The organism is Streptomyces sp. NPDC024555 (assembly GCF_055559335.1).
The window spans coordinates 453,007-510,677 of record NZ_JBVHKV010000003.1; the positions used below are offsets into that span (position 1 = coordinate 453,007).

33 protein-coding genes (1 of these 33 running past the window's edge) are annotated in these 57,671 nt (G+C 73.9%); 23 read left to right on the forward strand and 10 right to left on the reverse strand.

Annotated features, from left to right (window positions below; all coding sequences use genetic code 11):
• Nucleotides 1-168: 168 nt before the first annotated feature.
• Both ACZ4FH_RS07420 and ACZ4FH_RS07425 read left to right on the forward strand, forming a co-directional pair.
• Nucleotides 169-753 carry an Rv1733c family protein gene (locus ACZ4FH_RS07420; protein ID WP_467302990.1) on the forward strand — a complete coding sequence of 195 codons (585 nt, stop codon included), beginning with the start codon at nucleotides 169-171 and terminating at the stop codon, nucleotides 751-753.
• 164 nt (nucleotides 754-917) lie between these two features.
• Nucleotides 918-5,033: a S8 family serine peptidase gene (locus ACZ4FH_RS07425; protein ID WP_467302991.1), complete on the forward strand. Its 4,116-nt coding sequence runs from the start codon at nucleotides 918-920 to the stop codon at nucleotides 5,031-5,033.
• A 24-nt stretch (nucleotides 5,034-5,057) separates the two neighbouring features.
• Here the strand turns inward: ACZ4FH_RS07425 and ACZ4FH_RS07430 are convergent, their stop codons facing one another.
• Entirely contained in the window at nucleotides 5,058-5,909 is an 852-nt protein-coding gene (locus ACZ4FH_RS07430; RefSeq protein ID WP_467302992.1) for a helix-turn-helix transcriptional regulator, read from the reverse strand.
• A gap of 180 nt (nucleotides 5,910-6,089) precedes the next feature.
• Here ACZ4FH_RS07430 and ACZ4FH_RS07435 point away from each other — a divergent pair, with 180 nt between their 5' ends.
• The 5 genes from ACZ4FH_RS07435 (at nucleotide 6,090) to ACZ4FH_RS07455 (ending at nucleotide 21,853) form a co-directional block, all read left to right on the forward strand.
• Complete coding sequence (locus ACZ4FH_RS07435; protein ID WP_467302994.1) at nucleotides 6,090-9,848, forward strand: S8 family serine peptidase; 3,759 nt, start codon at nucleotides 6,090-6,092, stop codon at nucleotides 9,846-9,848.
• A gap of 167 nt (nucleotides 9,849-10,015) precedes the next feature.
• A complete protein-coding gene (locus ACZ4FH_RS07440; RefSeq protein ID WP_467302995.1) occupies nucleotides 10,016-13,315 on the forward strand; it encodes a S8 family serine peptidase in 3,300 nt (1,099 codons plus the stop codon).
• A 221-nt stretch (nucleotides 13,316-13,536) separates the two neighbouring features.
• Complete coding sequence (locus tag ACZ4FH_RS07445; protein WP_467302997.1) at nucleotides 13,537-14,394, forward strand: helix-turn-helix transcriptional regulator; 858 nt, start codon at nucleotides 13,537-13,539, stop codon at nucleotides 14,392-14,394.
• A gap of 318 nt (nucleotides 14,395-14,712) precedes the next feature.
• A complete protein-coding gene (locus ACZ4FH_RS07450; protein WP_467302999.1) occupies nucleotides 14,713-18,243 on the forward strand; it encodes a S8 family serine peptidase in 3,531 nt (1,176 codons plus the stop codon).
• A 19-nt stretch (nucleotides 18,244-18,262) separates the two neighbouring features.
• Nucleotides 18,263-21,853 (forward strand): S8 family serine peptidase, encoded by a 3,591-nt coding sequence (locus ACZ4FH_RS07455; protein ID WP_467303000.1) that lies wholly within the window; start codon nucleotides 18,263-18,265, stop codon nucleotides 21,851-21,853.
• Nucleotides 21,854-21,916: 63 nt separating this feature from the next.
• Here the strand turns inward: ACZ4FH_RS07455 and ACZ4FH_RS07460 are convergent, their stop codons facing one another.
• On the reverse strand, nucleotides 21,917-22,981 hold the full coding sequence (locus ACZ4FH_RS07460; RefSeq protein ID WP_467303001.1) for an S-methyl thiohydantoin desulfurase domain-containing protein: 1,065 nt from the start codon (nucleotides 22,979-22,981) through the stop codon (nucleotides 21,917-21,919).
• Nucleotides 22,982-23,059: 78 nt separating this feature from the next.
• On the reverse strand, nucleotides 23,060-24,691 hold the full coding sequence (locus ACZ4FH_RS07465) for an OPT/YSL family transporter (protein ID WP_467303002.1): 1,632 nt from the start codon (nucleotides 24,689-24,691) through the stop codon (nucleotides 23,060-23,062).
• A gap of 261 nt (nucleotides 24,692-24,952) precedes the next feature.
• Between ACZ4FH_RS07465 and ACZ4FH_RS07470 the strand changes: the two genes are divergently transcribed.
• Together ACZ4FH_RS07470 and ACZ4FH_RS07475 are read left to right on the forward strand one after the other, a co-directional pair.
• Entirely contained in the window at nucleotides 24,953-25,735 is a 783-nt protein-coding gene (locus ACZ4FH_RS07470; RefSeq protein WP_467303003.1) for an IclR family transcriptional regulator, read from the forward strand.
• Between the two features lie 136 nt (nucleotides 25,736-25,871).
• Complete coding sequence (locus tag ACZ4FH_RS07475; protein ID WP_467303005.1) at nucleotides 25,872-26,420, forward strand: GNAT family N-acetyltransferase; 549 nt, start codon at nucleotides 25,872-25,874, stop codon at nucleotides 26,418-26,420.
• A 7-nt stretch (nucleotides 26,421-26,427) separates the two neighbouring features.
• Here the strand turns inward: ACZ4FH_RS07475 and ACZ4FH_RS07480 are convergent, their stop codons facing one another.
• Complete coding sequence (locus ACZ4FH_RS07480; RefSeq protein WP_467303006.1) at nucleotides 26,428-27,033, reverse strand: CGNR zinc finger domain-containing protein; 606 nt, start codon at nucleotides 27,031-27,033, stop codon at nucleotides 26,428-26,430.
• Between the two features lie 256 nt (nucleotides 27,034-27,289).
• On the opposite strand from ACZ4FH_RS07480, the gene ACZ4FH_RS07485 reads away from it, so the two are divergent.
• The gene (locus ACZ4FH_RS07485) at nucleotides 27,290-28,474 is read left to right on the forward strand and encodes an MFS transporter (RefSeq protein ID WP_467303086.1); all 1,185 of its coding nucleotides are present in this window, start codon (nucleotides 27,290-27,292) and stop codon (nucleotides 28,472-28,474) included.
• A 15-nt stretch (nucleotides 28,475-28,489) separates the two neighbouring features.
• Here the strand turns inward: ACZ4FH_RS07485 and ACZ4FH_RS07490 are convergent, their stop codons facing one another.
• A complete protein-coding gene (locus ACZ4FH_RS07490; RefSeq protein WP_467303007.1) occupies nucleotides 28,490-29,173 on the reverse strand; it encodes an alpha/beta fold hydrolase in 684 nt (227 codons plus the stop codon).
• Nucleotides 29,174-29,357: 184 nt separating this feature from the next.
• Between ACZ4FH_RS07490 and ACZ4FH_RS07495 the strand changes: the two genes are divergently transcribed.
• On the forward strand, nucleotides 29,358-29,870 hold the full coding sequence (locus tag ACZ4FH_RS07495) for a SigE family RNA polymerase sigma factor (protein WP_467303008.1): 513 nt from the start codon (nucleotides 29,358-29,360) through the stop codon (nucleotides 29,868-29,870).
• 39 nt (nucleotides 29,871-29,909) lie between these two features.
• Entirely contained in the window at nucleotides 29,910-31,175 is a 1,266-nt protein-coding gene (locus ACZ4FH_RS07500; RefSeq protein ID WP_467303009.1) for a hypothetical protein, read from the forward strand.
• A gap of 13 nt (nucleotides 31,176-31,188) precedes the next feature.
• On the opposite strand, the gene ACZ4FH_RS07505 is transcribed toward ACZ4FH_RS07500, so the two are convergent.
• Nucleotides 31,189-32,919, reverse strand: a complete 1,731-nt coding sequence (locus ACZ4FH_RS07505) for a PP2C family protein-serine/threonine phosphatase (RefSeq protein WP_467303010.1) — start codon at nucleotides 32,917-32,919, stop codon at nucleotides 31,189-31,191.
• A gap of 523 nt (nucleotides 32,920-33,442) precedes the next feature.
• Between ACZ4FH_RS07505 and ACZ4FH_RS07510 the strand changes: the two genes are divergently transcribed.
• From ACZ4FH_RS07510 to ACZ4FH_RS07535, 6 genes are all read left to right on the forward strand, one after another.
• Nucleotides 33,443-34,381, forward strand: a complete 939-nt coding sequence (locus ACZ4FH_RS07510; protein ID WP_467303011.1) for a sterol desaturase family protein — start codon at nucleotides 33,443-33,445, stop codon at nucleotides 34,379-34,381.
• A gap of 66 nt (nucleotides 34,382-34,447) precedes the next feature.
• Entirely contained in the window at nucleotides 34,448-43,879 is a 9,432-nt protein-coding gene (locus ACZ4FH_RS07515; RefSeq protein ID WP_467303013.1) for a non-ribosomal peptide synthetase/type I polyketide synthase, read from the forward strand.
• Nucleotides 43,869-45,551 carry a phytoene desaturase family protein gene (locus ACZ4FH_RS07520; RefSeq protein ID WP_467303015.1) on the forward strand — a complete coding sequence of 561 codons (1,683 nt, stop codon included), beginning with the start codon at nucleotides 43,869-43,871 and terminating at the stop codon, nucleotides 45,549-45,551. The genes ACZ4FH_RS07515 and ACZ4FH_RS07520 overlap by 11 nt, the downstream gene beginning before the upstream one ends.
• A complete protein-coding gene (locus tag ACZ4FH_RS07525) occupies nucleotides 45,548-47,248 on the forward strand; it encodes a phytoene desaturase family protein (RefSeq protein ID WP_467303016.1) in 1,701 nt (566 codons plus the stop codon). Before ACZ4FH_RS07520 ends, ACZ4FH_RS07525 begins: the two co-directional genes overlap by 4 nt.
• The gene (locus ACZ4FH_RS07530; protein WP_467303018.1) at nucleotides 47,245-48,300 is read left to right on the forward strand and encodes an MDR family NADP-dependent oxidoreductase; all 1,056 of its coding nucleotides are present in this window, start codon (nucleotides 47,245-47,247) and stop codon (nucleotides 48,298-48,300) included. Before ACZ4FH_RS07525 ends, ACZ4FH_RS07530 begins: the two co-directional genes overlap by 4 nt.
• A 40-nt stretch (nucleotides 48,301-48,340) precedes the next feature.
• The gene (locus ACZ4FH_RS07535) at nucleotides 48,341-49,528 is read left to right on the forward strand and encodes a cytochrome P450 (protein WP_467303020.1); all 1,188 of its coding nucleotides are present in this window, start codon (nucleotides 48,341-48,343) and stop codon (nucleotides 49,526-49,528) included.
• Nucleotides 49,529-49,562: 34 nt separating this feature from the next.
• Here ACZ4FH_RS07535 and pyrB read toward each other — a convergent pair whose 3' ends face one another.
• The 3 genes from pyrB to ACZ4FH_RS07550 form a co-directional block, all read right to left on the reverse strand.
• Complete coding sequence (gene pyrB / locus ACZ4FH_RS07540; RefSeq protein WP_467303021.1) at nucleotides 49,563-50,639, reverse strand: aspartate carbamoyltransferase; 1,077 nt, start codon at nucleotides 50,637-50,639, stop codon at nucleotides 49,563-49,565.
• Nucleotides 50,640-50,730: 91 nt separating this feature from the next.
• Nucleotides 50,731-51,405, reverse strand: coding sequence for an SDR family NAD(P)-dependent oxidoreductase (locus tag ACZ4FH_RS07545; RefSeq protein ID WP_467303023.1), 675 nt, complete (start codon nucleotides 51,403-51,405; stop codon nucleotides 50,731-50,733).
• A gap of 89 nt (nucleotides 51,406-51,494) precedes the next feature.
• Nucleotides 51,495-51,965 (reverse strand): cupin domain-containing protein, encoded by a 471-nt coding sequence (locus ACZ4FH_RS07550; RefSeq protein WP_467303025.1) that lies wholly within the window; start codon nucleotides 51,963-51,965, stop codon nucleotides 51,495-51,497.
• 66 nt (nucleotides 51,966-52,031) lie between these two features.
• Here ACZ4FH_RS07550 and ACZ4FH_RS07555 point away from each other — a divergent pair, with 66 nt between their 5' ends.
• The 4 genes from ACZ4FH_RS07555 (at nucleotide 52,032) to ACZ4FH_RS07570 (ending at nucleotide 55,950) form a co-directional block, all read left to right on the forward strand.
• Entirely contained in the window at nucleotides 52,032-52,994 is a 963-nt protein-coding gene (locus ACZ4FH_RS07555) for an ArsR/SmtB family transcription factor (protein ID WP_467303026.1), read from the forward strand.
• Between the two features lie 175 nt (nucleotides 52,995-53,169).
• Nucleotides 53,170-54,447: a bifunctional 3-oxoadipate enol-lactonase/4-carboxymuconolactone decarboxylase PcaDC gene (gene pcaDC, locus ACZ4FH_RS07560; protein ID WP_467303028.1), complete on the forward strand. Its 1,278-nt coding sequence runs from the start codon at nucleotides 53,170-53,172 to the stop codon at nucleotides 54,445-54,447.
• Nucleotides 54,448-54,459: 12 nt separating this feature from the next.
• Nucleotides 54,460-55,122, forward strand: coding sequence for an MBL fold metallo-hydrolase (locus ACZ4FH_RS07565; protein ID WP_467303030.1), 663 nt, complete (start codon nucleotides 54,460-54,462; stop codon nucleotides 55,120-55,122).
• Between the two features lie 48 nt (nucleotides 55,123-55,170).
• Nucleotides 55,171-55,950, forward strand: coding sequence for an exodeoxyribonuclease III (locus ACZ4FH_RS07570; RefSeq protein WP_383639117.1), 780 nt, complete (start codon nucleotides 55,171-55,173; stop codon nucleotides 55,948-55,950).
• A gap of 42 nt (nucleotides 55,951-55,992) precedes the next feature.
• On the opposite strand, the gene ACZ4FH_RS07575 is transcribed toward ACZ4FH_RS07570, so the two are convergent.
• Nucleotides 55,993-57,180 (reverse strand): Cmx/CmrA family chloramphenicol efflux MFS transporter, encoded by a 1,188-nt coding sequence (locus ACZ4FH_RS07575; protein WP_467303031.1) that lies wholly within the window; start codon nucleotides 57,178-57,180, stop codon nucleotides 55,993-55,995.
• A gap of 382 nt (nucleotides 57,181-57,562) precedes the next feature.
• Here ACZ4FH_RS07575 and ACZ4FH_RS07580 point away from each other — a divergent pair, with 382 nt between their 5' ends.
• Nucleotides 57,563-57,671: the start of a DUF6278 family protein gene (locus tag ACZ4FH_RS07580; RefSeq protein ID WP_385108872.1), read on the forward strand. The gene runs 332 nt beyond the window's last position; only the first 109 of its 441 coding nucleotides appear in the window; its start codon is at nucleotides 57,563-57,565; the stop codon falls past the right edge of the window.

Consider the following 57,671-nt stretch of genomic DNA (forward strand, 5'->3'; position numbering starts at 1 on the left):
GGTTTCGCGCAGGCCGGAGCCGGACCGCCGGCGTCCCGGCCGCGGCTTTCGGACCTCGGCCTTCCGGCTCCGGCGTGCGCGGCGCCCCCGAGAGGGCCAAGCTGGGACGGAGGCAGGGGCCCCCGGGGCCGTCCCGCCCCTTTCCGGCCGGGCACGGAGGCGAGCGCCATGGACAGCGACGATCTCCCGGACCTCGGCCCCGCCGCGTCCGGGCGGCGCCACCCCGTGCACCGCTACCTCGTCGTCGCCGCCCTCTTCGCGCTGCTCTGCGGTCTGCTCGGCGCGGCGGCCGCCTGGCGCGCCGACGCCCGGGACGACGCCGTGGCCGCCGCCCACCGCCACCGGGTCGTGGCCACCACCACCGACCGGTCCGAGATCGTCCCCGAGACCCGCTACGCCGCCGCGCCCACCGCCACCGCGCCCGCCCGCTGGGAGTACCCCGCGCACACCCCGAGGACCGGCACCGTCCATGTGCGGCCGGACACCGCGAAGGGGACCCCGGTGGAGATCTGGGTCGACGACGCGGGCGCCTACCGGGCCCGGCCCGCGTTCGGCCTCGCCCAGCGCGCGCTGACCTCCGCCGCCTTCGGGATCGTCGTCACCGGCCTCGTCGTCCTCGCCGAGGGCGGCGGCTTCCTCCTCGTCCGCAGACGCGCCCTGAACCGACGGCTCGACGCCTGGGAACGCGAATGGGAGGCGCTCGAACCCGTCTGGACGGGCCGGCGGCCGCGCGACCACGGCCACGACGACTGACCCGCCCGGCCCCGTATCCGGGGCGCGCCCCGCCCCGCGGCCTTCCGCTGGCGGTTTGACGACACGTCGTGATCCCGCCAGCGACCGGCCTTCCGCCCTGCTCCGCCCGCACCGATGATCGTGCGACGATCCCCGGTCCCTCCCGAGCGGAAGCAAGGCATCCCATGACGCACGTCCCGGAACAACGACGCCTGTCCCTGGTGGTGGCGGCCGCGCTGCTGGCCGCCGCCGCGGGCGCGGCGCCGGCGGCGGCCGCCGCGACGACACCGTCCGCCCCGCCCAGCGCCGCCGCCGTGCTGGCCTCCCTCGACGGGCAGGAACGCCAGGCGCTGCACCGGATGGCGGGGCTGGAGCTGGGCGGGGTGCACCTCTCCGACCGGGCGCTCGCCTCCTCCGACCCCGTCGACGTCATCGTGCAGCTGCGCACCCCGCCCGCCCGCACCGCCCGGCTGCTGGCCGCCGCGCAGGGCCGCGAACTGAGCGAGAGCGACGCGCGCGCCGCCGTGACCGAGGCCCAGGACTCCTTCCGCGAGGCGCTGGCGACGATGTTCCCCGCGCCGGAGGCCGGGGCGAAGGACACCGCGAAGGGCACGGCGAGGGGCGCGGTCGCGGTGCCGAAGCCGCGCCGCAGCTTCACCCGGAGCTTCGACGGGGTGAGCCTGCGGCTGCCCGGCGACCGCGTCGCCGAACTCCTCGACCACGACGGGGTGGCCTCCGTCTGGCCCGACGCCGAGGTGAAGGCGCTCTCGGACCCGGAGGCCCCCGGCTCCGGCACGGGCGGGCGGGCCGGCGGCGGTGAGGGCGACGACGCCCTCACCCGGCTGCACGCCGAGGGCGTCACCGGCAAGGGCGTCAAGGTCGGCGTCATCGACACCGGCATCGACTACCACCACCCCGACCTCAAGGGCGTGTACGCGGGCGGCCACGACTTCGTCGACAACGACGACGACCCGATGGAGACCACGTACGAGGACTGGAAGGCCTCCGGCCGGCCGGAGACGAACGCCGGATCCGCGTACTACACCGAGCACGGCACCCATGTCGCCGGGATCGTCGCCGGACGGGGCGCGGCCGGCCGGGAGCGGGCCGCGCACGGCGTGGCCCCCGACGCCTCCGTGTACGCCTACCGGGTCCTCGGCCCCTACGGCAGCGGCCGCACCAGTGACATCGTCGCGGCCATGGACCGGGCCGCCGCCGACGGCATGGACGTCGTCAACATGTCGCTGGGCGCCGCGATCAACGACCCGCTCAGCCCGCAGTCCATCGCCGCCGACAACCTCGTCCTGGCCGGCGTCACCACCGTCATAGCCGCCGGCAACAGCGGACCGAAGACCGGCACGGTCGCCACCCCGGCCGCCGCCGCGCTGCCGCTGACCGTCGGCGCCCACGCCGCGCCGCTGACCCTGCCCTCGTACACCCTGACCGCCGGATCCGCCTCGGCCGAGGGGCGGCTGCTCGCCCAGCCCTTCGGCGACGCCCTCGACCGGCTGACCGGCGGCCCGCTCGGCGTCGTCGACGTCTCCACCGGCACCGCGGCCGGATACACCGGCAAGGACGTCACCGGCCGGGCCGTCCTCGTCCGGCGCGGCGGCATCCCCCTCGACGAGAAGGTGCGCCGCGCCCACGACCAGGGCGCCGCGGCCGTACTGCTCGTCAACGACAACGCCGACGAGGGACACATCCCGGTCTACCTCGGCGAGAACCCGCGCTACGTCCCCGCGTTCTCGGTGACGGCCGCCGACGGCGCGGCGCTCGGCACGGCCGGCGCCGAGGTGTCCTTCGCGGCCCGGGGCACCTTCCGGCTCGGCGACGGCACCCTCGCCGACTTCAGCTCGCGCGGCCCGGTCTACGGCACCTCCGCCATCAAGCCCGAGGTCACCGCGCCCGGCGTCAGCGTCCTGTCGTCCGTGCCCGCCGACATCGTCGACCCGGAGGGCGACGACTACACCTACGCCTACGCCCGGCTCAGCGGCACCTCCATGGCCGCGCCGTACGTCGCGGGCACCGCGGCCCTGCTGCTCCAGCACGACCGCTCGCTGAGCCCCGACGCCGTGAAGGCGCGGCTGATGAACACGGCGACCGCGCTGCCCGGCGACGTCAGCGTGTTCGAGGCAGGGGCCGGCGCCGTCGACCCGTACGCGGCGGTCCACGCCGCCACCTCCGTCCAGGTGCCGGAGACCACCCCGTACGTCACCGTCGAGGGCGAGCGGACCGAGATCGCCGCCGACACGGGCGCGCTGGACCTCGGCGTGCTGCCGGTGGGCCGCGCCACCCGCGTCGAGCGGACCCTGCGGGTGCGCAACGACAGCGGCCGGCCCGCCACGTACACCGTGCGGACGGCCTTCGGCACCGGCTCCGGCGTCTCCGCCGACGGCGCCGCCGCCCATCTCGCCCTGACCGCTCCCGGCACGGTCACCGTCGGCGCCCACGGCCGGCGGAACCTCACCGCCGCCCTGCGCGTGCCCGCCGGCGCCCCGGCCGGCTACTACGAGGGCACCGTCACCCTGACCCCGCGCCGGGGGAGCGGACTGCCCGTCCTGCGCGTGCCGTTCGGCCTGCGCGTCGCCCCGTCCGGGTTCGAGAGGATCGAGATGACCAAGCCCGTCATGTCGACCGGGCTCGGTTCCGACCAGGGCGCGGTGGGCAAGGGCGCCGCGACCTTCAACCTGATGATGGCCGGTCAGCTGCGCAGCGTCGACGTGTTCCTCGCCGACGCCGACGGCAGGGACCTCGGCTACCTGGGCGGCATCAACACCGTCGGACTCAGCGAGGGCGTGCTGTACGGTCCGGCGACCGTCGGCCCCTGGTACTACCCGCTGACCGGCGACAGGGGCACCCCCGTCGACCCGCGGGGCCGCTATGTGCCGGACGGCGCGTACAAGCTGCGCATCGTCGGCACCGACGCCGCCGGCGGCACGGACACCGAACTGCGCGACGTCTACGTCGATACGAAGCTCCCCGACTACCAGGACGCCCACGGCGCCTGGAACCCGGCCCGCCCCACCGTCGTCGAACGGCCCGCCGACGCCACCTCCTTCACCGTCACCGGCACGCTGCGCGACGCCCAGGCCGACGCGATCCACGCCTCCGGCCTCGACATCGGCCAGGCCGACAACCGCCTCTACTACTCGCTCTACAGCCCGCTCGCACCCGAGGGTTCCCTGGCGGCGGACGACGAGGGCGCGGTGGCGGGACAGGTCGGACTTCCTGTCGGACCGCCCGTCTCCCTGCTCAAGCTGTGGCCCACGGACGCCGCGGGCAACATCGGTGACATCCGCATCCTCAACCTGATCAAGAAGGGCACGCCGTACGTGGTCGGCGACGCGAGCGCGTCGGCCGCCCGCGCCGGGGACCGCGTCACCTACACCCTGACCGCGCACCACCTGAAGAACTGGAAGTCGTTCACCTCTCAGATCCGCTACGACGACCGCAACATCCGGCTCGTCTCCGTCGAACCGACCGCCGAACTCACGGCCCACGGACCCTCGGAGATCACCCGGAGCGACGTCTCGGCGGGCGCCTCCTCGTACAGCACCGTGTCGTTCGACGTCGCCGACGCCGAGGGCCTGACGGGCGGGTCGACGCCCCTGCTGAAGGTGACGTACGAGGTGACCGGCGGCACCACGACGACGGCCGCGGGTCTCACCACGGGCACCACCTCCGTCGTCGACACGGCCGGCGCGAAGACGAACCTGAACATCCAGTTCTACGGGTCGGTCCGGATGCTCAACCCGACGTCGACCTTCGTCGCCCGCCCCGCCGCCCAGGCCCTGCTCACCCGGGACGGCGCCTACGACACCGTCCGCGACCACACCGCCGACGCCATCGAGGCGACGCTCACCGCGCCCGACGGCACCACGCGCGACGCCGCCGTGGACCGGAGCGGCCGGATCTCGGTCACCGGTCTGACTCCCTTCGACACTCCCTACCGCTTCCGGGTGGAGGTGCCCGGACACTTCTCCTGGACCGAGGACATCGACCTGGGCCTGAACGGCGCCTGGGGCGTCGCCGGCACCGCCGGCAGCTCACCCGCGGCCCTGATCGCCGGTGACGTCAACGGCGACGACGTCATCGACGTCCGGGACGCCGCCGCCGTCTACGCGGCACGGGGCACCGCCGACCGGACCGCCGACATCGACCACGACGGGACCGTCGGTCCCCGGGACCTCGCCTGGGTCAAGGACAACTACCTGCGGCAGAACAGCATGAGCGACCACTACACCGACCCGGTCAAGCGGTGGAGGGGCAAGTCCCTGGACGACTACCTGTCCCTGATGTAGCCGGACGGCCGCCGGGCCGGGTGGTCACACCCAGTTGTTCCGCATCGCGTACCAGCCCAACTGGACGCGCGAGGTCACGGCGGCCAGATCCATCAGCGCCCGCACCCGGCGCTGCACCGTACGCGGCGACGTGCCCAGCTGATGGGCCGTCGCCGCGTCCGTGAGCCCGGACAGCATCAGCTGGAGGATGCGGCGGTCGGTGGGGCTCAGATCGCCGTCCTCCCGCAGATACGGGCGCGAGCGCCGCCACACCGACTCGAACAGCTCGACGGCCAGCACCACCAGCGGCGGCCGCAGTTCAAGCGAGCGCCCCGGCTCGACCTGCACCATGGCCGTCTCCTCGTCCGCGATCAGCAGCTTGATCAGCGGCTGGTCCACCACCCGCACCTGATGCCCCCGCTCCACCCGCAGGTCCAGGGCGCGCAGCGCGGCCGGCTCGGACAGGAAGTCCCGGTCCACGACGATCCGGTACGAGGCATCCGGATTCCCGTCCTTGCGCATCGGCCCCCCGCCCGCGTCCGGACCCGCCGTCTCCGGACCGCCCGACGCACCGGGCCCGTCGGGGCCGCCCGGGATCGTCGTGGGCACCGGGGCCACGGTGTTCGCCCCCGACTGGAAGCCCCACAGCGAGGTCCGGGCCGCGTACTCCATCTCGTAGATGCGGCGCGCCTGTTCCTCCACGCGCTCCCAGACCCGCACCACGTGCTCGTCGGCCGTCCCGCCGCCCTCCGGCCCCCACTGCCCGAACAGCCGGGCCAGCGCGGCGTCCGCACCCCGCAGATGCCCCCGCAGCTCATCGAGGGAGGCGCGCAGGGCAGGACCGGACGGCGCGGCCCCTTCGGGCCGCTGCGAGGGTGTTCCTGGAACGGGCGACATGCCCCTAGTGTCGCCGCCCCCGCAGCCGTGCCCGCAGGGACCCCCTCGACGACCTGCGGCCACCCGGCCCCCTGGGTGTCGTGAATACGTCATGGCGGCCACTCGCCAGTCCGAACCCGCCCACCGGGCACGCGCATTGGCCACCCTTCTGGTCCATCACCCCATCGATCAGGAGTTCCCGTGAGACGCAGCAGACCGTGGCGGACCACCGCCGCCGGGCTCGCGGCCGTGGCGCTGCTCGCCGTCGGCACACCCGCCGCCCAGGCCGGACCCGCCGCCACCGCGACCCCGGTGACCGGCACCGGCGCCGACACCGCCCGCACCGTGACCGTCACCCTGGTCACCGGTGACGTGGTCGACGCCCGGATCGCCCACGACGGGCGGGTCCTGGCGGCCGCGCCGCGCCCCGTGGACGGCACCGACCACCCCGCCGCCGTCTGGCAGGACGGCACCCGCACCTATGTGTTCCCGCAGGGCGTCGAGAAGCTGGTGGACGCCGGACTCGTGGACGCGCGCCTCTTCGACATCGGCCGGCTCGTCGCCGACGGCTACGACGACGCGCACTCCGCCACCCTGCCCGTGATCGTGGAGTACGCCGGGGGACGCACCCCGCGCACCGCCCGGCCCGGCACCCGGACCACCGCCGCGCTCGCCTCCATCGGCGGCGCCGGACTGGCCGTCACCAAGAAGTCCGCCGCCGAGGCCTGGCGGCAGCTCGCCCCCGCCCAGGCGACCGCCCGCACCGCCGGCGCCGTCACCCGCATCTGGCTCGACGCCAAGGTGCGGGGCACCGCCGCCCCCGTGCCCGACACCCCGACCGTGCCGCTCACCGGCGCCGGTGCCGCCCACCGCGCCGGCCTCGACGGCACCGGCGTCAAGGTCGCCGTCCTGGACACCGGAATCGACGCGGACCACCCCGACCTCGCCGGCCGGATCACGGCCACCAAGGTCTTCGTCACCGGCCAGGACGGCCAGGACCGCACCGGTCACGGCACCCACACCGCGTCCACCGTCGCCGGCACCGGCGCCGCCTCCGGCGGCCGGTACGCCGGGATGGCCCCCGGCGCGGACCTCCTCGTCGGCAAGGTGCTCGGCGACGACGGCTCCGGCTCCATCAGCGGCATCGTCCAGGGCATGGAGTGGGCCGTCGCCCAGGGCGCCCGGGTCGTCTCCATGTCGCTCGGCGCCGACGGCGCCACCAGCTGCGCGGGACCGGACGTCGAAGCCGTCCAACGCCTCGCGGACAAGGCCCTCTTCGTCATCGCGGCCGGCAACGCCTCGCTGCGCGGCACCGTCTCCACGCCGGGCTGCGCCCCCGGCGCGCTCACCGTCGGCGCCGTCGACCGCAAGAACGAGACGGCCCCCTTCTCCAGCCGCGGCCCCTCCGCCGACGGCGTCAACGCCAAGCCCGACATCGCCTCCCAGGGCGTCGGCGTCGTCGCCGCACGCGCCGGCGGCCGGGGCGATCTCGCCTACCGGGCGATGTCCGGGACCTCCATGGCGACCCCGCACGTCGCCGGCGGCGCCGCGCTCCTGCTCCAGCAGCACCCCGGTCTGACGCCCGCCCGCCTCAAGGCGCTGCTCACCTCCTCGGCAGAGGACACCGGCGCCCCCGTCCTGGACCAGGGCGCCGGACCGATGGACGTCGCCCGCGCGCTCACCCAGCCGGTCGTCGCCGCGCCCAACACGCTCCTCGGCGACTTCGCGTATCCGCAGGCCGGACTCGACCCGGTCGACCGGGCGGTCACCCTGACCAACGTCACCGACGAGGACGTCACCCTGGACCTCGCCGTCCGCGAGGTGCGCGGCGACGACGGCAGCCGGGTGCGGGGGCTGGCCGCACCCGCCCGCACCCGCGTCACCGTGCCCGCGAACGGCACCGCCGACGTGCCGGTCCGCATCGACCCGGCGGTGAAGCTCGGCGCCGGGGCGTACGGCACCCTCACCGGACGCCTCCTGGGCACCGGCGCGCACGGGGTGCGCCTCGACGTGCCGTTCGCCGTGCATCTGGAGGCGCCGTCCGCCGATCTGACCGTCAAGGGCCTGGACCGCCACGGCGAACCCGCCGACCCGCTCTCGACGTTCCAGCTGTTCGACGACCACCGCGACACCGCGCGCCGCTATGTCATCGGCTATCCCGAGGCCGGCAGCACCACGATCCGGGTGCCGCTCGGCACCTACGACCTCAGCGGCGTGATCATGACCCGGGACGAGCCCGGAGACCTCGGCAGCGTCGCGTCGGTCTCCCAGCTCTACCGGCCCGGACTCACCGTCTCCGGGGACACCACCGTCACCCTGGACGCCCGCGCCGCCGAACCGGTCGCCTGGGACACCGACCGGCCGAGCCGCCCCAGCGGATTCGCGATCGGGCTGACCCACGGCCTGGACGACACCGGCCGGCTGCTCGCCGGATACGTCACCTCCGTGCCCTCGTACGCGAAGGGGCTCTACGCCCAGCCGGTCCGCCGCGCCGAGCGGGTCACCTTCCTCGCGTCCGTACGGCAGACCGCGCCGCGCGCCCGGTTCACCACCGGCGGCGGGCGGGTCCTGGACTCCCTGCCGGTGCAGAAGGCCACCGAGTTCGACGGGCGGGGCTCCGCCGAGGTCGTCGCGATCGGCAAGGGGACCGAGGAGAACTTCGCCGCGCACGACCTGAAGGGCAAGGTCGCCCTGGTCGACGCCGGAACCGGGGGCGGCAACGCCTACATCTGGGGACCCGCCGCCGCCAGGGCCGGTGCCGTCGGGGTGCTGGCCGCCGCCCCCGACACCAGGGGCCGCATCCAGACCACCGGCCCCGAGGGCGTCCCGCAGGCCACCGTCACCTGGGACGACGCGCTCGCCCTGAAGGCCGAGGCCGAGGCCGCGCCGTCCGGATCGGCGGAGCTGAGCTGGTCGGGGACCGCGACCGCGAACAGCCCGTACGTGTACAACCTGGCGTACACCTCGAAGAACGCGATCCGCCCCGGCACCCGGCGGGTCCGCGACCGCGAACTCGCCGTCACCGACGCCCGCTACCACGTGCAGCAGAGCACCGGCGACACCACCTACTGGTCCGACGTCAAGGTGGGCCTGCCCGGCATGGCCGCCGTCTGGGCGGGCGGCACGACGCTGCCCCTGCACGCCCCGCAGCGCCGCACCGAGTACGTCACCCCGTCCGGCACCGAGGGGCTGACCTGGACGACGCTGATGCGCCGCGACCTCGGCCCCAACAGCGGCACCGCCTACGACGGTCCCCGCGCGGTCCTGCGGGGCCCGTCCACGGCGTACTGGTACAAGTCGCCCTACGGCCCGGTCCGCAACACCTACAGCCCGGCGCTGATGAACCGGGACAGCGACCGGCTCACCTTCACGATCGCCCCGTTCGGCGACGCCGGCGGTCATGACTCCACCCTCGCCCGCTCCGACTACGGCACCCGTCAACTCCTCGTGAACGGCGAACCCGAGGCCCTCGTCTCCGGCATGTACGAGCTGCCCGGCGAACCGGCCGACCTCACGTTCCGCCAGACCTGGCAGCGGCCCGCCTCCGCCGCCGACCGCACCGGCCTGGCCTACGCCACGGAGTGGAGCTTCCGCTCGGGCCCGGCCGACCAGGGCGCCCAGCGCCTCCTCATCCCCGTCCTCGGCCTCCCCTCCGATCTGCGCAACACCCGCCCCGCGGGAGAGGCCACCACGATCGGCGTCGGCGCGGCCGTGGACGGCAGCGAGACTCCCGTCGCCCTGGAGACCGCCCTCGTCGAGTACGCCTACGGTGACCAGACCACCACGGACGCCGTCACCGACTGGCGGCCCGCCACGACGAGGCGGACGCACGGCACCTGGCAGGCGTCCGTCCCGGGCGACGCCCCCGCCGGGACCTTCGTCCACCTGCGCGTCACCCTGACCGACGGACAGGGCGCCCGCGTCGCCCAGACGATGGTCCGCGCGTACGAGGTGCGCTGAGACACGCCGCGAGGGGCCGCCCGGAGACGGGCGGCCCCTTCGTCCGTCCGTGCGGTGGCGGAACTACGACGCGTCGCCAAGTCGCCACCCCATGACCGCCGTTGAACCCCCTTCGCGCTGCGAGGATGCGTCGCGTCCTCGCTCCGTGAACCTTGGGGGTTCCCTTCATGCAGGTCAGATCCATAGCCGCGGCCGCCGGTCTGGTGGCGGCGGCCCTCGTCCCCGTCACCGCCGCGCAGGCGGCCGGTCCGGGCACCGCGGCCACCACCGCCACCCGGCCCGCGGTGCCCACGACCTTCACCGTCCCGCTGCCCACCGGCGACACGGTCACCGTCGAGCGGACCGGCACCGCCGTCCGCGCGGCGACGGTCACCCCGGCGCCCGGCCGCGGTGACATCGCCTTCACCACCAGTTCCGTCGGGTCCGACGACGTCAGCGTCGTGCCCGCGGACGCCGAACCGCTGCTGGCGGCGGGCCGGCTGGACCCGCGGCTCTTCGACGTGAAGGCCCTCCTGGACGCCGGATACGGCACGAAGGGCACCCGGTCCACCGGGGCCGTGGGCCTGATCGTCCAGCACGGCAAGGGGGCCGGGGCCGCGAGGAAGGCCCGTACGGCGGCGGGCGGGGCGGCGCGGCCGGGGCGCGCGATCCCGCGTCTGGGACTGACCGCGCTCGACCCGCACGGCGGCGCGGACGCCGCCGCCACCTGGAAGCGCCTCACCGCCGGCACCGGCCGCGCCCTGGCCGGAGGGGCGAACAAGCTCTGGCTGGACGGCCGGATGCGCATCGCCCTGGACAGGAGCGTTCCCCAGATCAACGCCCCGCAGGCCTGGTCCGACGGGTACACCGGCAAGGGCGTGACCGTCGCCGTCCTGGACAGCGGCTACGACTCCGACCATCCGGACCTGGCCGGCCGGGTGACCGCCTCCGCGAACTTCCTCGGCGGGAACAGCGCCGAGGACGACAACGGCCACGGCACCCACGTCGCCTCCACCATCGCCGGTGTCGACAGCACCTACCGGGGCGTCGCCCCCGACGCCTCCCTCGCCGTGGGCAAGGTCTGCGACAGCACCGGCCTCTGCCCCACCTCCGCGCTCCTCGCCGGGATCGACTGGGCCGTCAACACCGTCCACGCCGAGGTCGTCAACATGAGCCTGGGCGGGCCCGCGGACGAGACGGACCCCGCGATCGCGGTCGTCAACGACCTGTCGGCGCGCACCGGCACGCTCTTCGTCGTCGCCGCGGGCAACGACGGGGAGTACGGCACCGGCACGGTGGGCGCCCCCGCCATCGCCGACGCCGCCCTGGCCGTGGGCGCCGTCGACGCCGACGACGCACTCGCCCCGTTCTCCAGCCGCGGTCCCCGCCCCGGCGACAACGCGGTCAAGCCCGACCTCACCGCCCCCGGCGTCTCCATCGTCGCCGCGAGAATGGGCGGCGGCCACACGGCCAAGAGCGGCACCTCGATGGCGACCCCGCACGTGGCCGGAGCCGCCGCGCTCGTCGCCCAGGCACACCCCGACTGGACCGGCGAGCAGATCAAGACCGCGCTGATGAACAGCGCCGAGCCGAACGCCGAGCGCTCCGCCTACCAGCAGGGCACCGGCCGCACGGACGCCGGCCGCGCCGTCCGGCAGACGGTCCTCGCCTCCCCGGCCAACCTGACGACCGTCCCCGGCTGGTCGGACGGCGCCGGCAAGGACACCACGCACACGGTGACCTTCACCAACACGGGGAACAGCGCCACGACGCTCGACCTGGCCGTCGAGAAGCCGCTCTCGCCCACCGCCCAGCCCGGCAACACCGAGCAGTTCTCCGTCGACCGCGACCGGATCACCGTCCCCGCGCACGGCACCGCGACCGCCACCGTCACCACCCGCGCCGCCCTGCTGCCGCACGGCCCGTGGTCCGCGGTCCTCACCGCCTCGCGGGCCGGCACGCCCGTCACCCGGACGATCCTCGGCGTGGACAGCCCCGTGCCCAGTCACACCGTCACGCTCCACGCCCAGCAGCGCGACGGCTCCCCGGCGACCGGGTCCGCGATGATGGTCAACCGCTGGACCGGCGACCGCTACCCGGTCCGCATCACGGCCGGCACCGGCACGGTGACCGTCCCCGAGGCCCAGTACTGGGTCGCCATGACCATCACCAGCGGTGCCGGGACGGACCGCACCACCACCATGGCCGTCACCTCGGTCACCCCGCTGGACGACACCGGCGTCGACCTCGACGCCCGCACCGCCGCCCCGGTCGGCGCCGACGTCCACGACCCGGCCGCCCGTGCCACCGCCGTACAGGCGGCCCTCTCCCTGCCCGCGGGCACCGGCACGTACACCCTGAGCGTCGTCACCACCGGCGAGCACTCCGGGCAGTCGCTGTTCGCGACGCCGTTCGCCGACGAGGACGCCCGCTACCGCACGTTCGCCGTGTTCGCGGCCGAGGGCGCCTCCTCTCAGCAGCCCAGCCCGTTCTTCTACCACGTGGCCCGCTCCTGGGACGGAGAGGTCCCGGCCCGCCCGGCGTTCTCGGTCCGGCGCCACGAACTGACCGACGTCCGCGTGCACTTCAACGCCCAGGGAACCCCGGCGGCCGGAACGAGCGGGGCGACCCCGGACGACGAGACGCTGCTGCCGCTCTTCATCGACCAGTCGGTCCGCTTCCCGTCGACCGTGACCGACTACCGCACGCCCGGCGCGTGGCTGGACCGCGCCACGATCGCCGGCCGGCAGTCCCTCGCGACGCAGACCGAGTCCGTCCGCCCGCACGCCACGACCCGGCTGGACTTCGCCGCCGCGGTGATCGGCCCGGCCCTCCCGGCCGCGCCCGCCTACCGGGTCAACAACTCCGTGGTCTGGGCCGGAACGCCGTGGTTCGCCGACGGCGACGGCAGCCGGGGCGGCTCCGACTGGGGCGCGACGGGCACCCTCACCCTGACCGGGGACGGGCAGAAGCTGAGCGAGTGGAACGCCGTCGGCAGCGGCAGGACCGTCACGGTCCCGGCCGGCCCCGGCCGCTACACCCTGGACGCCGACCTCACCCGCGACCAGGCCTACACGGCCCTGTCCACCCGGGTGACCGCCCACTGGGCGTTCGACTCGGACACCGACGACGGAGCGGGGACGATCCTCCCGCTCATGGCCGTCCGCTTCACCCCGCACGGTCTCGACGCCTCGGGCGGTGCCCCGCGCGGGGCGTCCACCCGGGTGGACGTGAAGGTCCAGCGGGCACCCGGAGCCGTCGCGGCCGGGACCGGACCGGTGCGGCTGCAGGTCAGCTGGGACGACGGCGCCACCTGGCACCCCGTCCGCCTCACGGCCGGCAGGGCCGGAACGCCGCCGCACGCGGGCCTGACCGCCCCCGCCGGTGCCTCGTACGCGACCCTGCGCGCCAGAGTCTCCGCGAGTGACGGCAGTTCGGTCGAGCAGACCGTCACCCGCGCCTTCGAGGTCAACAAGTCCCGCCGCTAGCACACCCGGTGTGCGGTCCGGCCGTCCTCTCCGGCGACCGGACCGCACGCCCCCGCCGGGGTGGCGAGGACACGACATGACGTACTGTCGCCACACCCCCTTCCGAGCGGGCCCGATCCGCCCACGGGCCAGTAACCGCAAGGCGAAACGGCCTTCCGGGACCCGCCGGGACCCCCCTCGGGGAGCGGGGGAGCGGCGCGGCCTTCGGTGAGACTGAGGCCATGCCAGTGCCCGCGCCCACACCCGACTCCGGACGCCTCGCGAGGACCGCCGACGGGGCGGACCCCACGGCGGTCCGGCCCGCCCCCGCGCCCGCCGCCGGCGGCGGACCGGCCGACCGGGAGGAGCGGCTGCACGCCGCGTTCCGGCGACTGGGCGAGGACCTGCGGCGCGCCGAGGCCGCCGTCGCCGACCTCGTCCGCGAACGGCCCGCCGACGACGGGCTGGTGCATGTGGAGACCGTCGAGGGACCGGCCGCGCAGGCGCGCCGGATCCTGGAGCTGGAGACCGGGGCCCGCCACACCTTCCAGGCGTTCCTGACCGGACTCAACACCGTCACACCGGTTCCGGCGACCCTGACCGCCGCCTCCGACGGACCCTCCGACGGGATCGGCGCGCCCCCAGGGGTGACGTACCAACTCCTCGTCGACCGCGAGTTCCTGGCCGAACCGGCGGCGGTCGCGGCCCTGGAGGAACGGGTGCGGCGCGGGGAGCAGGTCCGGGTGGTCGACAGCCCGCTGCTCAAGCTCGCCGTCGCCGACGGGGAGACCGCCATGGTGCAACTCGGCCCGGACCGCGCGGTACTGCTGCGGCAGCCTCTGACCGTCCTGGTCACCGAACTGTTCGCCGCCGTGTGGCGCCACTCCCGCCCCTATCTGCGCGAGGTCGCCGAACTCGCCCCGATCGACCGCCAGATCCTCCAGCTGATGCTCTCCGGCCTGACGGACGCCGCCACGGCCAAGCAGCTCGGCACCTCGCCCCGCACCGTCCAGCGCCGGCTGCGCGCGCTCATGGACCTCGCCTCGGTGACCTCCCGGCTCCAGCTGGGCTGGTACGCCATGCGGAACAACTGGATGTGATCCGCCGCCACCTGGAGCGAGGCCGGGGTGTCCGGCGGCGCGGACGGCCGCTTCACCGTCGCCGTGCGCCGTCCGAGGGGCACCCGGCGTTACGGCCTCCGGACCCCGTCCGGACGGTCGGCTGGCGAAAGGGCGCCATGTCGCCAACTCGCCATCGCCGAGCCGCCGGTGACGCCGTGTGGCGCTCCCATACTGCTGTGTGGTCATCGCTCGCGATCATCCGCTGCCCCTGGGCGGGCTTCCCGTGAAGGAGAGTGCGTGTTGAGGCATGTCCCCGTACGACGGCGCGCCGCCGTCGCCTCCTTGCTCGTGACTGTCATGAGCCTGCCATTCCTGGGGGTGGTGCCGGCCTCGGCCGCCGCACCGCCCGAACCGGACCCGTACGCACGCAAGGCCGACGGCACGGTCCGCGAACGGCTCGACACCGAGGACCGGACCACCTTCTGGGTCCAGCTCGCCCAGCAGGCCGACACCTCGGCCGCGCGCAAGGAGCGGAAGAAGGCGGACCGGGGCCGCGCCGTCGTCGCGGCCAAGAAGGCCGAGGCCGACCGGAGCCAGGCCGCCGTCGCCGCACTCATCAGGAAGGCCGGTGCGACCTCCACCTCGTACTGGATCAGCAACACCCTCAAGGTCACCGGCGACAAGGCCCTCGCGCGGAAGATCGCCGCCCGTCCCGAGGTCGCCTCCCTCGGGGCCGACAGAATGCTCGACCTCCCGGCGGACCTCCCCGCCGAGCGGGAGCCGAAGGTCGACGGCGTCGAGTGGAACCTCGACAGCATCGGCGCCCCCGAGGTCTGGAACGAACTGGGAGTCCGGGGCGAGGGCACCGTCATCGGCTCCATCGACACCGGCGTCGACTACCAGCACCCGACGCTGATGGGCGGATACCGGGGCCTGAAGGCCGACGGCACCTACGCCCACGACCACAACTGGTTCGACGCCACCCGGACCTGCGCGGGCGACGCGCCCTGCGACGACCACGGGCACGGCACCCACACCATGGGCACCATGGTCGGCGACGACCACGCCGGCAACGCGATCGGCGTGGCGCCGGGCGCCCGCTGGATGGCCGCCAAGGCCTGCACCCCGCTCGGCTGCCCGCAGGACGCGCTGCTGGCCGCCGGCCAGTGGATCCTGGCCCCGACCGACCGCGACGGCGGCGATCCGCGCCCGGACCTCGCCCCCGACGTCGTCAACAACTCGTGGGGCGCCGACATCATCGACACCTGGTACAAGGACATGGTCCGGGCCTGGCGGGACGCGGGGATCTTCCCGGCGTTCTCCAACGGCAACGCCGGCCCCTACTGCGCCACCGCCGGATCCCCGGGCGCCTACACCAACAGCTACGCCACCGGCGCCTACGACAGCGCCGGAGACATCGCGTCCTTCTCCTCCCGGGGCAGCGGTGAGGACGGCGCGGTCAAGCCGGACATCTCCGCCCCCGGCGTGGACATCAGATCCGCCGCGCCCGGCGGCGGCTACGCCCTCATGTCCGGTACGTCGATGGCCTCGCCGCACACCGCGGCCACCGTCGCCCTGATGTGGGCGGCCTCCCCGGCGATCCGCGGTGACGTCACGGCCACCGAACGCCTCCTGGACCGCTCGGCCCACGACGTGGACGACACCACGTGCGGCGGCACCGCCGAGAACAACAACGTCTACGGAGAGGGCCGGCTCGACGCCTACGCGGCCGTCGCCTCCGTACCGCGCGGGCCCCTCGGCGGCCTCACCGGCACCGTCACCACCGGCGGCGCACCGCTGGCCGGCGCCACCGTGGAACTCGACGGACCGATGTACGCCACCGCCGCCACCTCGGACGCGGGCACCTACACCCTGCCCAAGCTGATGGTCGGCGACTACCGGGTCACGGTCACCAAGTACGGCTACACGACCGCCGAGGCCACCGCCACCGTCACCGAGGACACCACCGCCACCCGCGACCTGGTCCTCTCCGTCGCCCCCGTGGGCACGGTCACCGGTACCGTGCGCACCCTGTCCGGACCCGAGGCCGGTGCGACGATCGAGGTGGCGGGCGCCCCCGCGGACACCACCACGAAGACCGCCGCCGACGGCAGCTACACGCTCAGGCTTCCCGAGGGCCCGTACCAGCTGATCGTCACCCCGGTCTCCCGGTGCGCGACGCTCGGCTCGTTCGCCGTCCAGGTGGCCGGGGACGCGAGCGGCAAGGACCTCACCCTGGCCGCTCGCAGCGACCGCTTCGGCACCGTCTGCACCACCACGCGGGACACCGCGTTCCCCACGGGCGACACCCGGCTCCCCCTCGGCAGCGACTACGCGGGTGCGGCCACGGTGAAGTTCCCCTTCCCGGTGGCGCTGTACGGCAGGACGTACCGTCAGGCCTCGGTCAACGTCGAGGGCTACCTCACCTTCGAGACCCCCGTCAGCTCCAGCACCAACCACACCCTGCCCTACGCCGCCTACCCCAACGGCTCGCTCTACCCGTTCTGGGACGACCTCCAGCTGGCCAGTGCCGACGGTGACATCCTCTGGGCGACCCGTGGCACCGCCCCGCACCGCGAAGTCGTCGTGGAGTGGCGGAACATGGTGACCTCCGCGGCCCGCACGCAGAAGCTGAGCTTCGCCGCGGTGATCGGGGAGGACGGCACGTACGCGTTCCACTACCGCAACCCCGTCGGCGGCGACCAGGCGCTCGGTGCCGGTGCCACCATCGGCGCCGAGAACGCGGACGGCACCGACGCCCTCACGTACACGCACAACGAGGCGTCCGTGAGCGACGGTCTGGCGGTCGACTTCCACCCCACCCGCAGCGCCGCCCTGACCGGCACCGTCACCGACGGCAACGACGGGAAGGCACTCGCCGGCGCCACCGTCACCGTGTCCCGGGACGGCGAAGCCGTCGCCACCGGCACCACCGCGTCCGACGGCACCTACCTCGTGCAGACGCCGGTGACCGGCGACACGGCCGACTACGACGTGACCGTCACCGCCGCGCACTACACGGCCGCCTCCCGCACCGTCGCGCTCGCGACCGGGGCCACCGAGCGGTACTCCACCGCCCTGGCCACCGGAAGGGTCACCGCCACCCCGGCCACCGCGACCACCGTCGTCGTCCCCGCCGGGGAGAGGCGGCAGCGCACCCTCACCCTCGCCGACTCCGGCTCGGACACCGCCTACACGGTCACCGAGGCCAACGGCGCCGGCTGGTTCAGCGCCGCGCCCGCGCGGGGGCGGCTGACCACGGGCGGCGAACAGCAGGTCGTCCTGACCTTCGACACGCACGGCGTCGCTCCCGGCACCGCTCTCCGGGGCACCGTCGTCGTCGCCTCGGACAGCGGCCGGGCCCCCGAGATCAGGATCCCGGTCACGGTGTCCGTCCCCGCCTACCGCACGGCGATCGACGCGGGAAGCGCCAGGGCGTACACCGACACCGCCACCGACGTCTGGTCCCCGGACCGGAAGTACACCGCCGGCTCGTACGGCTTTCTCGGACAGTCCACGAAGGTGAGCACCACCCGGGCCATCGAGGACACCGCCGACGACAGGCTGCTGCGCACCGCCCGCGAGGGCGCCCTGGAGTACCGCTTCGACCAGGTGCCGGACGGCACGTACGAGGTGGAGCTGGACCTCGCCGAACTCGGCGGCGCGACGGCCGGACAGCGGCTCACCGACGTCCTCGCCGAGGGCTCCCTGCGCCTGGCCGACCTCGACGTCGCGGGCGCGACCGGCGGCAGCTACCGGGCGCTGGCCAGATCCTTCACGGTCACCGTCACCGACGGACAGCTGAACCTCCGGCTGGTCGCCACCGGCACCGCGAAGACCCTCGTCAACGCCGTCCGCGTCACCCAGCGTCCCGACCTGAGCAGCTGACCCCGTGAAGAGGACAGAGATGAACAGACACCGACCCCGGTGGCGGGGACTGCTCGCCACCGCACTGGCCGCCACGCTCGGCGCCCCCTTCCTCGGCGCGCTTCCCGCCGTCGCCGCCGGCACCGGACCCGTACCGATGGCCGGCCTGCGGAGCAAGGCCGACAGCGCCCTCCTCAAGGACCTCACCCGCCTCGACAAGGTCTCCTTCTGGGTGCAGCTCGACTCCCGGGCCGACACCTCGGCCGCGAGGAAGGCCACCACCAGGGCCGGCCGGGGCCGTGCCGTCCTGAAGGCCGAGACCGCCCACGCCGAGCAGTCCCAACGGGGGCTCACCGCCCTGCTCAAGAAGGCCGGGGCCCCGTACACGTCGTACTGGATCAGCAACACCGTCAAGGTCACCGGCGACAAGTCCCTCGCCGAGAAGATCGCCGCGCGCTCCGACGTCGCGAGGGTGGAGTCCGACGACACGATCCCGCTCCCGCCCACGGCCAACGGCACCCACGAGGCGAACGTCGACGGCATCGAGTGGAACGTCGACCGGATCAACGCGCCCAAGGTGTGGAACGAGTACGGCGACCGGGGCGAGGGCACGGTCATCGCCAGTATCGACACCGGCGTCGACTACCAGCACCCCGCCCTCGCCGCCTCCTACCGGGGGCTGAAGGCCGACGGCACGTACGCCCACGCCTACAACTGGTTCGACGCCACGCGCACCTGCGGCACCGCGAAGCCCTGCGACGACCAGGGACACGGCACCCACACCATGGGCACGATGGTCGGCGAGGACGGCACGGCCGACGCGATCGGTGTCGCCCCCGGCGCCCGCTGGATCTCGGCCAGGGCCTGCACCTCGCAGGGGTGCCCGCGCGACGCGCTGCTCGCCGCCGGCCAGTGGATGATCGCCCCGACCGACGCCGACGGGGAGAACCCGCGCCCCGACCTCGCCCCCGACGTCATCAACAACTCCTGGGGCTCCGACAGCCTGGACACCTGGTACCGGGCGATGGTGCAGTCGTGGCGGGACGCCGGGATCTTCCCCGCGTTCTCCAACGGCAACACGGGCCCGTACTGCGACACCGCCGGCTCCCCGGGCGCCTACACGAACACGTACGCCTCGGGCGCCTTCGACAACACCAACAGGATCGCCTCCTTCTCCTCGCGCGGCCCCGGCGTCGACGGCACCGTCAAGCCGAACATCGCGGCCCCCGGGGTGAACGTCAGGTCCGCCGCACCGGGGGGCGGATACGCCATCAAGTCCGGTACGTCGATGGCCTCCCCGCACACCGCGGCGACCGTGGCCCTGCTCTGGTCGGCGGCCCCGGCGCTGCGCGGTGACGTCGCCGCCACCGAGGCCGTGCTGAACCGGTCCGCGATCGACGTGGACGACACCGGCTGCGGTGGCACCGCGGCCTTCAACAACGTATACGGCGAAGGCCGGCTCGACGCCTACGCCGCCGTGAAGGCGGCCCCGCGCGACCACATCGGCGCCCTCACCGGCACCGTGACCGCCGGAGGCGCACCCGCCGCCGACGCGGAAGTCTCCGTGGCCGGACCGACGCACGCCACCCTGACCACGGGGAAGGACGGCACGTACGCCTTCCCGCGTCTGGTCTCCGGTACGTACGAGGTCACCGTCACCGCCTTCGGCTACGTCACCGACACCGCCGAACTCATGGTCACCGACGGCGGATCCGCCACCCACGACGCGGCGCTCGCCACCGCTCCCACGGGCACCCTGACCGGCACCGTGCGCAGCGACTCGGGCACCGAGGCCGATGTCGCGATCAAGGTGCAGGGCACGCCGGTCCGGGCCACCACGGACGCCGACGGCAGGTACCGGCTGACGCTGCCCGTGGGCAGCTACCGGATCGGCCTGACCCCGCTCAACCACTGTGCGGCCGCCCTCGGCATCGTGGCGGACGTCGCCACCGGCTCCGCCACCCGGGACCGCTCGCTCGCCACCCGCACCGACGCCTTCGGTACCACGTGCCGCCAGGTGTCCGAGGAGTACCCGACGGGCGAAACCAGGCTCGGCATCGCGGCACCGTCCCCGGCGTACACCGCGATCACCCCGCCCTTCCCGGTCGCCCTGTACGGCCACACGTACGACAAGGGCTGGGTGTCCCGCGACGGCCAGGTGATCTTCGGCTACCTCGCCCTGACCGACAACACCGCGCTGCCGGCCAAGGCCGCGCCCAACGGCGCGCTCTCCCCGTTCTGGGACCAGCTCGCCGTGGACGCGTCCTCCGGCGTCTACACCGCCGTACGCGGCACCGCCCCGCACCGCGAGTACGTCGTCGAATGGCGCGACATGCTCCTCGCCCGGGACACGTCACAGCGCATCGGCTTCGCCGCCGTGATCGGCGAGGACGGCACGTACTCCTTCCACTACCAGGGCATCGACCCGAGCGAGAAGGGCTTCGAGCAGGGCACCGGCGCCACCATCGGCGCGGAGAACCACGACGGCACGGACGCGTTCGCGTACGCGTACAACCAGCTCTCCGTCCGCGACGGCATGGCGATCCGGTTCCGGCCCGAGGGCCATGCCGTCGTCTCCGGCACGGTCACCGACGCCAACGACGGCGGGCCCGTCGCCGGGGCCACCGTGACGGTCACCCGCGACGGCACGGCGGTGGGCACGGCCACCACCCGCACCGACGGGGCGTATCTGGTCCAGGTCCCGGTGGGCGCGGCGGCCGACCACCGGGTCACCGTCACCGCACCGCACTACGCCACGGCGGCCCGCACGGCCGAAGTGCGCAGCCTGTCCGCGCTGCGCACCGAATCCGCCCTCACCACGGGCGCGGTCCGGGCCGACAGCACGACGGGCCACCAGCTGGTCGTCCCGGCGGGCGAGCAGCGCCGGCGCACCCTGACCCTCACCAACGAGGGCTCCCCGGCCGCGTTCACGGTCGCGGAGAAGTCCGGGGCCGCCTGGCTGAAGACCGCCCCGGCCTCCGGCACGCTCGGTGCGGGGGCCCGGCAGCAGATCACGCTGACGTTCGACACGGCCGCCGCCGAGCCGGGCACCGTCTACAACGGCACCCTGGTGATCACCTCGGAGAGCGCCCGCACCCCGGTGGTCTCCATCCCGCTGAAGCTCGTCGTCCCCGCCTACCAGCAGGGTGTCGACACCGGGGCGGACACCGCGTCCACGGACGCGGCCGGTGACGCCTGGAGCGCGGACCGGCCGTACACGGACGGCTCCTTCGGCTACACGGGTGCGAGCACCGTGCCCACGTACACCCGCAAGGACATCGCGGGAACGGGCAGTTCCGCCGAACAGCAGCTGCTGCGCTCGGGGCGCGAGGGCATGGAGGGCTACCGCTTCGACGCGGTGCCCGACGGCGTCTACCAGGTGGAGCTGGGCTTCGCCGAACCGGCGGGCGTCAAGCCGGGCGCCCGCGTCTTCGACGTGCTGGCCGAGGGCGTCGAGAAGGTCGCGGACGTGGACATCCGTCTGGAGTCGGGCGGTACCCGCACGGCCCTGACCAAGGTGTTCACGGTGAAGGTCGCCGACGGCCGGCTGGACCTCGCGTTCCGTGCGGTCACCGGCACCCCGCTGGCCGCCTCGGTGCGGGTGACCCAGCGCCCGGACCTGACCGCCTGAGAGGACCGCACGGGCCCGCCCCCGTCCGGAGGACATGGGAGCGGGCCCGTGCGGACGTCCGGCTCAGACGCGGGAGAGGGCCTTCGCCCCCGGGGCGAAGCGGACGCCCAGCAGTTCCTCCACCGGGGCGTACACCTCGGGCATGTACATCGTCGTGGAGAGCAGCAGGTTCTCGGCGGGGGCGACCAGGACGCTCAGCCGCGTGCCCACGGCGACGTCGGCGGAGGCGAGCGGCTGCCCGTCCTCGTCGAAGGTGGTGATCAGGTCCGGGAAGGAGGCCCGGCGCTCCCCGTCGACGTCCAGCGCCATGTACTCGTTGACGAAGTGCAGCGTGGTGCCGGCCGCGTCGTCCAGGACGGCGACGCCCACGTCCAGGCCCTCGCGCTGCGCGCAGCGGTACGTGCGCACCGTGCCGGTCACGGCGATGTCGCCGCCGAGATGCGCGGCGGCACCGGCCGGGCCGTCCGTCAGGAAGCGGTGGCCGAGCGCGAGGGCGAAGCCGATGGCGCCCGGGGCCCCGTTGCGCACCGCGTAGCCCACCTCGACCGGGTTGCGGGCCACGCCCACCCAGCCGCCCGCCTCGACGGAGGCGCGGCGCACCACGTTCGACGTGGCCTCCAGACCGCCGGAGACGGCCCCCTCCACATAGGCGTGCGGTTTGCCGCCCGCGTAGCCCTGGCTGGAGCGGTAGCCGTCCTCGTGGTGCAGACCCATCGCCCCCATCACGCTGGAGGGGTGGGCGCGGCCGTTGCAGGCCAGGTCGATGACGGGCAGACCGGTCATCGCCGAGTGGAACCAGCCGTTGACGGTGGTCTCGGCGCCGTTCTCGTTGGTGTGGACGGCGACCAGTTCGCGCGGCAGTTCGCGGCGGAGCAGCTCCAGGGCGCGCAGCAGATGCGTGGGCAGGACCTGCGGGTCGGGCGCGGCGGGGGCGCCGACCAGGGCCACGGTCGCGGTCAGGTCGTCGGCCGCGAACTCGTCGGCGGTCCACAGCTCGGGCGTGCCCACCTGGAGGGCCAGTTCGGCGGTGCGCAGGCCCCGCTCGACGAACCCGCCGCCGCCACCGCCCAGTACGGCACCGCCGTACACGGCCGCGCGGAGGTCGTCATGGGTCAGCTGTCGCTTCATCGGAGGGGTCTCCCAGGGTGTTTCGGTGCGGGGGGTGAGGGGGTGAGGGGGTGAGGGGGTGCGGAGGGTGAGAGAGGGCTACTTGGCGGCCTTGAACACGCCGTTGCCGAAGGAGTAGAGGGCGTCACCGGCGATCGCGCCCCCGGCGAAGACCTCCAGATCGTCCTTGGCCTGCGGGCCGAGCAGGCGCGGGGCCAGGACGCGGACGGCGAGTCCGGCCGCGACCATCCAGCCCGCCATCGGGGTGGTGATCAGCAGTCCGGTGGCCAGCAGGATGCCGAGCTGGCGCCGCGGTCCGCCGAGCAGCTGCACCAGCGCCCCGGGGACCGCCCACAGCGCCAGGTGCCGGGCGGTCTCGGCCGAGGGGCCCGCCTTGATCGCGGCCACGTACGCGGCGTCGATCGGCGCGGTCCGGCCGCTGTCGAAGAAGATCCGGTACGAGACGAGGACGACGGCGATGGCGACGACGAAGCCGATCATCGCGGCGACGAGCTGCTGGCGCCGGCCCTCCAGCTCGAAGGCCGGGTCGGCGTTCTCGCCGCGCAGCAGATGGCCGGCCTTGAGGTCGTAGCCCATGTCGGCGAAGGCCGGTCCGGTGGCGGCCGTGAAGCCGGACAGCACGACCAGGGCCTCCGGCGGGAAGCCGATGAGGATGCCCAGGAGCAGGGTGATCAGGGCGATCGCGAAGGCCGGGAACCAGCCGGAGTGCATGGAGGCGATGCCGACGAGCAGTTCGTGGAGGAAGGCGGAGACGGAGGCGTACAGCAGGAAGCCGATCAGCATGCCGGGGGACATGTGGGCGGCCGCGCCGGTGCCGAAAGCCAGCAGGACGGAGATCACGAGGTAGGCGCCGAAGCCCAGCCGCAGGGAGCGGCCCAGCCGGTGTGCGCCGTCCCCGGCGTCCTCGGCCGCGGCCCCCGCGCCGCGGGGTGCGTGCGCGCGCCGGGCCGCGAGGACCGTGCGGCCGACCTGGACCAGGGCGACCAGACCGGCGCCCATCATCATGCCCTGCGGCAGGTACATGCTGTTCAGGTCGAGGCCGAACAGCGGGTCCGCGTACTGCGTGAACAGCAGCCCCGTCCCGAACGCCGCCATGGCGCCCAGTCCGCCGATCAGGGCCACGCCGAACGCCGACATCGGCAGCGTGAACACGGCACCGGCCAGACCGGTCAGCAGCCCCAGGCCCAGCACCTTCGCGCGCCGGCCGCCCTCGTCGCCCGCCTTGATGGCCTCGGCGGCGGCGAGCCCCGGCGGCCACGGGTTCGCCGCCGGGAAGGCCGGGGTGTCGAACATGCGGTAGAGCAGCCAGGCGTCGACGAGCATCGCGGCGGAGACCCCGACGAGCATCGGGACGATCATGTCGTCCATCCCGAAGAGGAACGGGATGCCGATCGGCAGGAAGAGGCTGTTGGCCGCGCCGAACGTGGCCGAGGAGATGCTCGTCTGCGCCAGGTTCTGCGCGTGGACCGAGCGGAAGCCGCGGAACACCACGAACGGCAGCCGGGCCAGGGTCATCGCGGCCAGCGCGCCGATCAGCGAGGTGCTCGGGGTGACGCCGAGCGTGGCCAGCAGCTGCACGCCCACGACGGCGCCGAACACGCTGAGCACCACGGTGAGGATCAGATTGCCGGGGGCCAGGGCGCGGGGATGGCGCCGTCCGCCGTGCTCGGCGGACGAGGTCCCGGCCTGGGGCGGGGCGTCAGTGGTCATGGTTCCCGGTGCTTCCGTGTGGGGCGGAGTCCTGCGGCCTGTTGTCGGACCCCGCCGGACAGTTCTAAAATATGGAACAGGGTGTGAATATCTGGATCTCCTGGATCATGCCTACGGCGGACTGCGCCGTCAAGGCCGCTCCCGGGCTTCTCGCCATGTGGGCGGTCCCGCGGTGCGACGAGGGCCGGTCGGGGCCGGGGCGCCGGGGCGCTTACGATCGGACGACACGACTCGGGGGCACCCGGGGGAGGCGGGAGAACGGTGAGCACACTCGCCAACGCGCGCGACGTCCTGAAGCTGATGGCGCGGCTGCAGCGCGATCTGACCGTGACGGACGTGTCGGCGGCGCTGGAGCAGCCGAAGAGCTCGGTGTCGCGGACGCTGAGCATGATGGCCGATCACGGCTTCCTCGACCGCGACCCGGTGAGCCGCGCCTACCGCCCCGGCCCCCTCGTCATGGAGGCCTCGTACCATCTGCGCGCCTCGCGCAGCACCGCCTCGCTCCTGGAGGAGGAGCTGGCCCGGCTCGTCGCCGACATCGGATACACCGGATACGTGGACGTGCTCGACGGCGCCGAGTCGCTGGTGCTCCACATGCGCATCGGTACGACGGGCGCCCTCCAGGCCTACACCCCGGCCGGCACCCGGGCCCCCGCCTACGCCAGCTCCATGGGCCGCGCCCTGCTCGCCCGCCTCGACGACGCCCAGGTGCTGCGGCTCGTCGACGCCCGTCTGGAACAGAGCACCGGATCCGCCCCGCGCACCCCCGGAGAGCTGACCGCGTGCCTGGCCCGGGTCCGCGCCGACGGCTGGGACTCCTCGCGCGGCGAGTACGTGCCCGGGGTCGCCGGGATCTCCGCGGCCGTCCTCGACGGCGACACCGGCCAGGTCTTCGGCATCGGGATCGCCCTGCCCGCCCCCGAGGTCCACGACGAGAACGCGGCGCGCTTCGGCCGGGCCGTCCGGGACGCCGCCCTGCGCGTCGGCAAGCGCATCGGCGATCCCTACTGGCTGCGCTACGTGGACACCGCGACGGCCCGCTGACCCCACCGGAACCGCAGCCGGTACGAGTTCCGGATCCTGGAACCCGTTCGCGGAATCCGGGAGTACGGTGCGAGCGGCCGGAGCGATACGGGTGACAGCCCGTCACCCCCGCCCGGCCTGGGATAGGTTGCCCGCCATGACCGCACCCGGACAGGACCGCACGGCCGCCCACGAGGCATGGCCCCCCGCCCCGATCCGCACCGGACGCCTGGTGCTGCGCCCCTCCGAGGCCCGCGACCGCGCCGCGTTCCTGGAGCTGTTCTCCTCGCCCGAGGTGGGCGCGCACACCGGTGGCGCACAGCCGCGCGACGCGCTGGAACGGGCGATGCCGCAGGTGCCCGGCCGCCGCCCCGGCTTCTTCGTGGCCGCCCGCGACGGCGCGATGATCGGCATCGTCACCCTGGACCGCCGCACCCCCGAACGCCGGGGCCGGGTGCGTCCCGAGGGCGGCGAGACCGAACTCGGCTGTCTGCTCCTGCCGGAGGCCTGGGGGAACGGCTACGCCACCGAGGCCTGCGAGGCGGCCCTCGGCTGGTGCGCCGGCGCGCGGGCCGGAGAACCCGTCGTCCTCACCACCCGGACCGCCAACGCCCCGGCGATGCGCCTCGCGGTGAAGCTGGGCTTCACGGAGGTGGAGCGGTTCGAGGAGTACGGCGCCGAGCAGTGGTTCGGCGTGCGCCGCTGACCGGCGCTCAGCCGGTGCCGGGGGCGCCTTCCGCGGCACCGGCACCGGCACCGGCACCGGACTCGGCACCGGCGCCGTTGCCGCGCCGCTGTCGCGACGCGTAGGACCGTGCCTTGTTGCGGTTCCCGCAGACGCGCATCGAGCACCAGCGCCGGCTGCGGTTCTTCGACACGTCCCAGAACGCCCAGGCGCAGCTGTGCTCCGCGCAGCGCTTGAGGCGCGCCGCGTCCCCCGTGGTGACCAACTCGCTCCAGGCGAGGGCCAGAACGGCCAGCGGGCCGCGCTCCGGGGGCAGCCCCGGGCCGGGGGTCAGTGTGCCCCGGGCGGTGACCAGCACCGGATGCCGGGCCAGCACCCGGTCCGCCCCGGCGAGCAGTTCCGGATCGGGCGCATCGCCGACATGTGCGCCCAACTCCTCGCGGATGCCCGCGCGCAGGGCCAGATAGTCGCCGTGGACGGCGGGGGCGAGGGGCTCGGGCGCGGCCAACAGACCGCGCCCCACGAGCCAGGCGGACAGTCCCTGAGGGGTGGCGATCTCGTCGCTCGCCTCCTCCACGTCCACCGTGTTGGCGAAGGCCTCCACCAGACGGGCCGAGGCCGGCGGTTCCAGCATGGCGCGTCACCTCCCGCGATCGACCGCCATCCTACCCCCGCTCACCGGCTAACCGTTTTACCGGTTGCGCGAGGGCGGGAGTGTGCGCCACAGTACTTTCACTGTCTAAGCCGTTAGATGGTTACAGGTGGGCGAGGGGGAGGCGGAAACCGTGGCCACAGGAGTGCCCGTACGGTCCGGCAGCGGGAAGACGACACCGGCCGGGGGGACGGGGACGAGACGGCCGGCGGACACCGGCCGCCGCAACACCGCGGTCCTGGTCGGGTTCACGGCGGCGACCAACCTCGCCGACGGGGTGCTGAAGATGACCCTTCCGCTCCTCGCCGCCCGGCTCACCGGCTCGCCGGCCCAGGTCACCGCGGTCTCCCTGACGGTGACCCTGCCGTGGCTGCTCGTCGCGCTCCACGTCGGCGTGCTCGTCGACCGCCACGACCGGCGCCGGCTGCTCTGGACCGCCGGCGCGCTGCGGGTGGCGGCCACCGGCTGGCTGCTCGTCTCCGCCCTGTCCGGCGGTCCCGCCCTGGGCGTGCTCCTCGCCGCCGGGGCGGTGCTGGGAACCGCCGACGTCCTCGCCTCGACCGCGGCCTCCGCCCTGGTCCCCGCGGCCGTGCCGCACGAGGGGCGCGAGCGCGCCAACGCCTGGATGGTGGGCGCCGAGACGGTGGGCCAGGAGTTCGTGGGACCCTTCGTCGGCGGGCTGCTGCTCGCCGCCGGAACCGCCCTCGCGCTGGGCCTGGCCGGCGCCTCGTACGCCGTCGCCGCCCTCGCCCTGCTCCTGCTGGCCGGCCGCTTCCGGCCCCACCGCCCCGACGCGGACCCCGCGAGCCCGGCGGCCGACGGCCGGATCACCGAGGGGCTGCGCTTCCTGTGGCGGGACCGCGTCCTGCGCACCCTGTCCCTGGTCGTCGCCGTGCTCTGCGCGGTCTGGGGCGCCTGGCTGGCGCTGATCCCGCTCTACGCCTCCGAGGTCATGGGCCTCGGCCCGCAGCGCTACGGCCTCGTCCTCAGCGCCCTCGGCGTCGGCGGACTCGTGGGCGCGCTCACCGTGACGTGGGTGAACCGGCTCCTCGGCGTGCGCCGCGCCATGCTCGCCGACCTCCTCGGGACCACCGCGATGGTCGCCCTCCCCGCGCTCACCACCACCATCTGGGCCGTGGCCGCCGGAGCCTTCCTCGGCGGCATGGGCGGCACCCTCTGGTCCGTCAACGCCCGCACCCTCGCCCAGCGCGCGGTCCCCGACACGATGCAGGGCCGCTACGGCGCCGCCGCCCGCCTGTTCACCTTCGGCGCCATGCCGCTGGGCGCCGCCCTCGTCGGCCTGCTGGCCGAACTCGGCGGCATGCGCACCGCCTTCGCCGTCTTCGCCCTGGTCACGGCCGTGACACCGGTCTACTTCCTGAGGAACGTCACCGCGTCGACCTGGGAGCGGAGCCCAGCATGATCCAAACGAAGGATCCTAGTCCTCCGCGACCGCCGCCAGCACCTCCGCCAGGGCCCGCGGGCGGGTGAACATCGGCCAGTGCCCCGAGTCGATGTCCACGTACGTGACGTCGGCGGCGCGGGCCAGCTCGGGACTGTCGCCCGCGGCGATCCACTCCTTCGCCTCGGCGGGCGTGAACTCCGGGCAGACCAGGGCGACGGGCACCGCGAAGCGGCGTTCGTCCGTCAGCCGCACCACCCCCCTGGCCACGCCCTCGGGAACGGGGAGCGCGGCGGCCTCGAAGGCCTTCCGGGCCGGTCCGTCCAGATCGGCCGCGTCCGGGCCCTCGAAGGGCTCCCACCCCGGGAACCTCAGCTGCCCGTCCCCGATCGGCAGGAAATCGGCGTACGCGCGCCCGTCGGGGGCGGGGAAGCCGCCGATCAGCGCGGTCTTCGCGACCTTCGCGGGCCGTGCGTCGGCGGCCAGCCAGGCCAGCGTCGCCGCCGCCGAATGCCCGACCACCAGCGGTCTGCCCGGGGAGGCGTCCACGGCCGCGACCACGGCCGCCACCTGCTCGTCCAGCGTCGCGGCGGTGGCGCCGTCGCCCTGGCCCGGAAGCGTGAGGGCGACGGGCCGGTGGCCCAGCGCGGTCAGTCCGGGCACGACCTCGTCCCAGGCCGAGCCGTCGAGCCAGAGACCGGCGATGAGCAGAATGTCCATGGTGTCTCCCGGGCAGGTGGAGGAAGTTCGGGCGTGCCCGCACGCTACCCGCCGGCACTGACAACGCCCCCGCCGCCGGATCCGGCGGCCCGCGCGCAGATCCACGGGATCGGCATGAAACATTTCCTCACCCCTGCCGCATCTGTAGGGATGTAAGCGGTCGGGCCAGGGAAACGGGTGGCGGATGAGGCGGTCCCAGGAGGGAGCCTTCCGGGAGTTCGCGCAGGCGCGCACGGGGCATCTGTTCCGTTCCGCGTGCCTGTTGGCCAGCGGCGACACCCATCTCGCCGAGGACCTGGTGCAGGAGACGCTGGGACGGATGTACGTGGTGTGGGGCCGGAGCGCCACGCTCGGCAACCCCGCCGCGTACGCGCAGACCGTGCTCGTACGGGTCTTCCTCGCCCACCGGCGGCGGCGCTCGGCGGGCGAACGGCCCAGCGACGCGATACCGGAGACCGCGGGGACGACGGCCTCCGCCGACACCTCGCTGCGGATCACCCTCCTGGACGCGCTGCGGCAACTGCCGCCGAAGGACCGGGCGGTGGTCGTGCTGCGGTACTGGGAGGACCGGTCCGTCACCGAGACCGCGGACGCCCTCTCCGTCAGCTCCGCGGCCGTACGCACCCGCAGCACCCGGGCACTCGCCCGGCTGCGGACGCTCCTGGGCGGCAGCCTCGCCGAGTACGCCGACCGCTGATCAGCCGGAACCGACGAAGACGACACAGGGTGGTAGGGCATGTCCGGAACAGACAAGGAACGGGACCCGTTCGAGACGGGACTCGGCGACGCGCTGCGCCGCACGGGGGAGACCTTCTCCGCCGACGGCGTCCCGCTGGTGGACGGCGGCGTCGACCGCGGGAGGCGCGGGGTGCGGCGGCGCCGGGCCGCGGCCGTCACCGGCAGCGTCGCGGCGCTGGCCGTCGTGGGCCTCGGCGCCTCGTACGCCACGGGGGCCTTCGGCCACGAGCCGGGCGGCGCACCCGTGGCCGCGCGGCCGGCGGCGAGCGGTGCCGCCGCCTCCGCCGCGTCGGCGGCCGGCACCGGGCCCCAGCTCTCGGGGCGGCAGGTCGGCGCCGTACTGGAGGGACTGCTGCCCAAGGGGAAGATCACCGAGCGCTCGTCACGCGGCACCGGTGACCCGGGCGGGCCCATGGCCGCCCTCGTCCACGACGACGGCCGGGGCAAGGCCGCCATCGGCGTGTCCATCGGCGCCGTCGACCCGTCCGGCAGCGAGGCGGAGGACCAGCTCGCCTGCCCCGACAAGGTCTACGTCCCGTACGACTCCTGCCGCAGCGAGAAACTGCCCGACGGCTCCCGCCTGATGGTGCTGCGGGGCTACGAGTACCCCGACAAGCGCGTGGACACCAAGTGGTGGCACGCCTACCTCGTGACCCGCGACGGCTACACCGTCGACGCCAGTGAGTGGAACGCCCCCGCGGAGAAGGACGCCGCCACCACGCGCGACGAACCGCCGCTCAGTGCCGCGCAGTTGAAGGCACTCGTGACGTCGAAGGCCTGGCGGCCCGTGATGCAGGCCCTGGAGAAGGCACCCCGCGAGCCCGTGCGGCAGCCCCCGGCGCAGGGCCAGGACGGCGAGGCGATCCTCCGCAAGCTCACCGCGCTGCTGCCGTCCTCCGCGAAGGTGACCGCCCGCAACGGGGAGGAGGGCTTCGCGTACGTCGTCGTGGACGACGGGAAGGGCGCCTCCCTCGTCCAGATCAATGTGCAGCCCGGCATGTCCGACGTCGAGGGCGACCTGTTCGGCGGTGCGGACGTCCTGCCCGACGGGATGAAGGTCGTCTCCCACCAGGGCCCGGGGGAGAAGGGCGGCGAAGGCGTGAACATGTGGACCGTGGACACCCTGCGCACGGACGGTCTGCGGGTCGTGATCTCCGCGTTCAACTCCGGCGCGCAGAACACGAAGGCCACCCGGGAGGAGCCCGCCCTGACGATGGCACAGCTGCGGTCCATCGCCACGAACCGGGTCTGGGCGGGGAAGTAGCGACCGCCGTCCGCTACGCGGTCCCGATCCGCCGCAGGGCGAGGAGGGTCGCGTCGTCGGTCCGGTGGGGACCGTCCAGCCGGGCCACGAGCCGTTCGACGTAGTCCTGGAGCCCGGTGTGACCGGGCCCCGGGGCCGCTTCCTCGAAGCAGCGGTCCGCCGCTTCGAGGAAGCGCAGCGTGTCCCGGTCGGGATCGGCCGGGCGGCGTTCGGTGAGGCCGTCCGAGTAGATCAGGACGATGTCGTCGATCTCCAGCAGCGACTCGGTGGCGTCGTACCCCACCCCGGACAGCACACCCAGCGGGGGCCCGGGTCCCGTGCCGGTCATCGGCAGCGGGACCGCGCGGCCGCCGCGCACGAGGACCGGGCGCGGGTGGCCGGCACAGGTCCAGCGCAGCAGCGCGCGCTCGGGATGGAACCGGGCGATGACCGCGGTGGCGGTGGACTCGGTGCCGTCCGCGCAGGCCACCTCGTTGAGCCACTGCGTCAGCCGTTCGACCGGCTCCTCCGTGTAGGCCAGCCCCGCGAGCGCGTACCGCAGCTTCGCCATCAGCGTGGCCGCCGCGAGGCCGTGGCCCCGGGCGTCGCCCAGCGCGATCAGGAGCCGGCCGTCGGGCAGTCTGCGGGCCTTGTACCAGTCCCCGCCGACCCCGGCCTCGCGGGCGTCGGGGCGGTAGACGGCCGCCGCCTGCAGACCGTAGGCGTCCAGTTCGTCCTGGAAGTGGGGCAGCACCGCCTCGCGCAGTACATCGGCGATCTCCGCGACAGCCTCGGCGCGCTCGTGCTCCCGCCGGGCCTCGCGCTCCGCGCGCCGCGCCGCCTCGCGGCGCCGCAGATCCGCCGTCACGTCGACGAGCACGGCCCGCACCGCCCACGTCAGGCTCCCCGGGGCGATCCGCACGGGCTCGGCGACCATGCGGAACACCTTCCGGCCCCGGCCGCGCAGGCGCAGCTCGCACGCGGTGGTGCGCTTGCGCAGGATGACGTCGTACAGCGTCTGGTACAGCGCGGGCAGACTGGCGGGCTGGGCCGCGGCGGCCAGCTCGTACAGATCGGGTACGGGGTCGCTCTCCGCCAGTCCGAGGACCTGCCGGAATCCCCGTGAGGGCAGGATCCCGGGATCACCGAGATTCCACTCCGCCCAGCAGCTGTGCACCAGCCGCTGCGCGGCGACGGCCATCCGGAGGCGGCTGCCCCGCTCCCAGGTGAGCAGGAAGTGGCGGCCGCAGGGGGCGATCCGCGCCTCCCCGTTGCCCCGTACCGGCCCCGTGCGGGTGTTCGCCAGCCATTCCACGCCTTCCGGCCCCTGCGGTGCGCCCTCGCGGTACGCCTCGGTCAGCATCCGGGGGACCGCCGTGCCGGCCAGGGCCGGGTAGCGGGCGAAGAGCCAATGCGGTCCGCCCGGGGGCGCGGCCGGGCCCAGCGGCGTGCGCGCGGTCCCATAGACGTTGGCGAGGGCGTTGCGGCCCAGGATCAGGGCGTCCCGCAGCTCGCCGTCCGCGTCGAAGACGGGTTCCAGGAGCAGCGCCGCCATCGGCAGCGCGTCCAGCACGTCCTGGCCCCCGGGAGGCGTCACGACGAGCCCCTCCGCCGACACACAGGGGACGCGGGCCTCGCCCTCGGCGCGGTGCAGCGCCGCGTAGGCGGTGATCCTCCGCCGTTGCGCGTCCAGCAGCGCACGGATCGCCCGCAGTTCCAGACGGGAGCGCGCGCCGTCCGCCGGAGCGGGGTCGTCCATGGGCATAGCGGGCCCTCTCGGTGCCGTGTGTGAACAGCATCGAGGCGCACGGCGGGGCGCGCCAGCCGGGGGGCGGCGCCCTCGCGCGATCCGGGGCGCGTCGCGCGGGCCGGCGTCCCGCTCCGCGCCCGGACGCGCGCCCCGGCGCAACGAGCACGGACCGGCGCACCGAAATGCGCTGTCCCGCAGTGCATCGATGATCCTACGAAGTAATTCCTCACATAAATGCGTGCGACGCTTCCATGGGACTCCTCTCCTATTGCCGACCGCATCCGATAAGGCCGGATAATTTCTCGGAGTCGGGCATGGTTAAAGCCGTGGGATCGGGAAATAAATGATCTGGGCCGATGGGGGTAGAGGCATCGGTTCACGCCACGGCCGAATTCTGTCGGGGCCGGGCGTCTGAAATCTTTCCGTTCGGGTCCGGGGTCGCTCCCCGGGTTCACCGATGCGCCCAGGGCTGATCTGACCTGCCTTGATGGGCTGCATCGTTCCTTCTTTCGGTTACCGTCTCCTGTGGGGGTCACGGATGGACGAGCGTGAGCGTGCCGCCGATGGCGAAATCTATTCGGCCGGTCATTCGGTTTCCCGTCGCGGGGCGGCCGGTAATTCCATGGCTCGATTTCTCTGTGTGACCGCTTATCCGGTCCTGCTCCTCGCGGTCATTCTCGTGGGCGTGTCCGCGGTGCGGGAGCGATGGGATCCGGCCTGGGTCAGCCCGCTTTTCCTCATCGGGGTCATCGCCTATCTCGTCGTGCTGGAACGGCTGATTCCCTACGAGCCGACCTGGCACCCCGGAAAGGAGGAGTGGCGCCTCTACGGCCTCTACTTCCTGCTCACCATGGCCGGAAGCGGACTGGCGCAACTGCTCGTCTCGCTGGCCGTCGGCCTCATCTCGCCGGCGGAGCCGACCCACCATCTGGGGGTCGAGATCCCGGGCGCCCTCCTCACCGGATCGCTCGCCAGCTATCTCGTCCACCGGCTGGGCCACCGCAACCCGCTGCTCTGGCGGCTGCACGGCGTGCACCACGTGCCGGAGAAGGTCAATGTCGCCAACAACGGCGTCAACCACGTCCTGGACATCGTCCTGGCACAGGGGCTGGTCCAGCTGGCCCTGGCCCTCGTCGGGTTCTCCCGTCCCGCCGTGCTGGTGACCGGACTCTTCGTCGCCGCCCAGGGCTACTTCGTCCACGCCAACATCGACGTCCGCATCGGACCGCTCAACCATCTGCTGGCCAGCCCCGAACAGCACCGTCTGCACCACAGCACCGATCTGGCCGAAGCCGGCCACTACGGCTCCGACCTGTCCTGCTGGGACCACCTCTTCGGCAGCTTCACCTGGCGGCCGGGCCGCGCACCGGCCGCCGTCGGCCTCCAGGACCCCGCCGCCTTCCCCGGTACCGGCGAGGTCCTGGCCGCCCTCCTGCACCCCTGGCGACGCCGGCCCGCGCCGGGCCCCCGGCCCTGACCGGCGGGACACCCGCCCGCGACCCGCACCGCCCCCGACGTTCCACCACCACGTGAGGAGTTCGACATGTCCGACGCCAACAACCGGACGTTACGGTCCAAGGTGGCCATCGTCGGGATGGGCTGCCGCCTGCCCGGCGGGGCCTCGGACCACCGCACGTTCTGGCGGAACCTGGTGGCGGGCAAGGACTGCATCACGCCCACCCCGCCCGACCGCTACGACGTGGCGACCCTCGGCAGCCGGTACCGCGACAAACCCGGGCGCCTCGTGGGCGGGCGCGGCGGATACATCGACGGCTTCGACGCGTTCGACCCGGCGTTCTTCGGCATCAGCCCCCGCGAGGCCCACCACATGGACCCGCAGCAGCGCAAGCTGCTCGAAGTGGCCTGGGAGGCCCTGGAGGACGGCGGCCAGCGGCCCGACGCGCTCGCGGGCACCAACGTCGGGGTCTACGTGGGGGCGTTCACCCTGGACTACAAGATCCTGCAGTTCGCCGACCTGGACTTCACCACCCTGGCCGCCCACACCGCGACCGGCACCATGATGACGATGGTGTCGAACCGCATCTCGTACTGCTTCGACTTCCGCGGCCCCAGCCTCTCCGTCGACACCGCGTGCAGCTCCTCCCTGGTCGCCGTCCATCTCGCGTGCCAGGCGCTGGACAACGGCGAGAGCGATCTCGCGCTGGCCGGCGGGACCCTGCTCCACATGGCCCCGCAGTACACCGTCGCCGAGACGAAGGGCGGCTTCCTGTCGCCCGGGGGCCGCTCCCGTACGTTCGACGCCGCCGCCGACGGCTACGTACGCGCCGAAGGCGTCGGCCTGGTCGCGCTGAAGCGGCTGGACGACGCGGTGCGGGACGGGGACCGGATCCACGCGGTGATCCTCGGCAGCGGAGTCAACCAGGACGGCCGCACCCAGGGCATCACCGTGCCCAGCCCCGACGCCCAGGTCGACCTGATCCTCCGGGTCTGCGCCGAGGCGGGCATCACCCCCGGGGACCTCCAGTACATGGAGGCGCACGGCACCTCGACCCCGGTCGGCGACCCGATCGAGGCCAACGCCCTGGCCCGCGCCCTGGCCGTCGGACGGACCCCGGGCGCCCGCGCGTACGTCGGCTCGGTCAAGGCGAACATCGGCCACACCGAATCCGCCGCCGGGATCGCCGGCCTCATCAAGACCGTCCTGAGCCTCGAGCACCGGGTGATCCCGCCCCACATCAACCTGGAGACCCTCAACCCCGCCATCGACCCGGCGGCCCTCCCGTACGAGATCCCGACCCGGGCCACCGACTGGCCCGACCACGAGGGACCCGCCCGCGCGGGGGTGAACTCCTTCGGCTTCGGCGGCACCAACGCCCATGTCGTCCTGGAGGAGGCGCCGCCCGCCCCGCACCCCGCCCCGCCCGCCCGCAGATCGTGGAGCATCCTGCCGCTCAGCGCCCGCCACCCGGACGCGCTGACCGAGGCGGCCGCAGGGATCCGGGGCGAACTGGCCGGCGACAACGGCCCGGCCCCGGCCCTCGACGACCTCGGCCACACCCTCGCCCACCGCCGCCAGCACCTGCCCGAACGGCTCTCCGTCGTCTACTCCTCGGCCGACTCCCTGGACGAGGCGCTCGCCGCCCACGGACGCGGCGAACCGCACCCCCGGATCGTGCGGGGCCGGGCCCGGGGGAGCGCCGACCGGAAACTCGTCTGGGTCTTCACCGGAATGGGCCCCCAGTGGTGGGGCATGGGCCGTCAGCTGTTCGAGAGCGAACCGGTCTTCCGCGACGCCGTCACCGCATGCGACCGGGCGATGCGGGAATTCGCCGACTGGTCCCTCGTCGAGGAGCTGACCGCCGACGAGTCCGCGTCCCGGATGAGCGGGACCTGGCTCGCCCAGCCCGCCAACTTCGCCGTACAGGCCGGCCTGGCCGCGCTCTGGCGGTCGTACGGGGTGCGCCCGGACGCCGTCGTCGGCCACAGCACCGGCGAGATCGCCGCCTTCCACGCCGCGGGGGTCTACTCCCTGCGGGACGCGGCCAGGATCGCCGTCCACCGCAGCCGCCTCCAGCAGACCCTGGCCGGCACCGGCACGATGCTCGCCGTCGCCCTGACCGAGGACGAGGCGGAGCGCCGCGTGCGCCCCTACCGCGACCGGGTCTCCGTCGCCGCGGTCAACAGCCCCACCGCGCTCACCCTCGCCGGGGACGAGGCGGCCCTCACCCGGCTGGCCGAGGAACTGCGCGACGAACAGCGGTTCGTGAAGTTCCTCAGCGTAGAAGTGCCTTACCACAGCGTCGTCATGGAACGGATCAAGGACGAACTCCTGCACGAACTGGCCCCGTTGGAGCCACGCACCGCCCACGTACCGGTGTACCTGACGGGAACGGAGGGGACGGCGCGGGGCGAGGAGCTGGACGCCTCCTACTGGTGGCGGAACGTCCGCGACCGGGTGCGCTTCCGCTCGGCCGTCGACCGGCTCGCCGACGACGGCCACCAGGTGTTCCTGGAGATCGGCCCCCATCCCGTCCTCGGCCACGCGATCCGCGAATGCCTCGACACCACGGGCACCACCGGCACCACCGGCCTCACCCTGCCCTCGATCCGCCGCGGCGAGGACGAGTGCGAGCGCTTCGCCGCCTCGCTCGGCGCGCTCCACACCCTGGGCGTCCCCGTCGACTGGTCGCTGCTCCAGCCCGCCGGCCGTCCGGTCACCCTGCCCCGCCACCCCTTCCGCCGCGACCGCTACTGGACCGAACCCGCCCCCGTCGCCCGGGTCCGCCTCGGCCGGCGCGACCACGTCCTGCTCGGCCGCCGCACCGACTCCGCGGAACCCACCTGGCAGGCACGGCTGGACACCGAGGAACTGCCCTACCTCGCCGACCACCGCATCCAGGACACCGTCGTCTTCCCCGCCGCCGGCTACGTCGAGATGGCGGCCCAGGCGGTCCTGCGGCTCACCGGCGGCACCACGGCCGTCCTCGCCGGAATCGAACTGCGCAAGGCGCTCTTCCTGCCCGACGGCGAGGACCGGACCGTCGAGGTGGCGATCTCCCCGGAGAACGCCACCTTCACCATCGCCTCGCCGACCGGAGCGGACGGCGAGCGGACCGTCCACGCCGCCGGCACCGTCCGCACCGGACAGCGCCGCCGCACCACCCCGCCGCTCGACGCCCCGGCGATCCGGGCCCGCAGCCTGCGCCATCTGAAGGGCCCCGACTGCTACACCGCGCTGGCCGCCCTCGGCTACCACTACGGTCCCGCCTTCCGGGCCGTCGAAGAGGTGTGGATCGGCGCGGGCGAGGTCCTGGCCCGCATCCGGCCGCCGCGCGCGATCGGCGACGACGCACGGGCCCACCACCTCCACCCCGTCCTGCTCGACGCCTGCTTCCAGACCCTGCTGACCCCCCTCGTCCTCGAAGGCCCCGCCCCGGACGCCGGGATCAGGCTGCCGCTCTCGCTGGACGAGATCGCCCTCGAACCCATCGGCGACCAGCCGTTCTGGGCCCACGCCACCCTGGTCCCCGCCGACGCCGACACCACCCTCGGCAATATCGCCCTGTACGCCGACGACGGCACTCCGCTGGGCCGCGTGGAGGGCTTCCGCGCCGCCGACGTGGAGAAGGCCGCCACCGCCGTCGCCCGCACCACCATCGACTCCTGGCTCGTCGAACCCGTCTGGACCGACTGCCCGCCCCTGCCCGCCGCCCGGCTCCACCCCGCCGGCCCCGGCACCGCGCACCACGAGCCGCCCGCGACCGAGGCCGCACCGCACGAGGCACCGCAGGACCACGACTGGCTGCTCCTCGCGGACGGCGGCGGCCTCGCCGACACCTTCGCCGCCCTCGCCGCCGCCCGGGGCGAACGCTGCCGCACCGTACGCCGGGGCACGGCCTACACCGCCTCCGCCGACGGCTCCGCGTACACCGTCGACCCCGCCTCCGACCACGACCTGCGCCGCCTGTTCGCCGACCTCGACCGCGACGGCGCACCCTTCCGGGGCACCGTCCTCCACCTGTGGAACCTCGACGCCCCCGCCCTCGCCGCGTGCGACCGGACCGCCCTGCGCGACCACACCGGCGCGGGCGCCTACTCCCTGATCGTCCTCGCCCGGCTCCTGGCGGCCCGGGACGGCGCGGGCCGGCTCCACATCGTCACCCGGGGCGCCCAGCCCGCCCTGCCCGGCGAAGGACCAGAACCGCTCGGGGCGCCCGCCTGGGGCATCGGCCGCGTCCTGCGGCACCAGGAACTCATCGGACACCCCGGCAAGCTCATCGACCTCGACCCCCGGCGGCGGCCCGGCCCCGACGGCGACCGGGCCGAGGCCGAAGCCCTCCTCGCCGAGGCCCTGAGCGACGACGAGGCGGAGATCGCCCTGCGCGACGGCGGCCGCCGCACCGGCCGGCTGCGCCCCGCCGAGTCCCTGACCCGGCCGCTGCCGCCCCGGCTGCGCGCCGACGGCAGCTATCTGGTCACCGGCGCGTTCGGCGCGCTCGGCCGGCTGCTCTGCCGCACCCTCGTCCGCCGCGGGGCCCGCAGGCTCGTCCTCGTCGGCCGCACCCCCGTGCCGCCCCGGGACACCTGGGCGGGCCTCGACCCCGCCTCCCCCGAGGGCCGGGCCGCGGGCCTGCTGCGCGAACTGGAGGCGCTCGGCGCCCAGCCCGTCCTCGCGACCCTGGACATCACCGACGAGGACGCCCTGACCGGCTGGCTCGACGCCCACCGCGCGAGCGGGGCACCGCCCGTCCGCGGGGTGTTCCACCTCGCCGGACAGGTCCGCGACACCCTCGTCGCCGACCTCGACCGGGCCGCCTTCGACGCCGTCCACGACCCCAAGACCGTCGGCGCCCACCTCCTGCACCGGCACCTGAGGGACGAACCCCTCGAACACTTCGTGCTCTTCGCCTCGATCGCCTCCCTGCTCACCACGGCCGGCCAGACCAACTACGCCGCGGGGAACGCCTTCCTGGACGCCCTCGCCCACCGCCGCCGCGCCGAGGGACTGCCCGCGCTCAGCCTCGACTGGGGCCCCTGGGCCACCGGCATGATCGAGGAACTCGGCCTGGTCGACCACTATCTGCACAGCCGGGGCATGAGTTCGCTGTCCCCGGAGGCCGGCATGGCCGTCCTGGAGCGCGTCATCGGCCAGGACCACGCCCAGCTCGTCGTCGCCACCGTCGTCGACTGGCCCGTCTTCCTCGCCTGGTACCCGTCCCCGCCCCCGCTGGTCGCCGACCTCGCGGCCGCCGCCGCCCCGCCCCGCGACGCCGCCTCCGGCCACGGATTCCTCGACACCTTCCGCGCGGCGGACCCGGAGGCCCGCCGGGCCCTGGTCGCCGAACGGTTCGCCGCGCTCGCCGCCACCGTGCTGCGCACCGGCCCCGACCGCGTCGACCCCGCCACCGACCTCGGCGCCCTCGGTCTCGACTCGCTCCTCGCCATGGAGCTGCGGGCCCGCGTCCACGCCGACCTCGGCGTCGCCCTGCCCGTGGTCGCCCTGCTCAGCGGCACCCCGGCCGGCGAACTCGCCGCCCAGCTCCACGACGGCCTCACCGCCCTGGCCTCGGCCGGCGGCCCGGACGGCACCGCCGCTGCCGTCGCCCTCCACGAGGACGAGCGGTGCTACCCGCTGACGCAGAACCAGAAGGCGCTCTGGTTCCTCAAGCACCTCAACCCCGACGGGTACGCGTACAACATCGGCGGCGCCGTCGAGGTCCACGCCGCCCTCGAACCGGACCTGATGTTCGAGGCCGTCCGCCGCCTCATCGCCCGCCACCCGGCCCTGCGCACCAACTTCCTCCTGGCGGACGGGCAGGCCGTGCAGCAGGTCTCCGAGGACGCCCCCGCCGACGTCGCGCTCTTCGACGTCCAGGGCGAGGACTGGGAGTCCATCCACGCGACGATCGTCCAGGAGTACCGCAAGCCCTACGACCTCGCCCACGACCCCCTGGTCCGCTTCCGCCTCTTCAAGCGGGGCCCGGACCGCTGGATCATCATGAAGGCCGTCCACCACATCGTCTCCGACGCCATCTCCACCTTCACCTTCATCGAGGAACTCCTCGCGGTGTACGAGGCGCTGCGCCGGGGCCGGGAGCCCGAGCTGCCGCCGGTGACGGCCCGCTACCTCGACTTCCTCAACCAGCAGAACGCCTTCCTGGCCGGGCCCGAGGCGGCCGGCATGCTCGACTACTGGCGCTCCCACCTGCCGGCCGAGGTCCCGCTCCTGGACCTGCCCGTCGACAAGCCCCGTCCGGCGGTCCAGACCCACAACGGCGCCTCGGAGTTCTTCGTCCTCGACGAAGCCCTCAGCGCCCGCGTCCACGCCCTGGCCCAGGCCCACGGCGTCACCCCGTTCATGGTGCTGCTCAGCGCCTACTACCTCCTGCTGCACCGCTACTCCGGGCAGGACCACCTCGTCGTCGGCAGCCCGGTGACCGGCCGCACCCGGCAGGACTTCGCCTCCGTCTACGGCTACTTCGTCAACCCGCTCCCGCTCCACGCCGACCTGACCGGCGACCCCACGGTCGCCGCACTGCTGCGGCAGGTCCGCGAGACCGTGCTCGGCGGCCTGGACAACCAGGAGTACCCCTTCGTCCTCCTCGTCGAGGAACTGGGCCTCCAGCACGACCCCAGCCGCTCCGCCGTCTTCCAGGCGATGTTCATCCTGCTCACCCACAAGGTGGCGACCGAGCAGTACGGATACCGCCTGGAGTACATCGAACTCCCCGAGGAGGAAGGGCAGTTCGACATCACCCTGTCCGTCTACGAGGACGAGGCGGAGGGCCGCTTCCACTGCGTGTTCAAGTACAACACCGACCTCTTCCTCCCCGAGACCGTCCGCCGCATGGCCGGCCACTACCTCCGGCTCCTCGACGCCATGACCCGCGCGCCCGGCGACCGGCCGGTGTCCCGGCTGGAGATGCTCGGCGGCCGGGAACGGGAACGGCTCCTGGACGGGTGGAGCCGCCCGGCCCTGCCGCTCCCCGCACCGGCCGCGGACTCCGGCTTCGTACCGGTGCACGACCTGATCGCCCGCAGGGCCGCCGAACACCCCGACGCCGTCGCCGTGACCCTGCCGTCCCCGGGCGGCGAGCCGCGCCGGCTGACCTACGCCGAACTGGTCCGCCGGGCCGACGAGACCGCCGCACGGCTGCGCACGCTCGGCGTGGGCGAGGGCTCGGTGGTCGTGCTCTGCCTGGACAAGTCGCCCGAACTGGTCGTCGCCCTGCTCGCCGTGCTCCGGGCGGGCGCCGCCTACCTCCCGGTGCGGCCCGGTCAGCCCGTCGACCGGCTCGCCCACCTCGTCTCGGCCACCGGCGCCGCGCTCGTCGTCGTCGCGGACGACACCGTGCCGGAGCACAAGGGGGCCTGGGCCGTCCCGACGCCGACCCTCGCCGACCTGGCCCGTACGGCCCCGCACCCGGACGGCCCCGGGGACGCCGCCGGCCCCGAGTCGGCCGCGTACGTCATCACCACCTCCGGCTCCACCGGACGCCCGAAGGCCGTCCGCGTCAGCCACCGCAACCTCGCCTCCGCCTACGAGGCCTGGCGGCTGGAGTACCGGTTGGAGACCGACGTCCGGACGCACCTCCAGATGGCCGAACCGTCCTTCGACGTGTTCACCGGCGACCTGGTGCGCGCCCTGTGCTCGGGCGGCACCCTCGTCCTCGCCGACCGGGACCTGCTCTTCGACACCACCCGGCTCTACCGCACGATGCGTCAGGAGCGGGTGGACTGCGCGGAGTTCGTGCCCGCCGTCGTGCGCGGTGTGATGGACCACTGCGCACGCGAAGGGCTGCGGCTGGACTTCCTGCGGTTGCTGGTGGTCGGCTCGGACGCCTGGAGCGTGGGGGAGTACCGCCGGCTGGCCGGGCTGTGCGGACCCGGCACCCGGCTCGTCAACTCCTACGGCCTCACCGAGGCCACCATCGACAGCGCCTGCTTCGAAGGGCCCGTCGACGACCTGGAGGACGGGGCCATGGTCCCCATCGGCCGGCCCCTGCCCCACAGCACCCTCCACGTCCTCGACCCCCACGGCGAACCGGTCCCGCCCGGCGTCCCCGGCGAACTGTGGATCGGCGGCCCCGGCGTCGCCCTCGGCTACGCGGGCGACCCCGCCCAGACCGACGAACGCTTCGTCACCCGGACCCTCGGCCACAGTGCCGACGCCCGCCCCGAACGCCTCTACCGCACCGGCGACCTCGCCCGCTGGGACGCCCGCGGCCGGGTCCATCTGCTCGGCCGCACCGACGGCCAGGTGAAACTGCGCGGCCACCGCATCGAGATCGGCGAGATCGAGGCCCACCTCGCCCAGTGGCCCGCGCTCGTCCGGGCCGTCGTCACCGTACGCACCGACACGGGCGGGGACGCGGCGCTCTGCGCGTACTGCGTGACCGCGCCCGGCGCCGCCCTGGACGTCCGGGGCCTGCGCCGCCATCTGGCCCGCTCCCTGCCCTCGTACATGATCCCGTCCCACTACACCGAACTGCCCGCCCTGCCGCTGACGGCCAACGGCAAGGTCGACACGGCCGCCCTGCCCGCCCCCCGGGCCGGGGCGGGCGACCGGCCCCACGAGGAACCGGTGACCCTCTACGAGATCAGCGTCGCCCGGCACTGGAAGGCGCTCCTGGGACGCGACAGGGTCGGACTGGAGGACGACTTCTTCGAACTCGGCGGCAGCTCGATCAAGCTCATCGAACTGCTCCACCACCTGCGCACCGAGTTCGGCGTCGGCGTCCCCGTCAGCAGGCTCTACCAGGTCACCACCCTGCACGGCATGGCCGCCACCGTCGAGGACGTGCTGCTCGGCACGGACACCGAGGAACTGCCCTTCCTCACCTTCAACGCCGGACAGGGCCCCGCCCTGTTCTGCTTCCCGCCCGCCGGCGGCCACGGGCTCGTCTACCGGGGCCTCGCCGCCCATCTCCCCGACCACACCGTCATCGGCTTCAACTACCTGCCAGGCGACGGCAAGACGGCCCGCTACGCCGACCTCGTCGAGGCCGCCCAGCCCGACGGTCCCTGCCTGCTGCTGGGCTACTCCCTCGGCGGGAACCTCGCCTTCGAGACCGCCAAGGAGCTGGAGCGCCGGGGCCGCCGCGTCGGCCATGTCGTCATCCTCGACTCCCGCCGCATCCTCACCCCGTACGAACCGGACGCCACCGGCATCGCCGCCTTCGAGCGCGAACTCGCCGAGCACCTGCGCAAACACACCGGCTCCGAGGCCGTCGCCCACGAGACCCTCGCCCACGCCGCCGAGTACCTCGCCTTCTGCGGGCGCACCCCCAACACCGGCACCGTCGCCGCGGCCGTCAGCGTGATCACCGACGAGGACAAGGCCGCGCTCTACGCCGCCGGCCGGCAGGGCACCTGGCACGGCAGCTCCACCACCGCCACCGCCGTCCTGCGCGGCTCCGGCACCCATGCCGACCTGCTCGACGCCAAGCACCTGCCCCGCAACGCCGCACTCGTGCGGTCCGCCCTGACGGGAGACGCGGCCCATGGCGGATGAGTACCCGGACGACTGGACCAGCAGGCGGCGCGCCCCGGGCACCCCGCCCCGCGTCATCGTCCTCGGCGCGGGCGTGGCCGGCCTCTCCACCGGCTGCTACGGCCAGATGAGCGGGGCCAGGACCCGCGTCTTCGAGAAGCATGTGCTGCCCGGCGGCTGCTGCACCGCCTGGTCGCGCGAGGGCTATCTCTTCGACTACTGCATCGAATGGCTCATCGGCACCGCCCCGGGCAACGACGCCCACCGGGTGTGGCGCGAACTCGGCGCCCTGGACGGCAAATCGGTGACCAACTTCGACCTGTTCAACAAGGTCGAGGCCGCGGACGGCCGGTCGGTCACCTTCTACAACGACCCCGACCGGCTGGAGGCGCACCTCCTGGAGCTGTCACCCGCCGACGCCCCCCTCATCCGCGCGTTCACCCGGGACCTGCGGCGCTTCATCCGTATCGAGCTGTACCCGTTCCTGACCGCGCCCGCCCTGCGCACCGTGGGGGAGAGGGCCCGGACCCTGCGCACGGTCCTCCCCGCCTTCCGGCTGTTCTGGCGGACCGCCGCCACCCCGATGCACGTCTTCGCCGACCGCTTCCAGGACCCGCTGCTGCGCACCGCGTTCCGCAACATCTTCTTCCAGGACCCGGAGGGCTTCCCGCTGCTGCCGTACCTCTTCAACATGGCGGCCGCCCACCACGGCAACGCCGGCTTCCCGCAGGGCGGTTCGCTGGGCCTGGCCCGGTCCGTCGAGGAGCGGTACCGGAAGCTGGGCGGCACGGTCACCTACCGGGCCCGCGCCGAACGGATCCTGGTCGAGAACGACCGGGCCGTCGGTGTCGAACTGCGCAACGGACGCCGGTACTTCGCCGAGCACGTGGTCTCCGCCTGCGACGGCCGCACCACGGTCTACGACCTGCTCGGCGGCCGGTACACCGGCCCCCGCATCGACAAGCTCTACACCGACCTGCTGCACCGCCCCGGCACCCTCTTCCCCGCCGTCGTCTCCGCCTTCGTCGGACTGCGCGGCGACCTGGAGCCGGACGAGGCGCACAGCACCACCCACCTCCTGGGCCCGGACGACGCCGGCCGGCTGCCCGGGGCGCTCCAGGACAGCCTCGTGGTGCAGGCCCGCTCCCGCTACTCCGGGGGCTTCGCCCCACCGGGCCACTCCGTCCTGCACTGCACCTACTTCAGCGACTACGCCTCCTGGAAGGAGCTGCGGACCGAGAGCCGCAAGGAGTACCGCCGGCGCAAACGCGAGGTCGCCGACTTCGTCCGGGACTTCCTGGAACGGCGCACCCCCGGCATCGCCGACCGCATCGACGTCCTGGAGGTCGCCACCCCCGCCACCACCCACCGCTACACCGGCAATCTGCGCGGCTCCATCCTCGCCTGGAAGGCGTTCTCGGACGCCGACGACGTCGCGTCGCGGCTCGTCGGCCGGGACCGCATGCGGCTGCCGGGCCTGAGCGGCTTCTCCATGGCCGGCCAGTGGGCGGGCATGGGCGGTCTGATCCGGGCCGCCTCCACCGGACGCTTCGCCGTCCAGTACCTCTGCCGCGAACTCGGCCTGGAGTTCCGGGCCTGGGAGAGCGAGGGAACCGAGCCGTGGCACCCCCGGATGCTGGGACACCTGCCCCAGCTCGACCGGTGGTCGGCACGGGAGGGCGAGGACGCATGAGCCGCGGCACGGGACGTCCCCGCGAGACGATGATCATCATCGGGGCCGGGCTCGGCGGCCTCTCCACCGGCGTCTACGCCCGGATGAACGGCTACCGCACCCGGATCCTGGAGATGCACGAGCTGCCCGGCGGCTGCTGCACCGCCTGGGAACGCGGCGACTTCACCCTGGACGGATGCGTCAGCTGGCTGCTCGGCAGCGGCCCCGGCAACGAGATGCACCAGATCTGGCTGGAGCTCGGAGCCCTCCAGGGCAAGGAGATCCGCCACTTCGACGTCTTCAACATCGTGCGCGGCACGGACGGCCGGGCCGTCCACTTCTACTCCGACCCGGACCGGCTCGAAGCCCATCTGACCGCCCTCTCGCCCGCCGACGCCCGGCTGGTGCGGAAGTTCTGCGCGCAGCTGCGCAGCTTCCGCAAGGCGCTCGCCGTCTATCCCTTCCTCAAGCCCGTCGGGCTGATGGGACGCCGGGAGCGCTGGCGGATGCTCGCCTCGTTCCTGCCGTACGTCAACGCCGTCCGCACCACGATCACCGTCCTGATGAAGGACTTCTCGGCGCGGTTCCAGGATCCGCTGCTGCGGGAGGCGTTCAACTTCATCCTGTACGAGAAGCACCCGGCCTTCCCGGTCCTGCCCTTCCACTTCCAGCTCGCCTCCCACGCCAATCTCTCCGCCGGCGTCCCCGAGGGCGGCTCCCTCGGACTCGCCCGGTCGATCGAGGCCCGCTATCTGCGGCTCGGGGGCGAGGTCTCGTACAACACCAAGGTCGAGTCGGTGATCGTCGAGGACGACCGGGCGGTCGGCGTCCGGCTCAGCGACGGCGGTGAACTGCGCGCCGACATCGTCGTCTCCGCCTGCGACGGCTACACGACGGCCATGAAGTTCCTGGAGGGCCGGTACCTCGGCGAGGACTACCACCGGCTCTACACCGAGACCATCCACCGGCCCGGCATGGTCTTCCCCGGCTACTTCACGCTCTTCCTCGGTCTCGACCGCCCCTTCCCCGAGGGCGACCCCTGCACGACGCACCTCATCGACGAGACGCTGGCCGCCGAACTGACCGGCATCCGCCACCGGAGTATCAACGTCCAGTTCCGCAGCAGCCACTACCCCGAGCTGTCCCCGGAGGGCACCACCGTCGTCTACGCCACCTACTTCTGCGACATCGCCCCCTGGCGGGCCCTGGACGAGGGCCCCGAACAGGTCACCCGGGTCCGCGGCGGCCAGGAGCTGCACACCCTGCCCGTACGGCACGGACGCGGCTACTACGCGGCGAAACGCCGGGCCAGGGAAGCCCTCGTCGACTTCCTGGACCGGCGCCACCCCGGCCTGCGCGACGCGATCGTGGTCCGGGACGTCTCCAGCCCCCTCACCCAGGTCCGCTACACCGCCAACCACGACGGAACGGTTCTCGGCTGGCAGCCCTTCGTCGAGAGCGGCGAGACCCTCGAAGAGCTGGTCAAGAAGCACGGTCCCGGCTTCCCCGGACTGCGCGACTTCTACCAGTCCGGGGTCTGGGCCACCACCGGCGGCCTCATCCGCGCCGCCGCCGCCGGCCGCCACGTCATGCAGTTCGTCTGCCGCGACGACGGCAGACCCTTCACCGCCTCGGTCGACCTCACGGCACCCCCGCCGACCCATCGCGTCATCCCCGTGCCCGTCCGTCCCCCCGCACCGCCGGAGAGGAAGCCATGAAGACCGAGAAGTGGGTGCTCCGCGAACACGTCGAGGGCGTCCCCGACGTGGACCGCGTCTACGAGAAGGTCGTCGAGCACATCGACGTCGACCTCGCCCCGGACGAGATGCTCCTGCGGACCCGGTACGTCTCCGTCGACCCCTACCTCCAGGGCATCGCCCTCGACACCCCCCTCGGCGGCCACATGGGCGCCGACTCCGTCATGGAGGTGGTGGAGGCCGGACCCGAGGCCGCCCACCGCGTCGGCGACCTCGTCCAGGGCTTCGGCGGCTGGCGCACCCATCTGATCTCCACCGGGGCGCCCGAACCGTGGGCGACCGGCACCTTCCCCATGGTCTTCCCGGCCTACCGCAGGCTCGACCCCGGCTGGTACGACGACGCCCTGCCGCTGGAGACGGCGCTCGGCGTGATGGGCGGCCCCGGGATGACGGCCTGGGGGACCCTCACCAAATACATGACGATCAGCCCCGGCGACACCCTCGTGATCAGCGGGGCCTCCGGTGCCGTCGGCAGCCTCGTCGGCCAGCTCGCCGCGCTCGAAGGGGCCCGGGTGATCGGCACCACCTCCTCCCCGGAGAAGGCCGCACGCCTCACCGGGCTCGGCTTCGACGAGGTGATCGTCTACCGGCACGGGGACGACGCGGACACCGTCCGCGACGCGCTGGCACGGGCCGCCCCCGACGGCATCGACCGGTACTTCGACAACCTTGGCGGCGCGGTCACCGACGCGGTGTTCCCGCTGCTCACCATCGGGGCCCAGGTGGCGGTCTGCTGGCAGTGGGCGACCCAGGTGGGCAACGAGCACACCGGCCCCCGGCTCCTGCCGTACCTGATGTTCCCGCGCGCCACCGTCCGCGGCATCTTCTCCCTGGAATGGTTCACCGACGAGAACTGGCGGGCCCTGCACACCGATCTCGGCGGCCGGGTCCGGCGCGGCGAGATCGTCTGCGACCACACCGTCTACCACGGCTTCGACACCATCCCCGCCGCCTACGCCGGCCTCTACGCCGGACCGGCCGCCCACCGGGGCAAGGTCCTCGTCGAACTGTGACCGCCCCCGACCGCCCCGACCGCCCACGCCAGGAGGTACGTTGACCGCCGAGTCCGCGCCCCGCGCCCCGGTGCCCCTGCACCGCCTGCACTTCGACGCACCGGGCCCGCCCCGCCTCGCCGAACCCCCCGGTGGCGCCCCCGTCTGGCTGGTCAGCCGCTACGCCGACGTCCGGCAGGTGCTCTCCGACCCGAGATTCGGCCGGGCCCGGCTCTTCACCCCCGAGGCCCCGCCCCTCTCCGACGTCCCCGACCTGGTGAGCAGCCCCGACCTCATGTTCAACCAGGACGGCGCCGCCCATCTGCGGCTGCGCCGCACCCTGCGCCGGGCGTTCACCCCGCGGTCCGTCGCCCGCTGGCGGCCGTGGATCGCGGAGATGGTGGACGACCTCCTCGGCCGGCTGGAGACCCTGCCCGGACCCGTGGACGCGGTCGGGGCGTTCACCCTCCCGCTGCCGGTGGCCGTGATCAGCCGGCTGATGGGGCTCGACGAGCCGGTCTGGGAGCGGATGCGGTACTGGAGCGAGCACGCCTTCTCCGACGGCACCCACGACCGCGAACAGGTGGCCTCCGCCCTGGAGGAGTTCCGCGCGTTCGGCGCGGACCTCGTCACGGAGCGGCGGCGGACCCCCGGCGGCGACCTGGTCAGCGGGCTGGTCGCGGCGGCGGACCGGGAGGGCGGCGTACCGGACGCCCATCTCGTCACCCTGGTGTGCGGGCTGGCCGTCGGCGGCCACGACAGCACCTCGACCATGCTCGGCAACGCACTGCTCTACCTCCTGGGCGAACGCCCCGGAATCTGGCCGCGCCTCGGCGCCGACGAGGAGGCCGCCGGACGCGTCGCGGACCGGATCCTCCACCTCGTCCCGCTGGGCGACGACCGCGGCAGCGCCCGGCACACGGCCACGGACGTCGAGGTCGGCGGGGTGACGATCCCGGCCGGCGCGACCGTCCTCGCCGACTGCGGCCGGGCCAACCGCGACCCCGCCGTCTTCCCGCCCGCCACCCTCCACGACCTCTTCGCCCCCCTGGAGGCCCCCACCCTCTCCTTCGGCGCGGGCCCCCACTACTGCCTCGGCGCCTGGCTCGCCCGCTGCGAACTCCAACTCGCCCTGCACCGCCTGGCGGCCCGCTTCCCCGGTCTGCGCCTGGCGGACCCCACGGCACCGGTCTCCTGGCGCCTCGGCGCGACCTCGCGCAGCCCGCTGCGGCTGGACGTGGACCGGTAGACGCCGCAGGGGCTCGTACGGAGTTCGTCCGCCCTCAGCGCACCGCCGCCTCCAGGCCGCCGCCGTCGAGGTCGCGGACGCGGTGGAACGGGGCGTCCTGGACGCCGATCTGCTCGGGCCGATACCAGCCGGCCGGGCGCAGCGCCGCCACGGCCTCGTCCGCCACGCCGAGCACCGAGGCGAACAGCGCCATGCGCACGGCGACGCCCCCGTCCGTCTGGCGGAAGACCGCGAGCCGGGGGTCGGAGTCCAGGTCCGGATCGAGGTCGATCGCCCCCGGGCGGGTGTCGCGCGGCAGCGGGTGCATGAGGACGGTCCCCTCGTGGCAGCAGGCGTCCACCAGCGCCCTGGTGATGCGGAACTCCTCGCCGTACTCCGGGCTCTCGCCGCCGAGCCGCTCCCGCTGCAGGCGGGTGGCGTACACGACGTCGGCGTTCCTGAGCCCGGTGTCGGGCCGGTCCGTCTCCTCCACCCGGTGGCCGCGCCCGGCGCACAGCGCGAGCAGGTCCGCGGGCATCCGCAGGGCGGCGGGCGACACGCACACCAGCGTGAGGTCCCGGTACAGCGACAGCAGCCGCACCAGGGAGTGCACGGTCCGGCCGTGCCGGAGGTCGCCGACCAGCGCGATCCGCCGCCCGTCCAGGGCGGTGCCCAGCCGGGCGCACTCCCGCCCCAGCGTGTAGAGGTCGAGCAGTGCCTGGGTCGGGTGCTCGCCGGCCCCGTTCCCGCCGTTGATCACCGGGACCCGCGTGGCCCCGGCGAACTCGCGCAGCGCCGACTCCGCGGGGTGCCGCACCACCAGCACATCGCTGTAGCCGCTGACGACCCGGCTGGTGTCGGCCAGCGACTCGCCCTTCGACACCGAGGTGGCATCGCCGGACGAGGTGCTGATCACGGAGCCGCCGAGCTTCGCGAACGCCGATTCGAAGCTGAGCCGGGTCCTGGTGCTCGGCTCGAAGAACAGACTGGCCAGAACCGCGCCTTCGAGGACACGGCAGGAGGCCAGGCCGCGCGCGGCGGGCCGGAGCCGGTCCGCGAGGGCGAAGAGCTGGTCGAGATGTCCGCGTTCGAACTGTTCACTGGACAGGATGTGCTGGCCGAGCAGGGGCATGTCAGTACTCCGGGTGCAACGCGGGACGGGTCACGTGAGGGTAGTTCCCCACCGCTCCGCGCCGCGCCGCCGTCCAGCATCCCAAGGGGCCTCACACGGTGAAGACCCGCTCGTGCTCGTCGCGCAGCGTGTGCAGGTCCCAGTAGAGCGGGGCGACTTCGTCGGCCGAGGCCCACGGTGTCCCGGGCGGGGCGTCGGCGCCGATCCATACGCCGATGGCGATGTGGGCGGCCTGCACCCCGGTACCGGCCAGTTCCTTGTGTAGGCCGATCGCCCAGTTGCGCAGCGCGGCCTGGGCGGCGTTGATGTTGCCGAGCATCGGAAGAGGGTCGATCGAGCCGCCCCCGTTGGTGTAGAGCAGGGTGCCCGTGCCGGCCTCGCGCATCGCGGGCAGTACGGCCCGGGTGGCGGTGATGGCCCCGTAGAGCAGGAAGTCCATCGCCCACCGCACATCGGACGGATCGGTCGCGGTCGGGGTGGTGGGTGACGCGGACGCGATGCTCACGGCAGGGGAGTACTCCAGGACGTCGATGCCGCCGAAACGGGTGGCGGCGTCCTTGAGCGCCTGGGTGAGCGCGGCGGGGTCGAGCACGTCCGCGGGGAACGCGGCAGCGGTGATGCCTTCGGCACCGAGCCGGCCGACCAACGCGTCGAGCGTGCCGCGGTTGCGGGCGACGAGGGCGACGTCAAAGCCCCGGGATCCGAAGGTGCGGGCGATGGCCAGGCCCATACCGGGGCCGGCTCCGACGATGGCGATGCTGGGCACAGTGCCTCCTGAGGCGGGAAATCTCCGTGGGAAAGGTGGGGTCCGGCGTGACGGCGCGTGCCGTCACGCCGGAGGCGGTGGCGGCACCCTCAGATCTCGGGCGCCTCGACGAAATGGTTGTCGTGGGCTTCGTGGAGCCGGCTCAGCTCGCGCTCGTCGATCGTGGCGAGCCGTGCGAAGTACTCCTCGCGCGGGACGCCCGGCGTGAGGATCATGAGCACGGTGGCGGGCTCGGCGCGCTCCTTGCGCAGCGCGTGGACGCCACCCGCAGCGGCGTGCGCGGTGTCGCCGGGCCGCAGGGTGCGCCAGGTCCGTCCGTCGAAGAAGGCGACCTCACCCTCCTCGACGACGAAGGTCTCGTCGAAGGTCGTGTGGAAGTGCGGGCCGGGGCCCCGGCTCGCGGGCGCCAGGCGCCACCGGTAGAGGCTCAGCGTCCCGCCGGTCTCCGCCGAGGAGGCGACGACTTCGATACGGGAACCGTGGGCGCCGAGCGGGATCGTTCGGGTCCGAGGGGGTGCGGGTCGCGTGGAGAGCCAGGCAACCGGGTCCGTGTCAGGCATGAGCAGAGTCTCGGAGTTCGCCCGTTCCGCTCGCGCTCACTTCGGCGGTGGCCGCACAATGGTGCGGTGATCCGCTACCGACTGGGCGCCGGTGCCGCGAGCGTACGGTGGGCGATGTCGCCGATCCACGAAGTGGGCGGCCTCGCCCGGCTGTTGACCGAACCCCGGCGTCACCCCGTGTTCCACCCGTGGCTGCGCCGTCGCCACCACCTGATCTCCCGACTGGACTTGAGCGCGCTCACCGTCTTCATGGCCGACGGCGCGTACCGGCCCGACTTCCTCGATCCGTCACCGAGGACCAGCGAGCCGACGTTCGAGGAGGGCATGCGGGACCTCCTCGCCGCACCTCTCGACCGGGCCTCCGCGGAGCTGGCCGACGCCGCGGCGGGGCGCGGGGCGGACGTGGCCCGTCGGCTGCTCGACGACCCGGTCCGGGTCAGGGCCGAGGCCGCCGATGCGCTGCGTCGCCTGTGGAAGGCCGTGGTGGAACCGGAGTGGCCGTCCATGCGGCAGGCGCTGCGGGCCGAGATGCTGGACCGGGCCCTGCAGGTCAACCGCGAGGGTTTGCGCGCGATCCTCCCGCGCCTCCACCCGTCCGCCGGATACGGAGGCGACACCGTCGACGTGGCGAAGGCCGTCGACATCGACGTGGACTGCCCCCAGGGCCTCGTTCTCGTGCCGTCCCTGTTCATCACCGACCGGGTCCAGTGCACCACCTCGGACCACTGGACCCCGGCGATCTACTACCCGGCGTCCGGACGCTACCTGTGGTCGGCACCAGCCGCGCCGAGGTCGCTCGGCCGTCTCCTGGGAGCGACGCGCTCACGGATCCTCGCCGCGCTCACCACCCCGCTGCAGACGACCGCGGTGGCCGGGCTGGTGGGCGTCACCCTTCCGACGGCGAGCGAGCACCTGACGATCCTGCGCGACGCCGGCCTGATCGACAGCAGCCGGACCGGCCGCACCGCCACCCACGAGCTCACCCCGGCCGGCCGCGCCCTCCTGGACGCGGCCGCTCCACACCCCTGACCGAGGTGCCCGAGCCCCCGCTGCGGGAGCCGTGACCGGAACCGCGAGAAGGACCTCCGCGAAGCCCCCGGAACAGGTGACGGTCCGCACGGTGCGCCGAACGGTCGCGGACGCACCGGGCCGGTCGGCTTCCCCGGCTGTGTGAGATTTTGTGACACGTGAGAGGGTGCGGGGCGTGAGTGATACACCGCCGAACACCCTGCAATACCGCTTCGACGGGCCAGAAGACGCCCCGGTCCTGATCCTCGGCCCCTCGCTGGGCACCACATGGCACATGTGGGACAGACAGATACCCGAGCTCACCCAGCACTGGAGGGTCTTCCGCTACGACTTCCCCGGGCACGGCGGTGCGCCCGCGCACCCGGCCACGGCCGTCGGCGAACTGGCCGACCGGCTGATCGCCACGCTCGACGGGCTCGGGGTGCAGCGGTTCGGCTACGCGGGCTGCTCGCTCGGCGGCGCGATCGGGGCCGAACTCGCGCTGCGCCACCCGCACCGGGTCGCCACGCTGGCGCTGGTCGCCTCCTCGCCCCGGTTCGGCACCGCCGACGAGTTCCGCCAGCGCGGGGTGATGGTCCGGACGAACGGGCTGGAGCCGATGGCCCGCACCGCGCCGGAGCGCTGGTTCACCCCGGCCTTCGCCGCCGCGCAGCCGGCCATCGTCGAATGGGCCGTCCAGATGGTCCGCACCACCGACCCCGGCTGCTACATCGCCGCCTGCGAGGCCCTGGCCACCTTCGACATCCGGGCCGAGCTCGGCCGGATCGGGGTCCCCACGCTCGTCCTCGTCGGGGCGGAGGACCAGGTCACCGGGCCCGGCGACGCCCGCACCCTGGTCGCCGGCATACCGGACGCACGGCTCGCCCTCGTCCCCGGCGCCTCCCACCTCGCCCCGGTCGAGCAGCCGGGCGCCGTGACCGATCTGCTGCTCACGCACGTCTCCGCGTCCTGGCAGGACACCCTGGCGGCCGTCCCCCTGCCCGTGCCCGTACCGCCGCTCTCCGCGCCCGTGCAGCCGGCCGGTGAACTCACCGCCGCCGGCGCCCCGCCCGAGACGGTGGACGGCGTGCGCCCCGACCCGTACGCGAAGGGCATGCGGATCCGCCGCGAGGTGCTGGGCGACGCGCACGTCGACGCGGTGACGGCCGGCGCCGACGCCTTCACCGGCGACTTCCAGGAACTCGTCACCCGCTACGCCTGGGGCGAGGTGTGGGGCCGCGAGGGGCTCGACCGGCGCACCCGCAGCAGTGTCGCGCTCACCGCCGTGGTCGCCTCCGGACATCTGGAGGGGCTGGCCGCCCACGTCAGCGCCGCCCTGCGCAACGGGCTCACCCCGGCCGAGATCCGGGAAGTGCTGCTCCAGACCGCCGTGTACTGCGGGATCCCGGCCGCGAGCGCCGCGTTCACCATCGCCCAGAACGTGATCCGGGACGAAACCACCCCGCCCGTGTAGCAGGATGGCGGCATGGACGCCCAGACGCCCGAGCCGCTCGGGTTCACGCTGACCAAGCAGACGCACTCCTGCATCCGTCTGGAGAAGGGCGGGCGCACGCTCGTCATCGACCCGGGCGGCTTCGCCGAGACCGACGCGGCGCTCGGGGCCGAGGCGATCCTCGTCACCCACGAGCACCCCGACCACTTCGACGAGGGGCGGCTGCGGGCCGCCATGGAGGCCGACCCGGCCACCGAGATCTGGACGCTGCGCAGCGTCGCGGACAAGCTCGCGGCGGCCTTCCCCGGCCGGGTCCGCACGGTCGGGAACGGCGACACCTTCCGGGCGGCCGGCTTCGACATCCAGGTCCACGGCGAACTGCACGCGGTCATCCACCCGGACATCCCGCGCATCACGAACATCGGCTTCCTGGTGGACGGTTCGCTCTTCCACCCGGGCGACGCCCTCACCGTCCCCGAGGTGCCGGTCGACACGCTGATGCTTCCGGTGATGGCCCCCTGGAACAAGATCTCCGAGGTCATCGACTACGTGCGCGAGGTGAAGCCGCGCCGCGCCATCGACATCCACGACGCCCTGCTCACCGACCTCGCCCGGCCGATCTACGACAACCAGATCGGAGCCCTGGGCGGTGCCGGGCACGCGCGCATGGCCCCGGGCGAATCGACGGGCGTCTGACCGGCGCCGCCCCGGCGGCTGTCAGTGGGAGCCGCTAGGTTTACGTCCATGCGCATCGCCACCTGGAACGTCAACTCGATCACCGCCCGACTGCCGAGGCTGCTGGCCTGGCTGGAGAGCACCGGCACGGACGTGCTGTGCATCCAGGAGACCAAGTGCACCGCCGAGCAGTTCCCGGCCGACGCGCTGCGAGAGCTGGGCTACGAGTCCGCGGTCAACGCCACGGGCCGGTGGAACGGGGTGGCGCTCGTCTCCAGAGCCGGGCTCGACGACGTCGTGACGGGGCTGCCCGGCGGCCCCGACTACGACGGCGTCCAGGAGCCCCGGGCCATCAGCGCCACCTGCGGCCCGGTCCGCCTCTGGTCGGTGTACGTGCCCAACGGGCGCGAGGTCGCGCACGAGCACTACGCGTACAAGCTGCGCTGGTTCGAGGCGCTGGGCGCCGCCGTCGCCGAGGACGCGGCCGGGCCCCGCCCGTTCGCCGTCCTCGGCGACTTCAACGTGGCCCCGACCGACGAGGACGTCTGGGACCCGGCGCTCTTCGAGGGCGCCACGCATGTCACCCCCGCCGAGCGGGCCGCCCTCGCCGCACTGCGCGAGGAGGGCCTGTCGGACGTGATGCCCCGCCCGCTGAAGTACGACCGGCCGTACACCTTCTGGGACTACCGCGAGCTGCGCTTCCCGAAGAACAAGGGCATGCGCATCGACCTCGTCTACGGCAACGCCGCGTTCACCGCCGGAGTCAAGGACAGCTACGTGGACCGCGAGGAGCGCAAGGGCAAGGGCGCCTCCGACCACGCACCGGTCGTCGTCGACCTGGAGCTCTGAGGCGAGGGGGTGCCGGGGCGGGACCCCGGCACCCGTCCCCGCTCAGATCCGTCGGCCCGGCTCCGCCGTCGCGGGCACCGGCCGCCGAGTCCGCGCCCGGCCCAGCGCGGCCGAGGCCGTCCCGAGCGAGAGGAGCATCAGCAGCGCGCTCACCCACAGCGGTGAGCGGAAGCCGAGGCCCGCGCCGAGCGCCAGCCCGCCGAGCCACGGCCCGAGCGCCGCGCCCACGTTGAACGCCGCAGTGGAGAAGGATCCCGCCAGCGTCGGGGCGCCGTCCGCGAGCCGGAAGACATGCGAGATGAGCGCCGTCCCGGTGCCGAAGGCCAGCATGCCCTGGACGAGGACCAGCAGCGTGACGGCGACCGGGCTTCCGGCGGCCGAGGCGAAGAGGGACCAGCCCAGGGTGAGGGCCACCAGACCGGCCGCCGTCAGCGCGACGGGCCGGGAGTCGAGGATCCGGCCGCAGACGGCGACCCCGAGGAACGACCCCACGCCGAAGAGGGCGAGCAGCACCGGCACCCACGCCGCGCCGAAGCCGGCGACCTGCCGGGCGACCGGTTCGAGGTAGGAGAACGCGCAGAACGTGGCGCCCTGCACGAGGGCGCTGGTGGCGAGGGCGAGCAGCAGCCGGGGCCGGGCCAGCGTCCGCAGCTCGGTGCGGGCGCTCGGCAGCCGCTCCGCGGGCCGGCCCGCCGGAATCGCCACCGTGATCACGGCCAGCGCGGGGAGGCAGACCAGGGCCACGGCCCAGAACGCGGCCCGCCACCCCCACAGCCCGCCCAGCCAGGCCCCGGCGGGCACGCCCGCCACACAGGCGACGGTGACGCCGCCGACCACCACGGACGTGGCCCGCGCCCGCCGCTCGGGTCCGGCGAGCGCGACGGCGGTGACCAGGGCGACGGCCCAGAATCCGGCGTTGGCCACGGCGGCGACGGCCCGGGTGGCCAGCAGCACCCCGTAACTCGTGGTGACCGCGCCCACCACATGGACCGTGGCGAAGACGCCGAGGAAGAGCAGCAGGGCGCGGCGGCGCGGCCAGTCGCGGCCCAGGAGCGCCATCAGCGGCGCCCCCACCACCATGCCCACGGCGAAGGCCGAGGTGAGCAGGCCCGCGGCGGGCAGGGAGACGTGCAGATCGTCGGAGATGCCCGACAGCAGACCGGACAGCATGAATTCGGAGGTGCCCTGGGCGAAGACGGCGAGCCCGAGCGCGTAGACGGCAAACGGCATGAAGAGACCCCATGGACGGCTTGAGGAACGGAAGCGGTCGGTCGGGGATGCGGGCCGTACCCGCTCGCGGCGAGGAAGGAGAGGCGGCGAGCGACGAAACGGCGGAACGGCGGCGCGACCCGCATCACACGGGTCCGGGCGGCAGGGCGGAGCCCCCGGCGACACGGGTCGGCGGGAAGCGGACGCGGGAGGCCACCGGCGGACCGGTGGCTAGCCTCTGTCGGACTCGGGGGTGCTCACGCAGGGGAAGGTATCAGCCCGTCGGCGGGGGGCTCCACCGGATTGCGGGTGAACGCCCGGCGTACCTGTGGTGTTCAGCACTCGAACGACAGGCCGCGCGCCCTGTGGTGCGGATCCGTGCCGGGGTGGGAACCTGAGCGGTATGAACATCCCTTTCTTGGACAACTGGCGTAAGCGTCACGACGGATCGAGCGCGGCGGGGCTGGCGGCGGCCGTCGAGGCCGACCCCGAGGGCGTGGCCGAACTGCTCG

What these genes read in the sequence shown, in the direction of transcription:
- ACZ4FH_RS07420 (WP_467302990.1), top strand. Translation starts at nt 169, where the DNA reads ATGGACAGCGACGATCTCCCGGACCTCGGCCCCGCCGCGTCCGGGCGG.
- ACZ4FH_RS07425 (WP_467302991.1), top strand. Translation starts at nt 918, where the DNA reads ATGACGCACGTCCCGGAACAACGACGCCTGTCCCTGGTGGTGGCGGCC.
- ACZ4FH_RS07430 (WP_467302992.1), bottom strand. Translation starts at nt 5,909, where the DNA reads ATGTCGCCCGTTCCAGGAACACCCTCGCAGCGGCCCGAAGGGGCCGCG.
- ACZ4FH_RS07440 (WP_467302995.1), top strand. Translation starts at nt 10,016, where the DNA reads ATGCAGGTCAGATCCATAGCCGCGGCCGCCGGTCTGGTGGCGGCGGCC.
- ACZ4FH_RS07445 (WP_467302997.1), top strand. Translation starts at nt 13,537, where the DNA reads ATGCCAGTGCCCGCGCCCACACCCGACTCCGGACGCCTCGCGAGGACC.
- ACZ4FH_RS07450 (WP_467302999.1), top strand. Translation starts at nt 14,713, where the DNA reads ATGAGCCTGCCATTCCTGGGGGTGGTGCCGGCCTCGGCCGCCGCACCG.
- ACZ4FH_RS07455 (WP_467303000.1), top strand. Translation starts at nt 18,263, where the DNA reads ATGAACAGACACCGACCCCGGTGGCGGGGACTGCTCGCCACCGCACTG.
- ACZ4FH_RS07460 (WP_467303001.1), bottom strand. Translation starts at nt 22,981, where the DNA reads ATGAAGCGACAGCTGACCCATGACGACCTCCGCGCGGCCGTGTACGGC.
- ACZ4FH_RS07465 (WP_467303002.1), bottom strand. Translation starts at nt 24,691, where the DNA reads ATGACCACTGACGCCCCGCCCCAGGCCGGGACCTCGTCCGCCGAGCAC.
- ACZ4FH_RS07475 (WP_467303005.1), top strand. Translation starts at nt 25,872, where the DNA reads ATGACCGCACCCGGACAGGACCGCACGGCCGCCCACGAGGCATGGCCC.
- ACZ4FH_RS07480 (WP_467303006.1), bottom strand. Translation starts at nt 27,033, where the DNA reads ATGCTGGAACCGCCGGCCTCGGCCCGTCTGGTGGAGGCCTTCGCCAAC.
- ACZ4FH_RS07490 (WP_467303007.1), bottom strand. Translation starts at nt 29,173, where the DNA reads ATGGACATTCTGCTCATCGCCGGTCTCTGGCTCGACGGCTCGGCCTGG.
- ACZ4FH_RS07495 (WP_467303008.1), top strand. Translation starts at nt 29,358, where the DNA reads ATGAGGCGGTCCCAGGAGGGAGCCTTCCGGGAGTTCGCGCAGGCGCGC.
- ACZ4FH_RS07500 (WP_467303009.1), top strand. Translation starts at nt 29,910, where the DNA reads ATGTCCGGAACAGACAAGGAACGGGACCCGTTCGAGACGGGACTCGGC.
- ACZ4FH_RS07505 (WP_467303010.1), bottom strand. Translation starts at nt 32,919, where the DNA reads ATGCCCATGGACGACCCCGCTCCGGCGGACGGCGCGCGCTCCCGTCTG.
- ACZ4FH_RS07510 (WP_467303011.1), top strand. Translation starts at nt 33,443, where the DNA reads ATGGACGAGCGTGAGCGTGCCGCCGATGGCGAAATCTATTCGGCCGGT.
- ACZ4FH_RS07515 (WP_467303013.1), top strand. Translation starts at nt 34,448, where the DNA reads ATGTCCGACGCCAACAACCGGACGTTACGGTCCAAGGTGGCCATCGTC.
- ACZ4FH_RS07520 (WP_467303015.1), top strand. Translation starts at nt 43,869, where the DNA reads ATGGCGGATGAGTACCCGGACGACTGGACCAGCAGGCGGCGCGCCCCG.
- ACZ4FH_RS07525 (WP_467303016.1), top strand. Translation starts at nt 45,548, where the DNA reads ATGAGCCGCGGCACGGGACGTCCCCGCGAGACGATGATCATCATCGGG.
- ACZ4FH_RS07530 (WP_467303018.1), top strand. Translation starts at nt 47,245, where the DNA reads ATGAAGACCGAGAAGTGGGTGCTCCGCGAACACGTCGAGGGCGTCCCC.
- pyrB (WP_467303021.1), bottom strand. Translation starts at nt 50,639, where the DNA reads ATGCCCCTGCTCGGCCAGCACATCCTGTCCAGTGAACAGTTCGAACGC.
- ACZ4FH_RS07550 (WP_467303025.1), bottom strand. Translation starts at nt 51,965, where the DNA reads ATGCCTGACACGGACCCGGTTGCCTGGCTCTCCACGCGACCCGCACCC.
- ACZ4FH_RS07565 (WP_467303030.1), top strand. Translation starts at nt 54,460, where the DNA reads ATGGACGCCCAGACGCCCGAGCCGCTCGGGTTCACGCTGACCAAGCAG.
- ACZ4FH_RS07570 (WP_383639117.1), top strand. Translation starts at nt 55,171, where the DNA reads ATGCGCATCGCCACCTGGAACGTCAACTCGATCACCGCCCGACTGCCG.
- ACZ4FH_RS07575 (WP_467303031.1), bottom strand. Translation starts at nt 57,180, where the DNA reads ATGCCGTTTGCCGTCTACGCGCTCGGGCTCGCCGTCTTCGCCCAGGGC.